Source organism: Streptomyces sp. AC627_RSS907 (assembly GCF_019049165.1).
The window spans coordinates 1-49209 of the sequence record NZ_JAGMUE010000062.1 but is presented as its reverse complement, the minus strand read 5'-3'; the positions used below and the strand labels follow the sequence as shown (position 1 = coordinate 49209).

The following is a 49209-nucleotide window of genomic DNA, read 5'->3' as shown; positions in this document are numbered from 1 at the left end:
GCGTCAGTCGTGGTCCGGGGCGGGCTCGGCATTGGGCGGGCCTGCGTCAGTCGTGGTCCGGGGCGGGCTCGGCATTGGGCGGGTCCGCGTCAGTCTTCGTCCGGGACGGCCACGGCACCGTCGCGCCCGCGCATCCCGGTGAAGAACGGGTTGGCCGCGGCGGTGGCGGTCTCCAGCGTTCCGGCCTCCTCGGTTCGCCCCTCGGCGCGCAGGGCGCGGACGACGTCGTGGACCACGGCGGCCTCGTTCCACTCGTAGTCCCCGGACCGGTAGACGTCCAGGGCCGCCTGGAGGTCGGCGTGTGCCTGCGGCCAGTGGCCGAGTTCGCGGTGGGCGACCCCGCGCAGGTGCAGGGCCATGGCCCCGGCATAGGCGTCTCCCGCGCGGGCGGTGACCTCGACGGCGTGGGTCAGCGGTTCGACGGCCTCCTCGGGCCTGCCCGCCCTCAGGTGCAGCCAGCCGACGTCCCGCTGGGTGTGGGCGAACCACATCTCGTCGCCGATCTGCTGGAAGGTGGCGAGCGCCGTCCTGGCCGCGTCTGCGGCCCCGTCCAGATCGCCCAGGCCGGCCAGGACACGGATCTTGGCGTTGGTGACCCGCCCGAGCCACTGCCGCTCACCCATCGGCCCGAAGATCTCCTCCGCCCGCCGGTAGCGGTCGAGCGCGTCCTCGCGGCGGCCCAGGAGGCGGTAGATCTTGCCGAGGGCGTAGAGGCCGGCCCCTTCCCATCTGCGGTCGTTCAGCACGCGGAAGTCGTGGACGGCGGACTCCAGCAGCGGCGCCGCCTCGTCCGGACGGCGCAGGTAACCGAGTGTCTCGGCCAGCGTCCGCCGCAGCCGGGCCTGCGCCCGGAGGTCACCGGTGTCCTCGGCGAGCCGCAGCGCCTCCCGCTGGCTCTGCTCCGCGAGCTCCGGTTTGCCCCGCCACCGCTGGAACTCGCCGAGCTTCTCCAGCGAGTTCAGTACGTGCCAGGAGTCCCCGGTCGTCCGCAGCCGGTCCACCGCCGCGGTCATGTGTCCGAGGGCTGCCCGGAAGTCGTCCTTCGCCGCGTGGGCGACGGCGACGACCATCTCGTCCCTGGCCAGGCCCACCGGGTCCGACGCCGTCTCCCCGGCGTCCGCGTCCCCGGCGGCCAGCAGTGTCAGTGCCGTGTCCGGCGTACCCTCCGCCAGCGCCGCCGTCGCGCGAGCGCGCCGCAGGCTGCGCCGCACCCGCGGCCTGGTCCCGGGCGGTGCGCTGAACAGCCAGTCCGCGGCGCCGGCCGGCAGGACGATGTCGTCGAGGAAGTACGACAGCGCCTCGCCGATCTCGGCGACCTCCGTGTCCATGCCGAGACTGCGGCCCCGGCCGATGGCCCACAGGAGCCGCTCCTGTTCACCCGAGACCCAGGCGGCGGCCGACAGCCGGTCCAGGCCGCCGACCTGCTCCGCGGCCACCTCCGCCGCGAGCTCCGGGGCACGCCGGGCGGCCAGGTGGACGACCGCGTCCCGGAAGGCCCGCACCAGCCTGGACTCCAGCCGCCGCCGCTCGTCGGACGGCAGCTGGTCGTACTGCTCGGCCGCGTAGACCCGGATCAGGTCGTGGACGCGATAGCCGTCGTCGGCTCCGGCTCCGGCCCCGTCGTCCGGGGCGGCCTCCATCAGGCTGACCTCGACCAGCTCGTCACAGGCCGCGACCGCCGCTCCCCGCGTCTCGGCGACGGAGGCGAAGTGCCACTCCGTGAGCCGTCCGACCGGCAGCGACGCGATCAGGCCGAACGCCGCACGGGTGGACTCCCCGAGCTCGCGGTAGGTGAACCCCAGACAGGCCTCCAGGCTCCCGTCGTCGTGCGCGAGTTCCCGCAGCCGGTCCCGCTCGTTCTCCAGGCGGGCCTGCATACGCGCCAGGCTCAGGTCCGGCCGGTTCCTGAGCTTCGAGCCGACGATGCGCAGGGCCAGGGGGAGCCGGCCGCAGAACCGGGTGATCTGCAGGGCGACGGCGGGATCGGCGGCGACACGGTCCTCGCCGGCCCAGTGGGCGAGCACGCTCAGCGCGTCGTCCTCGTCCGGGAGGACGACCTGCACCGGCGGACGGGCCATGTCTCCGGCGGAGAGTGCCCGACGGCTGGTGATCAGCACGGCGCACCCCGCTCCCACCGGAAGCAGCGGCCGCACCTGTTCGGTGCTGTGCGCGTTGTCGAGCACGATCAGCAGCCGCAGGTCGTTGGTCAGGCTGCGCAGACGCGCGGCCCGGTCGGCGACGCGGGCGGGGATGTCCTCACGCGCGACATCGAGCCTCACGAGGAGTTGTTCCAGGGCGTCGGCACTGCTCATGGGCTCGTCGCCGTCACCCCGCAGTTCGAGGTGCAACTGGCCGTCGGGGTACTCGTCGCGCACCCGGTGCGCGGCGTTGAGGGCGAGCGTCGTCTTCCCCGTGCCGGGCGCCCCGTGCACGACCACGATCTTCGACTGGCTGTGCCGGAGACCGACGGCCAGCGCTCCACCCGTCGGCGACGGGACGTCCCGCAGCGTGGCGAGCAACCCGTCGAGCAGCACCTGCCGCCCCACCCACGGCGCGGTGGACGCCAGCTCGTGCCGCGCCGGACGGGGCGCCGTGGCGGGCGCGGCCGCCTCGGGCCGGGTGCGCGCCGAGTGGTACCAGGCGAGACCGCCGATCAGTACGGCCGTCCCGCCGCCCACCGAGACGGCGGTCGTCCCCTCGAAGAGGTCGAAGATGATGTCACCGGTCGCGCTCAACGCGGCCACGGTGCCGCAGACGGCACCGGTGGCCCAGTACGGCGACCGACGCGAACTGGCCTGTTCCGCCATGGAGTTCCCCCGAGAAGTCAGCGTGGCGTGAGCCGATGATGCCACGCCACGAGCCGCTCGGGCAGCGGGTCCACCAGCCCGCGCACCGCCGGGGAGGCACCCGGGAGCGGGCCGGCCGCAGGCACGGGCGCACCGGCCGCGCCACCGGCGCCCCCGCCGTCGACGCCCCCGCCGTCAACGCCCCTACTGCGGCCCGTACTTGCGCCCCGTCCGCGACGAGATGCCGCCCAGCATCCCCCGCGGCACCAGCTTCGCCGCGCCCATCAGGGCCTTGTAGCGGGGGTCGGGGACCGACACGGTCTTGCCCCGGGACAGGTCGGCGAGGGCCGCCGCGACCAGTTTGTCCGCGTCCAGCCACATCCAGTTCGGAATGTTGTCCGTGCCCATCCCGGCCCGCTGGTGGAACTCCGTGCGCACGAAGCCGGGGCACAGGGCCATCAGGCGCACGCCGCTGCCGGCCAGGTCCTTCGCCACACCCTGCGTGAACTGCACGACCCACGCCTTGGAGGCGCCGTAGGTGCCCCGCGGGACGAACGCCGCGACCGAGGCGACGTTGACGATGCCGCCGCGCCCCCGCCCCCGCATCGCTTCGGCCGCCGCCGAGGTCAGCCGCAGCACCGCCTCGCAGTGCACCTTGAGCATCGTCAGCTCGTCGGCCATGGAGACCTCGAGGAAACGGCCCTTGTTGCCGAAGCCGGCGTTGTTGACCAGCAGGTCGACGGGGTTCCTGCCCGCGCCCAGCCGGGCGGCCACCGCGTCGATGCCGGCGTCCGTCGCCAGGTCGGCCGTCAGCACCTCCGCCTCGATGCCGTGCCGGTCGTGCAGCTCGGTCGCCTGGTCCCGCAGCCGCTTGGTGTCGCGGGCCACCAGCACCAGGTCGTGCCCGTCGGCCGCGAGCCGCCGAGCGAACGCGGCGCCGATGCCCGCCGTCGATCCCGTAATCAATGCCGTTGTCATGGCGCAAGGTTAGGGGGCCGGACTGGGTTGGTCCGCTTCGTTCACCAGGACGACGGCTCGTGAACGACCTGTGAGGAGCAGCGTCGTGGGGGCCGGTCAGCCGCCGTGCCGCGCCACGTACTTACGCGCCGCGGCCAAGGGCTCCGGGTGCAGCGCCTCGCCCGCCGCGAGCAGCCGGGGGAGCAGGTCCCGCCGGGTCGTCACCGCCCGGAACTGCAGGGCGACCGTCACCTCGTGGCCGGGGCGGTGCACGATCCGCACCGGGTCGCCCGCCCGTATCCCACCGGGCTCGACCACCCGCAGGTACGCCCCCGGCGCGCCCTTCTCGGTGAAGCGCCTCACCCACTGCTTCTCACCCAGATGGCCCTGGAAGGTACGGCAGGGAATCCGGCCGGACGTCACCTCCAGCACCAGCTCCGGTCCGACCCGCCAGCGCTCGCCGATCCGGGCGCCGGACACGTCCAGGCCCGTGGTGGTCAGGTTCTCGCCGAAGGAGCCGTTCGGCAGCGGCCGGCCCAGGACGCGCTCCCAGTCGTCGAGGTCCTCGCGCGCCACCGCGTACACCGCCTGGTCGTCGCCGCCGTGGTGGCGCGTGTCGCACACCGTGTCCCCGGCCAGCCCGCTCGCCCCGACACCCATCGGCCCCGGTGCCGTGACCCGCACGGGCCCGTCGGCCGGCTGTTTGTCGATGCCGGTGACGCCTTCGGGGTGGTCCGTGTACGGCACGGCCCGCGCGCGGCCCAGATTGACTGACAAGAGCTTCATGGCGGCACGGTAGGACAGCGCTGTCAAAGGGGCGACCCATTATTCGGCGTCCGGCCAAAGAGTCGCTTATCCTCGGGGGCGTGATCGAGGCTCGTCATCTCCGTGTGCTGCGCGCCGTGGCATCGACCGGTTCCTTCTCCGCCGCCGGGCGCGAGCTGGGCTGCACCCAGCCCGCCGTCAGCCAGCAGATGAAGGCGCTGGAGTCCTCCGTCGGCACGCCCCTGCTCGTGCGCGCCGGACGCGAGATGCGGCTGACCCAGGCCGGTGAGTCGCTGGTGCGGCACGCCGCCGGGATCCTCGCCGGGCTCACCGCGGCCGAGGAGGAGGTCGCCGCCATCGCCGGGCTGCGCGCCGGGCGCGTGCGCCTGGTCTCCTTCCCCAGCGGCAGTTCCACCCTCGTGCCGACGGCCCTGGCCGCGTTGCGCGCCGCCCACCCCGGCACCCGGGTCTTCCTGGAGGAGGCCGAGCCGCCGAAATCCGTGGAGTTGCTGCGTGAGGGCGACTGCGACGTGGCGCTCGCCTTCCGCTACGAGGGCGCGGCCGGCGCGGAGGAGTGGGACGACCTGGTCGTACGGCCGCTGCTGACCGACCGCCTCGTGGCCCTGGTGCCCGTACAGCACCGGCTCGCGCGCACGGCGCCCACCGGGTCGGTGGCCATCGGGGAGCTGGCCCAGGAGCCCTGGATCGCGGGTTGCCCGCGCTGTCGCGGTCAGCTGGTCGAGGTCTGCGAAGGAGCCGGGTTCACGCCCCGCATCGACTTCGCGACCGATGACTACCCGGCGGTCGTCGGCCTGGTCGGGGCCGGTCTGGGCGTGGCCGTCCTGCCTCAGCTCGCCGTCGAGTCCGTACGTCCCCGGGGGGTGCGCACGGTGACGCTGGAACCGGCGGTGCGGCGGGAGATCGTCGCCCTCACCCTGCCCGATCTGGCCCAGGTGCCGGCGGTGGCGGCGACGCTGGACGAGCTGGCCCGGGCGGGGGCACGCCAGTCGGCCGCGCGCTGATCGGCGGCCCGGGGCGCCGCGCGTGCGGCCCGTGTCGGAGTGTCGTAAGCCTGTGAGCCTGTAAGCCTCGTAACGAAGAAACGTTCCTTCAGTGGGGGGCGGCGGCCTCCCCGCCGGCCGACGCCGATGCCGCCACCAGGCGGTGGCGGGCCCGTCCCATGAGCTCTTCGCGCTCGTCCTCGGTCAGCCCGCCCCACACGCCGTACGGCTCACGCACCGCCAGGGCGTGCGCCGCGCACTCGGCGCGGACCGGGCACCTCATGCAGACCTCTTTGGCCGAGTTCTCGCGAGCACTCCGCGCCGCTCCGCGCTCGCCCTCCGGATGGAAGAAGAGCGAGCTGTCCACCCCGCGGCACGCAGCCAGGAGCTGCCAGTCCCACAGGTCCGCGTTCGGTCCGGGAAGGCGGGAGAAATCTGCCATTGCGTGACCCCTTGTAGCCGATCTGGGTGGATATAGTGTCCGACCGTACAACTACGATCTAAGGAGATGAAAATATGACCCATTGCGAATCTAGCCGCAGACACCAGCGAAGTGGAAGAAAAGCGGCTAAATGGGGCATGGGTTGTGATGAAACGGAGCGGGACTCACGCGCATGTCTGCTGCGTGGTGGACCCCTCACGTAGAGTGCCGAAGACGACACACAGCCCCGTAACTCTTTCGAGTGACCGTCGTTGAGAGTGCGGAGGCGGTTGAAGGAACAAGTGCTCGGGCGGGCGTCCGGGACGGTCGACCGCACAGGTGACGATTTCGTACCAGCCTGGAGGCTCAACGTGACGCGCATCAGCTGCGGAGGACGGCCATGACTTCCGTCCTCGTCTGCGACGACTCCCCGCTTGCCCGAGAGGCGCTCCGCCGCGCGGTCGCGACCGTGCCCGGCGTCGAGCGCGTGACGACGGCCGCCAACGGCGAGGAAGTCCTCCGCCGGTGGGGCGCCGACCGCTCGGACCTGATCCTGATGGACGTGCGCATGCCCGGCCTGGGCGGCGTCGAGACCGTCCGGCGGCTGCTCTCCGCGGACCCCGGCGCGCGCATCATCATGCTCACCGTCGCCGAGGACCTGGACGGCGTGGCCCTCGCGGTCGCCGCGGGTGCCCGCGGTTACCTGCACAAGGACGCCTCGCGCGCCGAGCTGCGCGCCACCGTCACGCAGGCCCTCGCCGACCCGACCTGGCGGCTCGCCCCGCGCCGGCTGCGCTCGGCCGAGATGGGCGCCGCGCCCACGCTCACCGCGCGCGAGATCCAGGTCCTGGAGGGCATGAGCCACGGCCGCTCCAACGCGGAGATCGGCCGTGAGCTGTTCCTCTCCGAGGACACCGTCAAGACCCACGCCCGGCGGCTCTTCAAGAAGCTCGGCGCTTCGGACCGGGCACACGCGGTGGCGCTCGGCTTCCGGTGGGGCCTGGTCCGCTAGGGGGTGTCGTCCGGGTCGGGCCGGCTCCGGGCGGCGGCGCCTCGCAGGCAGGCCGAGCGGGGTCCGGTGCGTGCCGCCGCGAGGTGGAGGAGGGCGCCGGGGTGGAGCCCTGGCAACCGCCGACCACGCGGCAGACGGGCGTGCCAGGCCCCGCGACCGCGGCACGATCCGGACGACACCCCCTGGGGCACCCCGTGCGGTGCGGGTCCGCGCGGCGCGTCGGGGGTGCGGCGAACCTCGCATATCGCGAGGTGAGCGGGGGTGACAAGGCGACCCGCCGGGTGCCCGCTGCTCGTTTCGCCGCGGATGACGCATCCTTGAGGTGTGGAGTTCCTCGGGGACGAGTCGGTCGAGCGGAAGGGGAGGGCGCAGGGGATGAGTGCCGGCGCACCTGCTCATAACGCTTCGGTGCACAACAACGGGCGCGGAGCCACGGATCGGACGGTCGCAGGGCACCATGGACCGATGCGTGACGACGAGGCGGCCCCTGACCAAGGGACGGTCGGTGGGCTCGTCCACCGCGCCGTCGACGGGGACGAGCAGGCCACGCACGACCTGCTCGCCCATGTCCATCCCTTGGCGCTGCGCTACTGCCGCACGCGTCTGTCCCGGCTGCCCGGCGACGCCCGGCACTTCGTCGAGGACCTCGCCCAGGAGGTCTGCGTAGCGGTGCTGCTCGCGCTGCCCCGGTACAAGGACACCGGGCGCCCCTTCGAGGCGTTCGTCTTCGCCATCGCCGCCCACAAGGTCGCCGACCTCCAGCGCGCGGCGATGCGGCACCCCGGCTCGACGGCCGTCCCGTCCGACGAGATGCCCGAGCGGCCGGACGACTCCCTGGGCCCCGAGGAGCGGGCGCTGCTCAACAGCGACGCCGCCTGGGCCAAGAAACTGCTGGCCAACCTGCCGGAGAACCAGCGCGAGCTGCTCCTGTTGCGGATCGCGGTCGGGCTCACCGCCGAGGAGACGGGGCAGATGTTGGGAATGTCACCCGGGGCCGTGCGGGTCGCACAGCACCGGGCGCTGAGCCGGCTGCGGGCCCTGGCGGAGCAGTAGCTCCCCGGGGTGAACGGGCGGTGACCGGGCTGCGTACGAAGCCCTGAGGGTGTTCGTACGAAGCGACGAAGACGGAAGGCCTCCTTGATCGTGGAATGAGCCACCCCCGCTTCCCGTTAGCATGGACATCCGCACCGATCAAGGCCATTTGGGGAAGGTGTCATGACTGCCAACGTCGACGGAGTGCCCGAGAAATTCGCGACGCTCGGGCTGACCTACGACGACGTGCTGCTGCTGCCGGGTGCATCAGAGGTGCTCCCCAACGCGGTCGACACCTCGTCCCGCATCTCCCGCAACGTCCGGGTGAACATCCCGCTGCTCTCGGCGGCGATGGACAAGGTGACCGAGTCCCGCATGGCGATCGCCATGGCCCGCCAGGGCGGCGTCGGTGTGCTGCACCGCAACCTGTCCATCGAGGACCAGGTCAACCAGGTCGACCTCGTCAAGAGGTCCGAGTCCGGCATGGTCACCGACCCGATCACGGTGCACCCGGAAGCCACGCTGGCCGAGGCGGACGCCCTGTGCGCCAAGTTCCGCATCAGCGGCGTCCCGGTCACCGACCCGGCCGGCAAGCTGCTCGGCATCGTCACCAACCGCGACATGGCCTTCGAGTCCGACCGCACGCGCCAGGTGCGCGAGGTCATGACGCCGATGCCGCTGGTGACCGGCAAGGTCGGCATCTCCGGCGTGGACGCCATGGAGCTGCTGCGCCGCCACAAGATCGAGAAGCTTCCGCTGGTCGACGACGAGGGCGTCCTCAAGGGCCTCATCACGGTCAAGGACTTCGTCAAGGCCGAGCAGTACCCCCACGCCGCCAAGGACTCCGAGGGCCGGCTGCTGGTCGGCGCCGCCGTCGGCGCCAGCCCCGAGGCGCTGGAGCGTGCCCAGGCCCTGGCCGCTGCGGGCGTGGACTTCCTGGTCGTCGACACCTCGCACGGCCACAACAGCAACGCCCTGAGCTGGATGGCGAAGATCAAGTCCAGCATCGGCGCCGGTGTCGACGTGATCGGCGGCAACATCGCCACCCGGGACGGCGCCCAGGCCCTGATCGACGCCGGCGTCGACGGCATCAAGGTCGGCATCGGCCCCGGCTCGATCTGTACGACCCGCGTCGTCGCCGGCATCGGCGTCCCGCAGGTCACGGCCATCTACGAGGCGTCCCTCGCGGCCCGCGCGGCCGGTGTCCCGCTGATCGGCGACGGCGGCCTGCAGTACTCGGGCGACATCGGCAAGGCGCTGGCCGCCGGTGCCGACACGGTGATGCTCGGCAGCCTGCTCGCGGGCTGCGAGGAGTCCCCGGGCGAGCTGCAGTTCATCAACGGCAAGCAGTTCAAGTCGTACCGCGGCATGGGCTCGCTCGGTGCCATGCAGTCCCGCGGCCAGGGCCGGTCGTACTCGAAGGACCGCTACTTCCAGGCCGAGGTGGCGTCCGACGACAAGCTGGTGCCCGAGGGCATCGAGGGCCAGGTGCCCTACCGCGGCCCGCTGGCCAACGTGCTGCACCAGCTCGTCGGCGGCCTGCGCCAGACCATGGGGTACGTGGGTGCCGCGACGATCGCGGAGATGGAGTCGAAGGGCCGCTTCGTGCGGATCACCTCCGCCGGCCTCAAGGAGAGCCACCCGCACGACATCCAGATGACGGTCGAGGCACCGAACTACAGCCGCAGCAAGTAGGCAGAAGGCCTTCCAGGGCGGCCCCGGGAGCATCCGGGGCCGCCCTCGCCGTGTCCGTCGGGGATACTGGAAGGCGCTGCAACGCATGAGGGAAAGGCCACAGACGTGACTGAGATCGAGATCGGGCGCGGCAAGCGCGGCCGCCGGGCGTACGCCTTCGACGACATCGCCGTCGTCCCCAGCCGCCGTACGCGGGACCCGAAGGAGGTCTCGATCGCCTGGCAGATCGACGCCTACCGCTTCGAGCTGCCGTTCCTGGCCGCTCCCATGGACTCGGTCGTCTCCCCGGCCACCGCCATCCGCATCGGCGAGCTGGGCGGCCTGGGCGTGCTGAACCTCGAGGGCCTGTGGACCCGGTACGAGGACCCGCAGCCGCTGCTCGACGAGATCGCCGAGCTCGACGCGGACACCGCGACCCGCCGCCTCCAGGAGGTCTACGCGGCTCCCATCAAGGAGGAGCTGATCGGGCAGCGCATCAAGGAGGTGCGCGACTCGGGCGTGGTCACCGCCGCCGCGCTCTCCCCGCAGCGCACCGCCCAGTTCTCCAAGGCGGTCGTGGACGCGGGCGTGGACATCTTCGTCATCCGCGGTACGACGGTCTCGGCGGAGCACGTCTCCGGCTCGCACGAGCCGCTGAACCTGAAGCAGTTCATCTACGAGCTCGACGTCCCGGTGATCGTCGGCGGCTGCGCCACCTACACCGCGGCCCTGCACCTGATGCGCACCGGCGCGGCGGGCGTCCTCGTCGGCTTCGGCGGCGGCGCGGCCCACACCACGCGCAACGTGCTGGGCATCCAGGTCCCGATGGCCACGGCCGTCGCCGACGTGGCCGCCGCCCGCCGTGACTACATGGACGAGTCCGGCGGCCGGTACGTGCACGTCATCGCCGACGGCGGCGTCGGCTGGTCCGGCGACCTGCCCAAGGCGATCGCCTGCGGCGCCGACTCCGTGATGATGGGCTCGCCCCTCGCGCGCGCGACCGACGCGCCGGGCAAGGGCAACCACTGGGGCATGGAGGCCGTCAACGAGGAGCTGCCCCGCGGCAAGAAGGTCGACCTCGGCACGGTCGGCACCATCGAGGAGATCCTCACCGGCCCGTCCCACACCCCCGACGGCTCGATGAACTTCTTCGGCGCGCTGCGCCGGGCGATGGCGACGACCGGGTACAGCGAGCTCAAGGAGTTCCAGCGGGTCGAGGTGACGGTGGCGGACTCGCAGCACCGGCGGTAGTCCCCGCACGACGCGGGAAGGGGCCGGTCACCCGGGCGGGGTGACCGGCCCCTTCGCGTGTCCGCGTGCGGGGCCCTTCCTCACAGCCGGTGTGCCGCCCCCGTGGGCGTGGCCCCCCGCGTGTCCAGCAGGAGCTGGGCCTTCACCGACAGGCCCTGGAGGTCGTACGTGCGGTGCTGCTGGAGGAGGACCGTCAGGTCGGCTTCGGCGGCGGCCTCGTAGAGCGAGTCGGCGCGGGGGACGGGGCGGTCGTGGACGTTCCAGGACGGGATGTGCGGGTCGTGGTAGCTGACGGCGGCGCCCATCGACATCAGGCGGGACGCGATCTCCTCGGCCGGGCTCGCCTGCTGGTCGGCGAGGTCCGCCTTGTAGGTGACGCCGAGGAGCAGGACGCGGGCGCCGCGCGCGGACTTGCCGTGCTCGTTGAGGAGGGCGGCGGCGCGCTGGACGACGTAGCGGGGCATCTGGGAGTTGACCTGCTGCGCCAGCTCCACCATGCGCAGGCTGTGGGGGGCCTGGCCGGTCAGGTCCTGGGGTACGGAGTGGCCGCCGACGCCGGGGCCCGGCCGGAAGGCCTGGAAACCGAACGGTTTGGTCTCCGCGCAGCGCAGGACGTCCCACAGGTCGACGCCCAGGTCGTTGCAGAGGACGGCCATCTCGTTGACGAGGGCGATGTTCACGTGCCGGAAGTTGGTCTCCAGGAGCTGGACCGTCTCCGCCTCGCGGGGGCCACGCGCGCGTACCACCTTGTCGGTGAGGCGGCCGTAGAAGGTGGCCGCCGACTCGGTGCAGGCGGGGGTGAGGCCGCCGATGACCTTCGGGGTGTTGGCCGGGGTGAAGTCGCGGTTGCCGGGGTCGGCGCGGCTGGGGGAGTAGGCGAGGTGGAAGTCGCGGCCGGCGCGCAGCCCGGAGCCCCGCTCCAGGAGCGGGCGCAGGAACTCCTCCGTCGTCCCGGGCCGCACGGGCGACTCCAGGATGACCGTGGTGTGCGGGCGCATGTGGGCGGCCAGGGTGCGGGCGGCGGCCTCCACCTGGGTGAGGTCCAGGCCGCCGTCCGGGCCCGGCGGGGTCGGCGCGCAGATGACCGCGGTGCGTACCCGGCCCAGCTCTGCCGGTCCCGCGGCCGTGCGGAAGCCGGTCGAGAGCATGCGGCGCAGCTCGGCGGGGGTGAGCGGGTCGGCCTCCGGGCCGGTGCGGTAGCCGAGGGTGGAGACGCCGGCGGCGACGGCGGCCTGGGCCAGGGGCAGGCCGTACGGGCCGAGTCCGATGACGGCGAGATCTGCGGGCATGGCGTGGGCCGTCCTTCCCAGTAACCGAAGCGGGACAGGCGCGCAAGCCCGGTGGACAGGACGGGCGAGCACAACGTCAGACTAGGAGTAAATATGACCGATTTGCGGGATTGGTCGGCCGAGTTTCGGGGAGTGTCGACGTTTCGGTGGGCCTCGGCGTGCCGTGCGCGGAAGTTGTCCACAGGCTGAGGGCGGGCGGCGGCCGATGTCGGGCGAGCCGGTCAGAATCTGGGCATGGTGGGTACCAGGAACCGGGCTTCGCCCAACGGGTGCGGCCGACGCGACCCGACAGCGGGAGGCAGCAGTGAGGACAGCGACACTGGGCCCGGCGCAGCGCGCCGAGTCGCTCGCGGCCATGGCCGAGCGCGAGCTGGACGTACTGGTGGTGGGCGCGGGCGTGGTCGGTGCGGGCACCGCCCTCGACGCCGTGACCCGGGGCCTGTCCACCGGCCTGGTCGAGGCACGGGACTGGGCGTCGGGCACCTCCAGCAGGTCCAGCAAGCTCATCCACGGCGGCCTGCGCTACCTGGAGATGCTCGACTTCGCCCTCGTACGGGAGGCGCTGAAGGAGCGGGGCCTGCTGCTGGAGCGGCTCGCACCGCACCTCGTGAAGCCCGTGCCCTTCCTGTACCCCTTGCAGCACAAGGGCTGGGAGCGCCTCTACGCCGGCTCGGGCGTCGCCCTCTACGACGCCATGTCGATGGCCCGCGGACACGGCCGGGGCCTGCCGGTGCACCGGCACCTGAGCCGTCGTCACGCCCTGCGGGTGGCGCCCGCCCTGAGGAAGGACGCACTGGTCGGCGCGCTCCAGTACTACGACGCCCAGATGGACGACGCCCGGTTCGTGACGACGCTGGTGCGCACGGCCGCGGCGTACGGCGCCCCGGTCGCCAACCGCGCGCGCGTGACCGCGTTCCTGCGCGAGGGCGAGCGCGTGGTCGGCGCACGGGTGCAGGACGTCGAGGCGGGCGGGGAGTACGACATCCGCGCCAAGCAGATCGTGAACGCGACCGGGGTGTGGACCGACGACACCCAGTCCCTGGTGGGCGAGCGCGGCCAGTTCCACGTCCGGGCGTCCAAGGGCATCCACCTGGTCGTGCCCAAGGACCGCATCCACTCCACCACCGGGCTGATCCTGCGCACCGAGAAGTCCGTGCTGTTCGTCATCCCCTGGGGCCGGCACTGGATCATCGGCACCACGGACACCGACTGGGACCTGGACAAGGCGCACCCGGCCGCGTCCAGCGCGGACATCGACTACCTGCTGGAACACGTCAACTCGGTGCTGTCCGTACCGCTCACGCGCGACGACGTCGAGGGCGTGTACGCCGGTCTGCGCCCGCTGCTGGCCGGTGAGTCGGACGCCACCAGCAAGCTCTCGCGCGAGCACACCGTCGCGCACCCGGTGCCCGGCCTGGTCGTCGTGGCGGGCGGCAAGTACACGACGTACCGGGTGATGGCCAAGGACGCCGTGGACGAGGCGGTGCACGGGCTCGACCTGCGGGTCGCCGACTGCGTCACCGAGGACACGCCGCTGCTCGGCGCCGAGGGCTACCGGGCGCTGTGGAACGCGCGGGCGCGGGTCGCCGCGCGCACCGGCCTGCACGTCGTACGCGTGGAACACCTGCTGAACCGGTACGGCGCCCTGACCGAGGAACTGCTGGAGCTCATCGCCGCCGACCCCTCCCTCGGCGCACCGCTGCACGCCGCCGACGACTACCTGCGGGCCGAGATCGTCTACGCCGCCTCGCACGAGGGCGCGCGGCACCTGGACGACGTACTGACCCGGCGCACCCGCATCTCCATCGAGACCTTCGACCGGGGCACGCGCAGCGCCCGCGAGGCCGCCGAGCTGATGGCACCGGTGCTGGGCTGGGACGCGGACCAGGTCGAACGCGAGATCCAGCACTACGAGAAGCGGGTGGAGGCCGAGCGGGAGTCGCAGCGCCAGCCGGACGACCTGACGGCGGACGCGGCCCGGCTGGGGGCACCGGACATCGTGCCGCGGTAGTGACCGCCGGGGCGGGGGTGACAGGAGGTCAGTCCCCGTCACCGCCCGCCCCCGCGGCCGAACCGCCCGAGAGGCACCCTGGGCGTCGAGCACTTGTCGGGTGAGGGACAATGAAGGCTCTGTCAGGGCGGGTTGCATGAGGGGACGCATGTCGGAGGCGGAGCGGGCGGGGACACCCCGTACGGACAAGAGCGCACGTCTCCTCGCCGGGCGCTACCGGCTGGGAGACGTGCTCGGCCGCGGCGGCATGGGGACGGTGTGGCGGGCCGAGGACGAGACCCTGGGACGCACGGTCGCCGTCAAGGAGCTGCGGTTTCCGGGGAACATCGACGAGGAGGAGAAGCGGCGCCTGATCACGCGCACGCTGCGTGAGGCCAAGGCGATCGCGCGGATCCGCAACAACAGCGCCGTCACGGTCTACGACGTCGTCGAGGAGGACGACCGCCCGTGGATCGTGATGGAACTCGTCGAGGGCAAGTCGCTCGCCGAGGCCATCCGGGAGGACGGCCTGCTGGAGCCGAAGCGCGCGGCCGAGGTCGGGCTCGCCGTCCTGGACGTCCTGCGCTCCGCGCACCGCGAGGGCATCCTGCACCGTGACGTGAAGCCGTCCAACGTGCTGATCGCCGAGGACGGCCGGGTCGTGCTCACCGACTTCGGCATCGCCCAGGTCGAGGGCGACCCGTCCATCACCTCCACCGGCATGCTCGTCGGCGCCCCCTCCTACATCTCCCCGGAACGCGCCCGCGGCCACAAGCCCGGCCCGGCCGCCGACCTGTGGTCGCTCGGCGGACTGCTGTACGCGGCCGTGGAGGGCACCCCGCCCTACGACAAGGGTTCCGCGATCGCGACGCTCACCGCCGTGATGACGGAGAACCTGGAGGAGCCGAAGAACGCCGGCCCGCTGCGGGACGTCATCTACGGGCTGCTCACCAAGGATCCCGCCCAGCGGCTCGACGACGCGGGCGCCCGCGCGATGCTCAACAAGGTCATCCACGCGCCCGAGGCCGAGGCCGAACCGGCCGACGCCACCAAGGTCGTACCCCTGCCCGAGCAGCCGGACGCGCGGGGGCGCCGGGGCGGCGGTTCGCCGGGCGCCGGGGGCAAGCGGGCCGCCGAGGAGGCCGGGGAGCGGCTGCGGGGAGCGCTGCGGTCGGTGCGCAAGGCCGCCGTCGGAGCCGGCGCGGCCGGTGCCGCGGCCACCTCCCGGACCAAGCCGGGCGCCGCCGACCGGACCGCGCCGGGGGCCGCGGGGACGGCCGCCGCCACGGGCTCCGCCGGGACGGCCGCCGCGTCGCGTGGGCCGGGCTCTGCGGGCACCGCGGGAGCGCATGGGCAGGGGACTGCCGGTTCGCGGGGGCCGGGGGGCGCCGGGGCGGCACCCGCGAGGGCCGCCGGTGCGGGAGCGGCCCCGGGGGCGCAGCACGCGCCCGCGGGCGCCCGGAGTTCCGGGTGGCCCGTCGTACCGCCGTCGGACCTGCCGCCCCGTCAGGTGCCGCGGGCGCCGCTCACCGACGTGGTGCCGCGCCGGACACTGGTGATCATCGCGGTGGTCGTGGCGCTCGCCGTACTCGGCACCGTGCTGGCCCTCGCACTCGGCGGCGACGACGAGAAGGGGGCCCAGGGCGGAAGCGGTGACAAGGCCGTCGCCTCCGCCACCGCGAGCGGTGACAGCGGGCGGGACGAGGAGAGCGGGACCGGGACGGACGGCTCCGCCTCGGCGCCGGCGACGGACGGCGGCTCGGCCGGTGCGACGGGCCCCGGCACGGGCGCGTCCGGTGACGCCGGGAAGTCCGACGACGAGGAGGTGGCCGGCACCCACAAGGGGGGCCAGGGCTACCGCATCGGGCTGCCCGAGGGGTGGAAGTACCAATCCACGGGCTCCGCGGGAGACCGGTTCACCGGCCCCCAGGGGCAGAAGCTGCTCGTCGCCTGGACGTCCACGCCCAAGGGCGACCCGGTCGCGGACTGGAAGAACCAGGAGCGGTACATGGTCCGCTCGCAGTACAAGAGGATCCGCATCGAGAAGGTGGGCTACCGGGGCTGGAACACGGCCGACTGGGAGTTCACCTACACGGACGGCGGTACCCGGTACCGCACCGTGGACCGGGGTTTCGTGGTCAACGACCACCAGGGCTACGCCCTCATGTACACCGCGAAGGCCGCCGACTGGGACAGTGACCTGCGCCGGGACACCTGGCGGACCCTGGCGAAGACCTTCGAGCCCAAGTCCTGAACCGGCGGGGCCCGGGTTTGAGCGGCCCGATATCTGGCATCCCCTCTTTGTGGGTTGCCTCCGGCACGTATCGTGAGTGCTCGCGGACCGTGCGCAGCGGGAACGGCCCGCCGGACGAACGGAATTGACCGACGGGCTGCCGGGGGTGGCGACGTGGACGACTATGCGGGACGGGTGCTCGCCGACCGCTACCGCCTGCCCCTGCCGCCGTCCGACGAGTACGAACTGACCGAGACGCGGGCCTTCGACACCTACAGCGGTCAGGAAGTCCTGGTCCGGCAGGTGCCGTTGCCGGAGGTCGTCGAGGCGGAGGTGCTCGACGCGGACGGTCTGCCCGACGGCTTCACGGCCCGGGACGGCGACGTCCGGCGCCCCGGCCGGCGGCCTCCGGCCGAGCGCGGCGGCACGCGGCGGCCCGCCGACCCCGTGGTGCGCCGCGCCGTCGAGGCCGCGCAGGCCGCGGCCGCCGTCCCCGACCACCCGCGCCTGGACCAGGTCTTCGACGTGTTCGCCGAGGGCGGTTCACTGTGGATCGTGAGCGAACTGGTGGCCGCGAGGCCGCTGGCCGCCCTGCTCGCCGAGCAGCCGCTGACGCCGTACCGGGCGGCCGAGGTGGCCTCCGACATCCTGCTGGCGCTACGGGTGCTGCACGCCTACGGCTGGGTGCACCGGAACATCACCGCGCGCACGGTGCTCGTCTGCGACGACGGGCGCGTGATGCTGACCGGCCTGGCGGTCGGTGCGGCGGAGGAGGCGCTGTGCGGGTACGACCCGGTCCCCGCCCCTGAGGACGAGGCGGACGGGGACGCCGCGGGCCGGGGCGCGCGGACCGCCCCGAGCGGCGCCGGCGGCTTCGGCCCCGGCGGGCCGGGGAGCGCCGGGGGTGTGGGCGTGGGCCCGGGCGGGCCGGGCGGCCCGGGTGGGACCGGTCCCGGCGGGCCGGGGAGCGCCGGGGGTGTGGGCGTGGGCCCGGGCGGGCCGGGCGGCCCGGGTGGGACCGGTCCCGGTGCGGGGGCGCCCTTCCCGGGAGGTCCGGGCCTCGACGCCGGTCCCAGGGGGGCCGCCGGTGCGGTGGGCCCGGGGGGTGCCGTGGGGGCCCGTGGTGCGGTGGGCCCTGGTGGTGCGGATTCCTCCGGTGGTGCGGTGGGCTCCCGTGGCGCGGTGGGGCCTGCTGGTGCGGTGGGTCCCAGGGGCGCGGGGACCAGTGGCGTCATGGGCCCCGACGGCGCCCTGGACAGCGGCACCGCGCCGGACCCTGCCGGGCCCCTGGGGTACGGCAGCGCGTCGGGTTCCGGTGGTGTCACGGGTTCCGGCAGCGCGTCGGGTTCCGGTGGTGTCACGGGTTCCGGCAGCGCGTCGGGTTTCGGTGGTGTCACGGGTCCCGGTAACGCGTCGGGTCCCAGCGGCACCCTGGGCCCCACGGGGCGTGGCCCCGAGGCCGAGAGGCGGGCCGCCATCGAGGCGCGGGGTGTCGGCGGGTTGCCGGTGCCCGGCGTCCCGGGACCGGGCGGTGCCCCCGCCGGGCGCGCCCACGCGTCCCTCGACGCCGACGGTGACGTACGTGCGGCGCGCGCGGGGGCGATCGCCGCGTACCGCGCGGGAGCCCGTGCGGCGGCCCGCGTCCAGGAGGCGCAGAACGGGCGCGCGGCCCTGCCCGGCGCACGCCCGGCGCCCGACGACGCCCCTGCACAGCCGCCCCGCCACGGCGGTCACACCACGGAGCCGGGCGCCCCGCAGACCCTCCACGCCGCCCCGTCCACGGACGTCACGGGTCGTGACGCGTCACCCGGTGCCGCCCCGCCCCCGGACGCAACCGGCCCGGGCGGTGCACCCGGTGCCGCCCCGCCCGGGCAGATCGTCGACCCCTACGGCGTACGCGCCGCCTCCTGGCACGGTGCCACCTCCCGCACCCCCGACCCGGCCCCCGCTCCGGCGGTCGGACGGGCCCTGTCCGCGGCCCCGCGGCAGGAAGCCGCCGTCGCACCCTCCGGGCACGGGGACGACGGGCTCGCCCGCACCCCGGCCCGGCACGGTCCGGCCACCGCACTCGCCGCCGAGCGGGCACGGCAGGCCCGGATGGCCGTGGTCGGTCCCGTGACCGAACGCTGGGCGCCGGAACAGGCCGGCCCGGTGCACGAGAACTGGCAGTTGGCCGCGCCCATCGGCCCCGCGACCGACCTGTGGGCGCTGGGCGCGCTGCTCTTCCGCGCCGTGCAGGGACACGCGCCCTACCCGGAGGAGTCGACCGCCGAGCTGGTGCAGATCGTGTGCGCGGAGCCGCCGGCGTTCGCCGAGGAGTGCGGGCCGCTGCGGCCCGTCGTGGAGTCGCTGCTGCGTCAGGACCCCACCGAACGCCTTGACTTCGAGGAACTGCGCGGCTGGCTGCGCTCGCTGGTGCGCTCGGCGCCCGAGCCGGACGCCGGCCTGCACGTCGTCCCGGCCCCGCCCGCCGACACCAGCCGGCTGCCGATCGTGCGCCGTCGGGGCGAACTGGTGCGCAGGCGGCGTGCCGGGCTGCCCACGCACCACGGGCGGCACAAGCGGGCCAGGCGGGAAACCGCCCGCTCCCCGCGCAGCCTCGGCCGGACGCTGCTCCTGCTGATACTGCTCGCCCTGGCCGGAGCGATCGCGTACGCCATGTACTTCATGCCCAAGAGCGACACGAGCGGGTCCGGCACCCCGGACCGCACGGGCGCCGTCGGCGAGGCGAGCCAGGCGCCGCCCGCGGGGTCCACGGACGCCGGCAACGAGCCCCGGCCGGAGCAGACCTCACCCGGGGGCGACCCCAGCGACTCCAGGCCGGAGGCCGGTTCCGCCGCGACGCAGACCACCGCCGACGGGTTCGCCCTGCGCAAGGACCCGGAGGGCTTCAGCGTCGCCGTGGCCGAGGGCTGGAACCGCACGCCCCGCAACGGCAGCGGCCAGGTCGTGTACGGCAAGGGCGACTTCGAGCTCATCGTCGTACCCGGCCGGGACCGCGCCGCTGAGTACGGCGACGACCCGATGGTCTACCAGCGCGACAAGGAGCCCGAGTTGGGCGCGTACCGCGCCTCCAGCTGGTCCACCTCCAGCGGACTGAAGAACATCGAGGTCGGCGGACGCGCCATGGCCGAGGGGCAGTTCATCTGGACCGGCGCCGACGGCGACGAGCTGTACGTGCGCAACATCGCGATGCTGATCGACGGTCGCTACCACGTGGTGCAGGTCCGCGGCCCGGAGGCGGAGCGGGACGAGGTGACCCGGGTGTACGAACAGGCGTCCACCACTTACCAGTACACGGGCTGACGGCTCTGGACGGCCGTCCGGCCCGATGGTTGACTCCCGCCGCGGAAAGCGACAACAGTCACAGAGCGGTTTTCATACCACCCCACCCGTTCCCCGGAAGGGGGCCGGTCCCTAGTCTGACCCTGACAAGACCATTGCGGGGCAACGTGAATCAGATGCAGGGCCGGCTCCTCGCGGGCCGTTACCGGCTCGGTGACGCCATCGGCAGCGGCGGCATGGGCCGCGTGTGGCGCGCTCACGACGAGGTGCTGAACCGGACCGTCGCCATCAAGGAGCTGACCGCCGCGCTCTACGTCTCCGAGAGCGACCGGGCCATCCTGCTGGCGCGCACCCGGGGCGAGGCGCGCGCGGCCGCGCGGATCAACCACTCGGCCGTCGTCACCGTGCACGACGTACTCGAACACGACGGCCGGCCGTGGATCGTGATGGAGCTGGTGGAGGGGCGCTCACTGGCCGACGCGGTCAAGGAGGAGGAGCGCGTCGACCCCCGGGAGGCGGCCCGCGTCGGCCTGTGGGTGCTGCGCGCCCTGCGCGCCGCGCACGCGGCCGGCGTCCTGCACCGGGACGTCAAGCCCGGCAACGTCCTGCTCGGCGACGACGGGCGCGTGCTGCTCACCGACTTCGGCATCGCGCAGATCGAGGGCGACAGCACCATCACCCGCACCGGAGAGGTCGTCGGCTCCGTCGACTACCTGGCACCCGAGCGCGTCCGCGGCCACGACCCCGGGCCCGCCTCCGACCTGTGGGCGCTCGGCGCGACGCTGTACACGGCGGTGGAGGGCACCTCGCCGTTCCGCCGCACCTCACCGCTCACCACCATGCAGGCGGTCGTCGAGGAGGAGGCCGACGAACCCCGCTACGCCGGCCCGCTCGCGCCCGTCATCACCGCCCTGCTGCGCAAGGATCCGGCCACGCGGCCCGACGCCACCGAGACCGAGCACATGCTCGCCCAGGCCGCGGAGGGACGGCGTCCGAACGCGGCCCAGGCATACGTGCCGACGCAGTACGCGGGGGCGCGGGGACACGGCGGCACGGCGTACCCGGCAGCTCCCGGGGCGGCGCAGCCCACGGGCGGGACCGCCGGGACGCCCGGTTCACCGGTGACCGGGCCGACGGCCGCCGGCCGGCCGGGAGTGGCACACCACCCGGCGCAAGGGCCGATGACGGCTGGTCAGGCGGCCACCGGGCACCCGTCGTCAGGACCGCTGGGGGCGACCGGCCCGACGGCCCAGGGGTACGCGGCCCAGGGGTACGCGGCGACGGGCCCCGTACCGACCGGCCCGACGGCGTCGGGGTACGCGCCGACCGGTGTGACGGGCACCGCTCCCGTACGGCCCCGGCGCCGCCGGCTGCGCACCCTCGCCCTGGTCGTCGCGGTCGCCGCCGTCGTCGGCGCGGGCACCGCCGTGATGATGCGCCAGGGCGACGACGGCGGCACGGCCGCCGGACCGGACGCCCCCCACGCGCCGTCGTCCTCTTCCTCGCCCTCGCCTTCACCCTCCGCCTCCGCCACGGCGGGCGAGGACCCCTCCGGGTCCGTACCGGCCGGCTGGGTCCGGCACGACGACCCGGTGGGATTCAGCCTCTACCTGCCCGAGGGCTGGCAGCGGAAGGTGTACGGCGACAACGGCCAGCTCCGGCAGGTCGACTACACCCCGGACGGCGGCGAGCACTTCGTCCGCATCGCCGTCGACTCCGCTCCCGACTACAACGACCCCTACACGCACCAGCTCGACCTCGAGCAACAGCTTCAGCGGCTGGTCGACTACCGGCGTGTCACCCTGGAGCGGACCACCTACCGCGACCGCGACAGCGCCCGCTGGGAGTACACCTGGACCGCCCTGGCGAAGGACGGCCCCTTCCCCGGCCCGCGCCGCGCCGTCGAGGAGATGTACATGTCCCGGGACGGCGTCGAGTACGTCATCTACATGTCGGGTCCCGCGGACGACTGGCCGACCACGGAGCGGCAGTTCGAGGCCGTGCTGCGGAGCTGGCAGGAGAAGTCCGCCTGAACCCGCACCGTGCGACGGCCGGGAACCGGCGCGGGGCCCTCCCGTCCCCGTCGGTTGTCGGCCACGCACGTCCCGATGGTCCGGAGCCGGTCCGTCCGGTGCGGCATGATGGGACGCATGGTGACCGAGCGGGCGGGCGGGCGTGTCATCGCAGGCCGTTACCGGCTCCATGAGCGGCTCGGCCGCGGCGGCATGGGCATCGTGTGGCGGGCGACCGACCAACTGCTCGGCCGGCAGGTGGCCGTGAAGGCACTCCCCGTCGACGAGACCCTCTCCGCGGCCGAGGCACGGCGGCGCCGGGAGCGGACCCTGCGCGAGGCCCGCGCGGTCGCGCAGTTGAGCCACCCGCACGTCATCGTCGTGCACGACGTCGTCGAGGACGACGAACGCGCGTACATGGTCATGGAACTGGTCGACGGCGGCTCGCTCGCCGACCGCGTCCTCAGCCACGGCCCGGTCGACGCCGCCGAGGCCGCCCGCATCGGCATCGCCCTGCTCGGCGCCCTGCGCACCGCCCACGCGGCCGGGATGCTGCACCGGGACGTCAAGCCGTCGAACGTACTGGTCGCCGAGGACGGCAGGGTCGTCCTCACCGACTTCGGCGTCGCCCAGGTCGCGGGCGCCACCACGCTCACCGAGACCGGGTCCTTCGTCGGCTCGCCCGAGTACACCGCCCCGGAGCGGATGTCCGGCGCCGGGACCGGACCGGAGTCCGACCTGTGGTCGCTGGGCGTGCTGCTGTGCGCGATCCTGAGCGGCGCCTCCCCCTTCCACCGCGACTCGCTGGGCGGCATCCTGCACGCCGTCGTCACCGAGGAGATCCGCCCGCCCGCCCAGGCCGGGCCGCTCCTGCCCGTCGTACGGGGACTGCTCGAACGCGATCCGCGGCGGCGGCTGGACGCCACCGAGGCGGAGCGGATGCTGCGCGCCTTCCTGGCCACCGGCCGGACACCCGCGGCGGACCGGACCGGAGAGCCCCGGCACGTGACGCGGAGCGTGCTCACGGCGGTGCTGCTGGTGGTCGCGGCGGCGGGCGCGGGCATCTCGGCGGCGGTGCTGCTCGCGGACGAGGGCGGTGACGGGGGTGGTACGCCGCCGAGTTCGGCACCCGTGACGTCGACGACGGAGTCGATGCCACCGTCCGCCTCCGCGTCCAGCGCCACGTCCGTCTCCGCGTCCGTCTCCGCGTCCAGCGCCGCCACGTCCGTCTCCGCCCCGGCCACCGTCTCCGCCTCCGCCTCCGTGGTGCCGCCCGTCTCCGCGTCCCCCGCAACGCACGTAAACCGGAGATAAGCGGCACCCCGCGTCACGGGTCTGTGACCGCCGGGCACCGGCGGTGGAACCGTGGGCGTCCGGCGCGGTATGGATGGACCCATGAGCAGCAACGGGGGGCCTCGCGAGGAGGCGGACGAGCCGACGAGTTTTGGCCTGCGACCACCGATTCCGCCGGTGGCCGTGCCGCATCCCGGGAATCCGTACGCGGCGCCCACCCAGGTCATGCCGCCGCCGTCGCAGGCGCGACCGCCGCGCGCGCCGGAAAGGCCGTCGGCGCCCGCGCCGGTGCCCGCCCGGGACCCGGGCGCCGGGCGGATCATCGCCGGACGCTACCGGTTGGTGGCCAGGCTCGGCCACGGCGGCATGGGCACGGTGTGGCGGGCGAAGGACGAGACGGTGGACCGCGAGGTCGCCGTCAAGGAGCCTCGCATACCCGACCATCTTCCCGAACGCGAACGGGACAACGCCTTCGAACGGATGCGCCGGGAGGCGCGCGCAGCGGCCCGGCTCGACCACCCCGCGGTGGTCAACGTGCACGACGTGGCGGTCGTGGACGACCAGCCGTGGATCGTGATGGAGCTGGTGCGGGGGCGCTCGCTGGGCGACGCTTTGCAGGAGGGCACGCTGAGCGCGCGCGAGGCGGCCCGTATCGGCCTGGAGGTGCTCGGCGCGCTGGAGGCCGCGCACGCGGCCGGCGTCCTGCACCGGGACGTGAAGCCCGACAACGTCCTGCTCGGCCGGCACGGCCGCGTCGTCCTCACCGACTTCGGCATCGCCCGGATCGAGGGAGACACCGATCTGACCGACACCGGCGGTTTCGTCGGCTCACCCGAGTACATCGCCCCGGAGCGGGTGCTGGGCCGGCGTCCCGGCCCGGCGAGTGACCTGTGGTCGCTCGGCGTGGTGCTGTACGTGGCGACGGAGGGCGTCTCGCCGTTCCGCCGCAGCAACACGCCCGCCACGCTCCAGGCGGTGCTCAACGCCGCGCCCGCGCCGCCCGTCGCCGCGCCGGGCCCGCTGGCCGAGGTCATCACGGGCCTGCTGGACAAGGACCCGGCACGCCGTCCGGACGCCGCCCGGGTCCGTGCCCTGCTGGACGCCGCCGCGAACCCGCCCGCGCCGCCGCCCACCCAGGTGGCCCGGCTGGAGGAGCCGGGCGGGCCGGCCGTGTCCAGGTGGAGTGTCCGGCTGGGCCGCAACGCGTGGATCACCCTCGGCGCGGCGGTCGTCGCGGCGGCGGTGGCGTCGTACCTGGTGGTCGCGGACCCCTTCGCGGGGCCGTTGCCGGACGGCTGGAAGCGGCACCGGCTCGGCGACCGGGCCGGCATGAGCGTCGCCGTGCCGGCCGCGTTCGTGAAGCAGAAGCACGCCGAGGACTGGGACGGCACCAACGAGACGTTCGCCGACCCCAGTGGTGCGGTCGTCGTCTCCGTGGACCGCGACATCAAGGCCGAGGACAAGGACGGCAAGATCCCGGACACCGCGGGGGCGGGGGCCTGGGCCGACTGGGACATGCTCAAGGACGGCGAGTACTCCTGGAACTTCGCCGACGAGCCCGCTCCGCGCGGCGAACCGGGCGAGACGGAGTACAAGGGCGGGAAGGCCGCCGAGAACACCATCACCTACACGACCACCGACCTGCAGAACCCCCGCACGCGTGAGTACCACATCCTGTACTACAAGGCCGGGAACGGTGACATGTACCGGGTGTCGATCGACTACCCGGGCAAGGGCCACTTCGCAGACGACGGACGGGAGATCGCCCGGACGGTGGTGGCCAACTGGGAGGTCGACGAGCTCTGATGGGACTCCAGGGCCGGCTGGTCGGGGAACGCTACCGGCTGCTCCAGCGCGCCGGGTCCGGTGCGACGGGAACCGTCTGGCGGGCGTTCGACGAGCTGGGGGCGCGCGAAGTCGCCGTCAGGCGACCACGGTTGCCGGGTGATCCCGCGGACGAGGCGTACCGCCGTGCCGCCCACCGTCTCTACCGCGAGGCGCGTGCCGCCGCCCGCGTCGACCACCCCGCCGCCGTCCGCATCCACGACGTGGTCGTGGAGGAGGCCGGGACCGACGGACTGCCCTGGATCGTCATGGAGTGGGTCCCCGGCGAGGCCCTGCGCGAGGTGCTCCGGCGCGGTCCGGTGGCGGCGCCCGAGGCCGCCCGCACAGGCCTCGCCGTCCTCGGTGCCCTGCGGGCCGCGCACGCCGTCGGCATCGTGCACCGTGCGGTCACGCCCGGCAACGTCCTGCTCGGCCCGCACGGCCGCGTCGTGCTTACCGGCTTCGGCACCGCCCACGTACCGGGTGCGCGGTCGCCCCGGGGCGCCGGACCCGCGGCCGACCTGCGGTCGCTGGGCGCCCTGCTGCACACCGCCGTCGGCGGCGGGACGCCGGGCGGGCCGCTCGGTCCGCTGATCGAGCGGCTGCGGGGGCAGGACACCGGTCTGCTTCCGGACGCGGAGGAGATCGCCGAGCACCTGGAGGCGGTGGCCGGCAACCCCTGTGCCCGCGCCGGACCGAAAAGACGCGATCAGCACCAGCCCTTTCGCATAACGTCCTGATCAGCGAGTTTGTTGCCAGCGATCACTGGCGTCGTGTGAGCGGTCGGTGAATCCCCATTACCGCCGGGTACACAAAGCCCTCGCGGCGTCATACCCTGCGGCTCATGACGGACGCGCAGGCCCCGGAAATCACCGGCACGAACCCTCTCGCCCCCGCCCCCCAGGGCGCTCGCACCGCTGCCGACGTGGTCACCCCCGAGCTGGTCGCCCAGCTCACCAAGGGCGTGGCCGGCTCCGGTCGTACCGCCAACCACACGCCGTTCACCGGCGAGAAGCTGGCCGACCTGCCCGAGTCGACGCCCGAGGACGTGGCCGGTGCCTTCCAGCGGGCCCGCGCCGCCCAGGACGTGTGGGCCCGGACGCCGGTACGGCAGCGCGCCGCCGTCCTGCTGCGCTTCCACGACCTGGTCCTGGAGCGTCAGGCCGAGGTCCTCGACCTCATCCAGCTGGAGACCGGCAAGGCCCGCCTGCACGCCCACGAGGAGGTCCAGGCCGTCGCCGTCGCCGCCCGGCACTACGGCCGCAAGGCCCCCGCCTACCTGCGGCCCAAGCGGCACACCGGCGCCGTCCCGGCCCTGACGAAGGTCACCGAACTGCGTCACCCGCGCGGCGTCGTCGGCCAGATCGCCCCCTGGAACTACCCGCTGGAGCTGTCCGTCGGCGACGCGCTCCCCGCGTTCGTCGCGGGCAACGCGGTCGTGATGAAGCCCGACACCGAGACCTGCCTGACCGCCCTGTGGGCGCGCGATCTCCTCATCGAGGCCGGCCTGCCCGCGGAGGTCTTCCAGGTCGTCCTCGGCGAGGGACCCGTGATCGGCCCCGAGGTGGTCAGGCACGCCGACTACGTCTCCTTCACCGGATCCACCCGCACCGGCCGCGAGGTCGCCCAGGGCGCCGCCGCCCGCCTGGTCGGCGTCTCCCTCGAACTCGGCGGCAAGAACGCCATGCTGGTGCTGGAGGACGCCGACATCGAGAAGGCCGCGGCGGGCGCCGTCCGCGCCTGCTTCTCCTCGGCCGGCCAGCTCTGCATCTCCATCGAGCGGCTCTACGTCCACGAGTCGGTCGCCGACGCCTTCCTGGAGCGCTTCGCCGCCCGCACCAGGGCCATGCGGCTCGGCGCCTCCCTCGCCTACGGCGCCGACATGGGCTCGCTGGTGGGTGAGCGGCAGCTGGAGACCGTCCAGCGGCACGTGGAGGACGCGCTCGCGCACGGCGCGAAGCTGGTGACCGGCGGCGTAGCCCGCCCCGACATCGGCCCGTACTTCTACGAGCCGACCATCCTCGACGGGGTCACCGCCCCCATGGCCGTGTGCGCCGAGGAGACCTTCGGCCCGGTCGTGTCCGTCCACCGCTTCACGACCGAGGACGAGGCGGTCGCGCACGCCAACTCCACGCCCTACGGCCTGAACTCCTCCGTCTGGACGAAGGACGCCCGGCGCGGCCGGGACGTCGCCGCCCGGCTGCGCACCGGCACGGTCAACATCAACGAGGGGTACGCGCCCGCCTACGGCAGCGTCCAGTCGCCGATGGGCGGCATGAAGGACTCCGGCCTCGGCCGCCGGCACGGCTCCGAGGGCATCCTCAAGTACACCGAGGCCCAGACCGTCGCCCACCAGCGGCTGCTGCCGATGGCGCCGTCGCTGGGGATGGACGACGAGACGTACGCGGCCTTCATGAGCCGGAGCCTGCGGCTCATGAAGGCGTTCCGGTTCAGGTAGCCGACCCGGGGCGGGGCCGTACCGGTGTGCGGCCCCCGCCCCGGGAGCGCGACCGGCCACGACCCGCCCGCACGCGACACTCAAAGAGGAGACACCCGTGCCCAAGGACGCTTACGACTACGACGTGGTCGTCGTGGGTTCCGGCTTCGGCGGCTCCGTGTCCGCCCTCCGCCTGACGGAGAAGGGCTACAGGGTCGGCGTCCTGGAGGCCGGCCGGCGCTTCGTCCGGGAGTCGCTGCCGAAGAACTCCTGGGACCTGAAGAACTACCTCTGGGCCCCGAAGCTCGGCATGTACGGCATCCAGCGCATCCACCTGCTCGGGAATGTCATGGTCCTGGCAGGTGCGGGGGTCGGCGGCGGCTCCCTCAACTACGCCAACACCCTGTACGTACCGCCGAAACCCTTCTTCGACGACCCCCAGTGGCGGGACATCACCGACTGGGAGGAGGAGCTGACGCCGTATTACGACCAGGCCCGGCGCATGCTCGGCGTCCGCCTCAACCCGACGACGACCCCCTCCGACGTGCACCTGAAGGCCGCCGCGGAGCGGATGGGCGTCGGCGACACCTTCCACATGGCACCGGTCGGCGTCTTCTTCGGCGACGGCGAGGACGCCGACGGCACGGCGCGGGCGGAACCCGGCGAGCAGGTGCCCGACCCCTACTTCGGCGGCGCGGGCCCGGCCCGCACGGCCTGCAACGAGTGCGGCGAGTGCATGACCGGCTGCCGGCACGGCGCGAAGAACACGCTCAACGAGAACTACCTGTACCTCGCCGAGAAGGCGGGCGCGGTCGTGCACCCGATGACGACGGTCGTCTCGGTCACGGACGACTCGCGCGGCGGCTTCGCGGTCGCCACGCTCCCCACCGACCGACGGAGGAAGGGCCCGGGCCGTACCTTCACGGCCCGCCGGGTCGTCATCGCCGCCGGCACCTACGGCACCCAGACCCTGCTGCACCGGATGAAGGCCGGCGGCCAGCTCCCGTACCTGTCCGACAGGCTCGGCGAGCTGACCCGCACCAACTCCGAGGCGCTGGTCGGCGCCCAGACCGACGACCGGCGCTACCGCAAGGCGACCGGCGCGTCACGGGCCGACTTCACGCGCGGCGTCGCCATCACGTCCTCGATCCATCCGGACGCCAACACCCACATCGAGCCGGTCCGTTACGGCAAGGGCTCCAACTCGATGGGCAGCCTGTCGATCCTCCAGGTCCCCTACGCGGGCGAGTCCGGCTCCGGCGCCCACCGCGTTCTGGGCTTCCTCGCGCACGTGGCCAGGCACCCCGTGCACGCCCTTCGCTCCCTCTCCAACCGGCGCTGGTCGGAGCGGACCATCATCGGCCTGGTGATGCAGTCGCTGGACAACTCCCTGACGACGCACCTGAAGCCGACGGGCGTCGGCAAGGGCGTGCTCACCGCACGCCAGGGCCACGGCTCGCCCAACCCCAAGCAGATCCGGGCCGCGACGGAGGGCGCCGCCGCGCTCGCCGCCGAGATCAACGGCTTCGCCGGATCCAACGTGGGGGAGCTGATGGGGACCCCGCTCACCGCCCACTTCCTCGGCGGCTGCCCGATCGGCGCCTCCCGCGAGAGCGGCGTCGTCGACCCCTACCACCGGCTCTACGGCCACCCCGGCATATCGGTCGTGGACGGCGCCGCGGTCTCGGCGAACCTGGGCGTCAACCCGTCCCTGACCATCACCGCGCAGGCGGAGCGGGCCATGTCGTACTGGCCGAACAAGGGCGAGCCCGACCCGCGCCCGGCGCAGGGGGCGGCCTACGAACGCCTGGCCCCCGTCGAGCCCAAGTCCCCGGCCGTCCCGGCGGAGGCCTTCGGCGCGCTCCGGCTGCCGTTCCTGGGGATGCCGACGGTGCCGTCGAAGAAGTAGAAGAAGCAAGAAGACGCAGAAGAAGCAGAGGTGCGTCCGAGAAGCAGGCGTGCCGTCGACGTAGCGGCACGGTGGGAAGGACCTGCGCCCCCCTCCGAGCGCAGCTCCTTCCCACCGGCTTGCCAGGGGAGAGGCCGGTCGGTCTCTGCGCCTGTTTGATCGGCGAAGGCGGTGGATGGTTGTCCCGGATCCACGGAATCCCGTGTGGGCTGCGTCACATGCGCGCGCGGTGTGGGGGCGTGTGACGTCACCTGCGCGAGCGGCGTGCGAAGGGCCCCGCGGGGCTTGGGCCGCGGGGCCCTTCCTCGGCCCGGCGCCGGCGTCAGGACGGCGCCGGTGCCCGGAGAGCGGCGCCGGGGGGTCGCGCCGCTTGCCTTGGACGGCCGTGCAGTGGTGAGTGGGGCGCGCGGGGGCCCGGCCCGCGCCCGCCCGTGCCGCACATGGCTGGACGGGGAGGACCTTCGCGACCGCTGGTCCGGGATCCGGACGTATTCCGTCGGCCGGCCCCGGGCGTCCCCGGAGCCGGCCGTTCTCTTGCGTGACCGGGCTGCTGTCCCCTGCCGTCCGGTCACCTGCCCGGAGCGAGGTCCCACGACGTACGGCACGATCCGTACGTCTCATCGCTCCGGTGAGCCACGCGTGGTTTCTTTCGGGCCCGCCTCTGGCTGACACGGACACCGGGACCAACGAAACCGCTCGGCCGCCGGTCACGCGCCGTACGGGTGAGAAGTGTCCGAACCCACATACGGTCTTCGGGCGTGGTCATGGGGCGCGGCGTTCGAGCGCGGCCCTTCGGGCATGGCCCCGGGCGCGGCCTGCCGACTCTCAGACGCGCCCCCGGCACAGCTCCAGCATCGTCATCGCCAGCGCCGTACCCGGCTTGCCCAGCGCCTGCCGGTAGTGGTCGAGGACCTCGTTCTCACGGGAGAGGTTCACGCGCCGGCCACCGGAGGTGATCCGCGCCTCCTGGATGACGGCGGAGACGGCCATCCGTTCCTGGATCAGGCCGATGATCCGGTCGTCGAGCGCGTCGATGCGCTCCCGGGCACCGGTGATCAGGCCGGCGGCCTCGGTGGTGCGGGCGCCGGTCCTGTCCGTAGCGGTGGCGTTCACGGGGGCTCCTCTGGGGATTCGGGAGGCGGCCCGGAGCGAGAGGGCCCGGAAACGACAGGCGCCCCGGACCTTGTCGGCCCGGGGCGCCTGGGAAGTCGCTTGTCAGTTGCTCAAGCAGCACGACCATGGCAGCCGGTGGGCCGGTTGCCATAGGTAAACAGGTACGTCGGGTGCGTGAGCATGGAACCAGTATGCCCCGGGGACGGACGGTGTCCAAGCCGGTTCGTATGGTGAGACATGGAGGGTGGGACGGCCGGGGCGCCGTGCGCGGAACGTCTCACCCGCCCACCTCGGTAGAATCGGGAGCACAAGACCCCCGCCCGACCGCCGGAAGGCACCCCGTGTCATCAGCGACTCCCGCTGCCGCCGCCCCCGACACCGTCCTGGTCGTCGACTTCGGCGCGCAGTACGCCCAGCTCATCGCCCGCCGTGTCCGCGAGGCGCGGGTCTACAGCGAGATCGTGCCGAGTTCCATGCCGGTCGCGGAGATGCTCGCCAAGAACCCGGCGGCCATCATCCTCTCCGGTGGCCCCTCGTCGGTGTACGAACCGGGCGCCCCGACCGTCGACCGCGCCCTGTTCGAGGCGGGCGTCCCCGTCTTCGGCATGTGCTACGGCTTCCAGCTCATGGCGCAGACCCTCGGCGGCACCGTCGACAACTCCGGCGCCCGTGAGTACGGACGCACGGACCTGACCGTCTCCAAGCCGTCCTCCACCCTCTTCGAGGGCACCCCCACCGAGCAGGCCGTCTGGATGTCGCACGGCGACGCCTGCTCCGCCGCCCCCGAGGGCTTCACCGTCACCGGCTCCACGGACGTCGTCCCGGTCGCCGCGTTCGAGAACGACGAGAAGAAGCTCTACGGCGTCCAGTACCACCCCGAGGTGATGCACTCCACGCACGGGCAGCAGGTGCTGGAGCACTTCCTGTACCGGGGCGCGGGCCTCAGCCCGGACTGGACCACCGGCAGTGTCATCGAGGAGCAGGTCGCGGCCATCCGCGAGCAGGTCGGCGACAAGCGCGCCATCTGCGGTCTGTCCGGCGGCGTGGACTCCGCCGTCGCCGCGGCCCTCGTCCAGAAGGCCATCGGCTCCCAGCTGACCTGCGTCTACGTCGACCACGGTCTGATGCGCAAGGGCGAGACGGAGCAGGTCGAGAAGGACTTCGTCGCCGCGACCGGCGTCCAGCTGAAGGTCGTCGACGCGCAGGAGCGCTTCCTGAACGCGCTCGCCGGGGTCACCGACCCCGAGGAGAAGCGGAAGATCATCGGCCGCGAGTTCATCCGCGTCTTCGAGCAGGCCCAGGCCGAGATCATCGCCGACGAGGGCCCGGCCGTGGAGTTCCTCGTCCAGGGCACCCTCTACCCCGACGTGGTCGAGTCCGGCGGCGGCACCGGCACCGCCAACATCAAGTCCCACCACAACGTCGGCGGGCTTCCCGAGGACCTCGAGTTCCAGCTCATCGAACCGCTGCGCAAGCTGTTCAAGGACGAGGTCCGCATGGTCGGCCAGGAGCTGGGCCTGCCGGACGAGATCGTCCAGCGCCAGCCGTTCCCCGGCCCGGGTCTCGGCATCCGCATCGTCGGTGAGGTCACCAGGGAGCGGCTCGACCTGCTCCGCGAGGCCGACGCCATCGCCCGCGAGGAGCTGACCGCGGCCGGCCTCGACCGCGACATCTGGCAGTGCCCCGTGGTGCTGCTCGCGGACGTCCGCTCGGTCGGCGTCCAGGGCGACGGCCGCACCTACGGCCACCCGATCGTGCTGCGGCCCGTCTCGTCCGAGGACGCGATGACCGCCGACTGGTCGCGGCTGCCGTACGACGTCCTCGGCAAGATCTCCACCCGCATCACCAACGAGGTGGCGGACGTCAACCGGGTCGTCCTCGACGTGACCTCGAAGCCGCCGGGCACGATCGAGTGGGAGTAGGCCCGGAAGGCCTGTCGTTCGGAACGGGTCGGCTGGGACGGATCGCGCTCAGCCGACCCGGGGCCCCGTGACGTCGGCATGATCCGGACGACGGCTCCGCGGGGTACTGGTCACGAACGAGCCGCGGAGTGCACCGCTGTTCCGGAGGCCTGCCCCGTGGGGCCGACCGTGCTCGCCGCCCGGACGTGGAGCACGGCGTCGCACCGGGGCACGGCCACCGGCCGCGACCACGCTCGGTCCTGTGGCGGACCTCGTCAGCGAGCCGGCCGCTCACCCTCCGGTCGGCGGGCCGGTGAACCGGGCGGACCGGACCGCTGACGCGGCGAGGGCGTGGGTCACCCGCCCAACCGCGCGAGGATGCCGGTGAGTTCGCGTACGCGGGGGTGGTTCGGGCCATGTGTGCTCCGGTAGCCGTCGATCGCGTCGCGCAGCAAGGGAACCGCCTCGTTCGTACGGCCCTGGTTGGCCTTCGTCGCCGCCAGATCGACCTGCACGCCGAGGGTCGTCGAGTGCCGTGGCCCGTAGACCCGCCGACAGCCCTCCAGCGCCTCGGCGAGCCGCTCCTCGGCCTCGGTGACGCGGCCGAGCGCGTTGAGTACGGAGGCGTAATTGCGCCGGGCCTTCCAGGTGTCCCGGTGATCGTCGCCCAGCAGCCGCGACCGTGCGTCGACCAGGTGGCCGTACATCTTCAACGCCTCGGCGTGTCTGCCCTGGTGGGTGAGTACGGCGGCGAGGTTGTGCTGCACGGTCATGCTCATGTCGGTCGTGCCGTCGATGTCGTCCAGCATCTCCCGGTACATGCGCTCCGCCTCGGCGAGCCGGGCGGGAGAGCCACGCAATGTTCCCGCCAGGGTGTTCCTGCTGCTCAAGGTGTCCGGATGGGCCGCGCCGAGCGTGCGGGTGCGACGGAAGACCGTGTCCCGCATCAGTCCTTCCGCCTCCTCCCGGCGACCGAGGTCGATCAGCACTCTCGCCAGGTTCGACGCGATCTGCAACGTCTGCGGGTCGTCCTGGCCGCGCAGCCGCTCCCAGCCCGACAGGGCCTCCCGCAGCCACTCCTCGGCGCGCGCGGGGTTGCCGCCGTCCTGCAGGAGCCTGGTCAGGTCGTTCAGTGTCAGCAGCCTGTTCTCCTGATCGCCCGCGCGGGCGGCGGCCAGCCACTCCAACAGCGCGACGGCCTCGTCCTGTCTGCCGGGATTCCCGCCCAGCGCGACCGCGTACACGTGCAGGGCGTGCAGCGTCTCCGGGTGGTTCAGGCCGAGCTCCTCGCGTTTGTGCTGGAAATCGAGCCCGTGGGCGTACTCCGCCGTCACCGACAGTTTGATGTCGATCGAGGGCAACTCGCCTCGCCGCTCGGTCACGTTGATCTCGGCGCTGCCGAAGTCTCCCAGGTAGTGGTGGGTGGTCTTCGACTTCTTCCTCCAGAACGGCATGTCTCTCCCTGTCTCGGTCACACCCCGCCGCGGGCACGTCGCCGGGTCACCGGCCGGAATGGATGTACGCGGCCCACAGCGTCGGGGTCTTGTCGAAACGCGAGCGGCAGCGGCGTACCGCGTGGTGCAGAGCCGTCGCGACGTCCTCGCCCGCCGAGACGCTTTCGTGCAGGTCCACGGCGACCATCCGGGCGACGAGGTCGTTGACCTGCCACAGCGTGCCGACGACCTGCGGGTAGCCGGCAAGCTGGAACGCCGACACCAGGTGCAGGCTCTCGTCCGGGATCCGGTGAGCGCCGAGGGACGTCTCGCATGCCGACAGCACCGCGAGCCGGACACCGGACAGGTCGAGCGCGGACACGTCCAGCACCGAGAGCGGCCCGTCGTGCAGCAGCAGATGACCGGCCGACGGATCATCGGGATCGCTCGCCGCGTGACACGCGAAGTGCGCCGACGCGTGGGACGTCAGTGCGGCGCGGACCGAGTCGACCGTCGCCTCCGCGCCGCCCAGCCGCGTGGCCCGGGTCAGTGCCGCGATCCTGCTCGCCTCCCGCTCCGCACCGCGCAGTGTCCGCGCTCCCGTCGCCTCTGACACCGCCACGACCACCAGATCGTCGCCCGCTCCCGCGTGCCGCGCCCTGGCATGCCGCAACGCCCGCAACGTCGGTGTGTACGACGACACCACCCGATCGAGGACGGACGCGCCGTCCGGGAAGCGACCGGCCGCGTGGATCGGGAGCAACGCCAGCTGTCCCACCGGCGACCACCAGACCCGCGGCCAGGCGTCCGACGGCGCAGAGGTGTGACCGAGCCGCTCCAGCACGGGGCCGGTGACGAAGTCCCACAGCCAGCCGAGCACCTCCGCGGCGGTGGTCTGTGCACCGGCTTCGCCCGCGCCCGGCCGTGCCGACACGGCCAGCGCGGCGCCGAAAGCGGCCGCCCGGCCCGCTACGGAGTCCGGCGTCACGTCCGGCAATCCGACCACGGTGACCCCCGACGGACGGACGATCAACGCGTCACTGCGGTATCCGCTCACGTTGATCAGCACCACCGGCCCGTCCGCGGCGGCCTCCAGCAGCTCGTCGAGCTCCGGTGGAGCGAGGAAGTCCGCGAACCCCGGCAACGCACGCGCTTCGTCGAGCAGGTGCCGCAACCGGACGTCCAGGTCATGCCGTTCGTCCGCCGCGGCGCCCATGAGATGTCCGGAAGGAAGCAACCGGTCGAACGCGGCGCCCAGACGCTCCGCGAGCTCGGGCGCCACCGCGTGCAGACGGGACAGATCGCTGCGGCTCTGCAACACCTGTCCGCCGAGCACGCCACGGCCGAGTTCGAGCAAGCGCACCGCCGTCTCCGGATCGTTCGCCTGCAAGGCGCTCGCGGCGGCGTCGGCGGCGAGGCCGTCGAATTCCGCCAGCATCCGCTGCTGGTCCACACGGGCAAGACGCCGCGGTGCCACGAGCGGCAGCAGGCCGACCGCGAACGCGTAGGCGTCCCGGGCCCGGTCCCACCGTCCCGCCTCGGCCTCGGTCTCCGCCCACGCGCGTGCGGCCTTCGCCCGTGCCCCGGGCGGCAGCGCCTCGATCTCCGCCGCCTCGCGGAAGGCGCGGCCCGCGGATGCCAGCACCCCGGGGTCCTGCGTGAGTTCGTACTGGGCGTACAGGACGTCGCCATGGTTGAGCTGGGTCTCGCCGCGCCTTGTCGTGTCGGAAGCACTCGCCCGGACGGCGCTGCCCAGCGCCGTGACGGACCGGAGCAACGCCTCCCGGTCACCCCTGAATCCGTACTCGGCGAACCAGACCCGGCCCAGGTTGCCCAGTGCCACCACGTGGGTCTCTTCGCCGTACGGCACCGTCTCGACGACCCGGGTGTACGCGGCGATCGCCTGATCCAGGTCACCTTCCAGCCCCGTGCGCCGGAACCGTTCATGGTGCAGCATCCCCAGCAGCAGGGTGATCAGGCCCCGCCCTCCGCCCCCGCCACGCGCGGAACTGCCGATCTCCACGGCCTGGTCCAGCACGTCGAGCTCGCCGGTCTGTTCGACGAGGACCTGCACGGCGATCAGATAGTTCTCGCAGCGGTTCTCCCACAGGTACTCGTCAGGCCGGGTCGCCTCGAGCACCTGGCGCAGCAGGGTCACGCCCTCCCGTAACGCGGCGACGTCACCGGTCGCCCTGCCGCGGTCCCGCAACGCGGCGGCGAGGTCGACCTTGTGGTGCAGCAGGGCCCGCGAGTCGCTCGCCGTGCGTGCCATCGCGTCCCGCAAGTGCCGCACGGCGGTCTCCCGCACGGACTCGTCGCCCGTGTGTTCCCCGGATCGCTGCAGTACGTTGCCCAAGTGGTTGAGCCGCACCAGGTGGTCGGGGTCGTCCACGGGCGTCGCGAGGACGCTTTCCTCCAGGACACGGGCCGCGTCGACGAGGTCGGAGTGGTCGCGGGTCAGTTCGTACCGGAGGTACAGGGCCTTGCCCAGCACGTACAGGGCGGCCGGTACACGTGGCAGCCGTGCCACCGACTCGACGGCCTCCGCCACATAGGCACCGTCGCGGGTGTACTCGGCCAGCAGGATCAGCGTCTCTCCCCGCACCATCGCCGCCGCCAACCGGTTCTCCCCGTCCAGCAGCGGGATGGACTCGTCACACCCGGCCAGGGACTCGTGCAGCACGGACACGTCGCCGAAGTGCTGGAAGTGGTCGTGCAGCAACATGCTCAGGGTCACCCGCAAGGGGTGCCTGATCGGGTGATCCGGCACGTACCCGATGGCGGTCCGCAACTGCGCGATCCCTTCCAGCAGGTCGGCCGGGTCACCCGTGTGCCGGTAGCGGTCGCGCAACCCCACGGCCAAATCGTGCATCGCGTTCACCGAACCCCGCGCTGCCCCGCGCCTGCTCCGTTCGATCTCGCTGTCGAAGGGTGTCGGGCTCGTCACTTCGCAACTATCCTCACTGCGATGACCGTTGACCAACTGGCCGTGTTGTGCCGACGTCTGGCCGACGATACCGACGCAGTACGGACCTCGCCAGAGGTCAGGACGCTCGCCGAGTCGATCGTCGGCCGGGTGCGTGACGGTGTGGCGTGCGAGGAACTCGCTGAAGAGTTCGATGAGTTGGAGTTACTGCTTCTGAGGGCGGGACACGCGGCGGGGCTGGGCCCGGTCCGTTCGTACGAGCGGTTCCCCGGTGCGAGCGACGGGCGTCGCGTGCTCGAGGTGCTGGCGTGCCCCGCCGGTGTGTGCCCGCGGGTCGAGGTGCCGGACGCGGAGCCGGTGTTCTGCGGGGTGTTCCGGCAGCCGATGGTGGTCACGAGGCTGCGGTCGTGACCAGGTTCCTCGAGGCACTGGGCGGAAAGCTGGCCGAGCGCTGGATCGCCCTGATGCTGGGGCCCAGTGTGCTGTTGTTGAGCGTGGCCGCCGTCGGTGTGACGCTCGGGCACCGGCGCTGGCACGACACCGGCCTGCTGCTCACGCGGCTCAACGAGCTGTCGGCCGAGCCCGCGTTGCGCAACACCGGCACGCTCATCCTCCTGCTGGCCGGACTGCTGGCCGCTTCGGCGGGTCTGGGTCTGACCGCCACCGGGCTGGGCGTGACGGTGGAACGGCTGTGGCTCGCGCCCCGGCCCCGCTGGCTCGCCGACCGGCGCCGACGGCGATGGGAAGACGCCCAGTCGGCGTTCAACCACGCCTTGCTGGAGGCCGCCAGGGCCGAGGGCACCCCTGAGGCGGCGGAGGCCGCGGCCCGGGCCAGGGAGCTCAACGCCCGGCGCAACCGGATCGGTCTCACGGCGCCGGACCACCCGTTCTGGCTCGGCGACCGTATCGCCGCCGTCGACACACGCGTGTGGAGGGCCTACAGGCTCGACATCACCTCCGCGTGGCCACGCATCTGGCTCACACTGGCCGAGGACGTCCGCGCCGAGATCGTCACGTCCCGCGCCAGACTCGCCGCCGCGGCCAGGCTGATGGCATGGGCCGTCGGCTATGTCGCCGTGGGTGCCCTGTGGTGGCCGTCGGCGGTCGCCGGTGCCGTCGCGGCCGCCACCGCGTGGCGCCGGGCGCGGATCGCGGGCGTGGCGTTCGCGGAGCTCGCCGAGTCGGCCGTCGACCTGCACGGCCGACAGCTCGCGGAGAGTCTCGGGATCCCCTGCGAGGGAACGCTCACCGAGGACGTGGGGGCTGAGATCACGTCGTTGCTGAGGAAACAGACGTGAGCTTGTTCCGCCACAGGTCCGAGCCCACGCCGGCCGACGAGGCGATCCTGGTGATCGACCAGTACGCGCTGCCCTACCGGTCACCGCACTGGTACGGGCACGCGAACTACCACGTCCGGGTCTTCCGTCCCGACAAGGCACGGAAGCCGGTCGTCATCATGGGTGACCTGGCCAACGACCCGGTGGCGTCGATCAGCAACAAGTGCCCGGAGGTCACGGCCATCGTGGCGGACCTGGTGCTCGGCCGGCCCGGGGTGCACCCCAGCCGGCTGGAGGAACACGCTCGCTGGGTCACCTACCTTCCCGCCACCACGTTCGGCGAGTCGTTCACCGAGGTGCACGGTTTCGACGTGGTGCCCGGCTACGAGCCACGGCTCGTGACGAACAGGCACAGACACCTTCGCCGCGAGGACGCCGAGGACCTGGTCGGTGGATCCCTCCGCGCGTGGCACCGACGCCACTACACCGTCGCGAAGCTTCAGCGACGTGGCGTCCGCGTGATGCGGGTGCACACGGCAGGTCTGGAAGGCTCATGAAGATCCCGCCGAGGGGTCGTCCGGCCGGCTGCCGGACGACCACCCTCGGTCTACGGTCTACGCGGTGGCCGGGTTGGCGGGGCGGACCGCGGGCCGCCCGGCCGCATCCCGCCCGTCAGCGGCGCTTGCGCGGTCGTGGCGCCTCGACCTCTTCGAAGCGGGGTCCGTCCCCGTCCACGACGCGCTGCCAGGCGCGCCGGTAGAGGTCGGCGGCGGGCTCGGTGGGGACGACGACGCCGAGGGGTGCGTTCTCACCGTCGAGGAGGGGGTGGAGCGGCAGCTTCCATCGTTCGAGGGGGATGTGCGGCTTGGGGAGGGAGACCCATTCCCCCGGCAGGAACAGGGTCCGGCCGGCGCGGGTGCGTCTGCCTTCCACCACGAGGCCGGTCGCCGCGAGCCGGTCGCGGGCGGCGCGGAGCCGGGCCGTACCGCCCCGCCGCCTCGGCCAGCCGGTCCAGAGGGCTGTGTTGCGGTCGGTCGGGTCCGGCATGGCGAGCACCATCAGGTAGAGGACGGCGGCGTCCTCATCGATGCCGTACCGCTCGGCCACCTCGGCGACGAGGGCGGGGACGGAATGACCGGGGTGCTGCGGCCACCACCGGCCGTCCTCGTCCCGCGCGTCCGGCCCGGGCTCTCCGGGGTCGGCGAGCAGCGCGGCGAACCGTTCGTCGCCGAGCAGGCGGAGCGCGGTCTCCTCCGCTCCCCGGGGGCCGCTGCCGAAGAGGGCCTCCAGGAGCGGTTCGCCCTCGTCCTCGCCGCGCACCACCGAACGGAAGGACGCGTGCGGATGGCGGGCCTCCTCGCCCACCACGACGGGGCCGTAGCGCAAGGCGTGCTCCCCGGCCTGCACGGGCTCCCCGAACAGCCGCCGCAGCATCTCCGTATCGGCGTCGTGGGCGTGCAGCGCGACCATCACCTCAGGATCGGCCAGACGGTCGCGTACCGCGGCCAACGCTCCGGCGAGAGCCGTACGCACCGGATCACCGACGGGGAGCCGGTGGGCCAGACAGGCTGTCAGGGCCGCGGTCCCTTTCAGCACCCCGACGTCCAAGGTGGGCGTCCCCTGCGAGGCGCCGATGCCGTCATGCCCACCGAGCACGTCGCTGTGGAACCGCGGGTCGGTGTCTGCGTGAAGGAAAGCGCGCACGGCGTCGTAGGGCCACCACCACTCATCGGCCATGGTCTCGGCCGCCAACCGGAGCGGCTCCTCGGGGACGGGAGTGCGCCGGCCGACCATGCTGTTCCAGACCTCCGCGGCCGCGACCGCGTCGGGGCCGTCCGTCCACAGCCGGGTCGGGTCGGTGGGCAGCAACGCGTCCAGGACGGCCCGCCGGACGGCGGGGGCCGCCAGGGTCTGCAGGAGGTCCTTGCCCAGGCGTACGTCGGCAGGCTGCACGCCGATGGTCTTGAGCGTCTCGGTGGGCATGGCCCGGTCGTCGCCGGTACGCGGCATCCCGGCGACCAGGAGCCGGGCCATGGTCGGGGTGGTTCCGGTGAGCCGCGCGAAGGTCTCGGCGGCCTCGGGGAACCAGGGGGCGGGGCCGCGCTCGGCGAGTTCGGCGAGGAACACGGCGCTCCAGCCGGGAGCGCGCTTCGGCTCCGGCACGAACGGACCGTCGGCCACCCGCAGATACGGGGCGGGTGTCTCGAACCGGCCCGCCGGATCGTGGTGGACCGCCCTCAGGGTCCGCGACCCGCCCGAGGGGAGGTTCCACTGCGGGGTGTGCTCCCACCCCTTGCAGAAGAGGAGGAAGGCGCCGTCACCTACGACGCGGACTGTCGGAGGGTACTCGGCATCGTGCAGCTCACGGGGGTCTTTGAGCAGTGCCGTGTCCGGTTCCAACAGGACGACGCGCCAGTGCGCGGGATTCAGTTCCGCGAGCCCTCGCGCGGTCGTTTCGGCGAAGTACGCGTGGAGCGCCGCGCGGTCGACGTCCGGAGTGGCCCGGGACGCAGCCCGCAGGGCGAGAGGGGCCGCCATCGAGGGCAGGTTCCGCCAGTTCAGGATGTCGATCGGGTCCAGGGACGGCGGCTCGCTGTCCGACTCGGTCCCGGTGGGTGTCCGGACCAGGTCGCCGATCAACCCCAGGGAGTCGAAGAGGCAGTGCCAGTAGTCGTTGACGTGACGGCCGGCGACCAGGTCGAGGCCGCCCAGCGCCCTGGCGAGTGTCTCGTCGCCGGGAGGCTCGGGCCGGTCGTCCCGAGGGGCCGTGCCCGCCGAGTTCGCCCGCGGCCCGCTCGGCTCCGGTGCGTCTGATCCGGAAGCGGCCGTCTGCCCTCCGCCCGTCTCCCGCGCGGCTTCGGCGGCGAGGACGGCGGCGTCCAGACGGGCACGCACCGTGTCCAGGACGCTCTGGTACTCGGCGGCGTACCGCACCACTCCGGCGATGCCCGTGCGCAGCGCATGATGTTCCACCTCCGGCAGCAGGGTGCGGATCAGGTCGAGCAGCCGGCTCGGGCCGTCCGCGCCGGACGGTTCGTCCCCGGCCCCCTCCTGCCGCTCCGCGACGGCGGCGGTCAGCAGTTCCGTCACGGTCTCCTCGCCGATCCGGCGGAGCGCCGCGGAACCCTGCGGGTCGCGGGGCCGGAGCAGGTGCCAGAAGTTCTGGGGCGGCAGAAGCCGGGTGCCCGCGGCGAAGCCGGGCGCGCCGCCCGCTCCTTGCGGGACCACGGCCATGACGGTGCCGTCGCCGTCGAGTACCTTGATGTCGCCGTTCTCGCAGATCACCGCCAGCGAGTGGCCGGTTCCGGGGAACTCCAGCGCGTGCCGGGGGAGTCCCGTCCCGGCGGGCAGACGGATCGTGCGTCCGGCGAGGTCCTCGGCTCGACGGGAGCCGTCGGGCAGTTCCAGCACGCGCCAGCCGATCAGGCCGTCCACCGGGGCGCACAACGGCCCCGGTTCGGCGGAGGAGAGCGGCAGCAGCCGGGCCGCCAGCAGTCGGCTTCCCGGCGGGGCGGCGCGCAGGCCATCGCTGAACCAGCCCGGCATACCGGTCCCGCCCAGGGTGTCGGTGACCGGATCGTACGTGTACCAGCGGGGCTCCCGGTGCGGGTGGTCGCTGTCCTGAGCCAGCACCCAGAAGGACGTCCCGTCACTGAGCAGCTCCCGCTCGGGCGGAAAGACGGAATCCCCCGGACGCACCACGCCGCCCCCGGTGGTCCGTCCGCCGCCGGGAAGCGGCAGGGTGCACTTCCCTGTGCCCTCGTTACTCCAACGGACCCCGCTCATGCGGGGGACCGGGCGTCCGGAGGGGACCGGCTCCGGCGCGCCGCGCGGCCAGGAGACCTGCGCGTCGGACCCGTCCACCGGCTGCCAGTACACGCCCAGTTCACCGTCGACGTAGTGGCACTCGATGTGGGCGAGGTGAGGCGTCCCGTCCGGAACCTCCACAGTGTGGGCGAGTACGGCGCCTTCTTCACCGATCACCCTGACCTGCATGTTCGCCTGAAGGACGAGGTGGGGCCAGGCGTCGGCGACGGCGATCTCCTCCGGCGGGTTCCGCGTCCCCAGAGCCTCGACCGCTTCGTCCCAGGCGGACCAGCCCAGTTCGTCGAGTATGCCGGAGCGCAGGGTACGGGTGAGGGCGGGGGCGAGGCCGGGGGCCAGGGCGGCCCGCACCTCCGCCTCGGCGACGGCCAGGATCTCTCCCGACAGCTCCTGCAGTCTGTACAGAGGGGAGCCGTACCGCGAGGAGAACGCGCTCAGCTCGGCGGAGAGATACGCGCGGGCCGTGTGAGCCACCCAGTCGGCGAGCATCGGCCGTCCGCCGGGGGAAGCGGCCAGCAAAGCGTGTTCCTCGCGGTTCACGTACCGGTCGCAGCCGTTGCGGAAGGCCGGGCGGAAACGGGCGTCGGCACGGAGGGCGAGGAGGTCGCTGCGGTCGTCCTCCCGCGCCCACACGTCCAGCCGGATCGCCTCCCACGGTTCCGGGGCGGACAGCGGTATGCCCAGGGCCAGGAGCCGGTCGAGGAGAACGGCATCCGCGGGCGCCGGGAGCGATGCGTCACCGGCGGCCAGTTCGGCGCGCAGGACGCCGGCCATCCGGTCGAAAAGCGGATACAGATCGCGTGGTGGCCCGGCCTCCAGCAGGCTGCGCGCCCAGCCGGCGGTGCCGTCGGGAGGGCGTACGTCGGAGGGAAGCGTGGTGTCGAACAACCCGGCGAGGGCGCCGGTCTCCTCCAGCAACTCCGCCCAGTACGTGAGTTCGTGCTGCTTCCAGCCCGAGGGCATGATGCCCAGCAGGACGCCGCGGAAGGCGGGTTCCCGCCGGATGAGTTCCCGCAGCGCCTTCTCGTTCGCCGTCCACCAGCTGGTGGGCGCCTTGGCCGTGCCCGGCTGCACCAGCATCTGGCGCAGATGGTCGACCTCCACGTCGAACGCGCCCTTGCCCACGGCTGCTTTCGCCAGCCTGCGCAGATCGCCCACGCCCGGGCCCGAGGGGGCCAGCCCGTGCGCCGCGAGCCGCACGAACAGCCCGCGCACGTGCCGCAGCGCCGTGCCGGACGTCATCCGGGAGCGGGACGGCAGCCCCTTCGCGTAGCTGGAGAGCATGTTCGACTGCACGGCGTCGGCCAGGGAGAACTCGAGGAAGACCGCGTCCATCCGCTCCTCGTCGAACGGCAGCCCGTGCGCGGTCTCCGCCTTACGCGCGTTGGAGAACATCATGGAGGCGTACGACTTCTCGTCGACGTCCAGGAACACCCGGCCCGCCTGCTCGTAGAAGGTGGGCAGGAAGTGCGGTACGGCGCCCGCGAGTTCCCGGCCGATCTTCTCGAAGGACGCGCGCGCCCTCTTGGGGCTGGACCTCGCCGTCCGCGAGATCTTCTCCATGCGCTCGACGACGGTCATGGCGAGGTGGCCGTCCTCGGGGTGGTGGACGAGAACCCATTCCGGAAAGCCCAGCGCCCGCGGCTGCGCCACCCCGACCTCGACCGGCTCGCCCTCGGTCTCCAGGCCGAGGAAGCCCGTGCCGGGGTCCTCTCCCGGTTCCATGGAGACCAGGCGTACGACGACCTGGTCGTCGGCGAGCGCGGGATGCCGGTAGGTCCGGGCGACTACCGGGACAGCCCGGACACCGCCCCCGGCGGTACCCGGGGGCAGGACCGCGCCGGCCCGCAGCAGCTTCTCCGTGTCCAACGTCGTACCGCCCCCTGCGGGGGTGTCCGTCTTCGTGCTGTCCATGCTGTCCGTGCCTTCTTCCGTCGCTGTGCAGGGGCGTGCGAGGACCTGTGTGCCCCCGGGGCACGCCCGTCGGTGCTGGTCTCGTCCTGTACGGCGGGCAGGGGAATCCTCGGGGCGCCCGCCCGGTCGCCCCGGCGCCGAGGCGCCGTTCAGCCGGTGTGGTGGTTCGCGGTCACCGTGCGCCGGCGTGCAGGGCGGCGGCCATGCGCATTCCCTCGGACCAGGCGACGGGGCCGACGTCGGTGAGGGGCAGCGGGGAGCCGTGCGGGTCGCTCCAGGCCACTTCGCCGACCGTCGCCCCGTCGGCGTTGTCGTAGGCGTTGCCCACGTGGACCGCCGCGATGACGGTCCGCCCCGCCTCCTGGAGCCGGACGGTGGCATGGTCGCCGCCGACCTTGTGCCCGAGGGCGGTGGCCCGGCCCACCAGGCGGTGCCAGGACTCGTAGTACGCGCCGGCGAACGTCGCGGCCTCGTCCGCGAGGGCATCGGCCGCCTCCGGCTTGCGCCATGTGGCGCGGTGGAGCTGTTCGACGCGCTGGGAGACACCGGTCTCGGCTGCGTGCGCCCGCAGTTCCTCCAACTGCGGAAGCAGGGCGGGGTGCGGCAGGGTCACAGTGGGGGACGAGATGCGGAGGGTGTCACCGCCGGTCGTCACCACGAGCGGCAGCCCACGGGCGCTCCCGGCGCCCCCGGTCTCTTCGACGCCCCGCAGAAATCCGGTCTCCTCGGGGCTCTCACCGACCACGACGAGATCGCGCAGGGCGCTGCGCCATGCCTCGTCGGGCCATACCTGCGCCAGCAGGGCAGTGGACACGGGCAGCGAGGACACCATCCAGGTCTCCACCTGCTTCACACACCCGGCCGCATGCCACTCCAGCCACTCGGCGAACCGCTGGAGTCCGGTCACCACCGGATGGTCCCGCAGCTCCGCGGGCAGGCTGCCCGGCCGCTCCCCCGCAGCGGACCTCGCCACCACCCGCCCTTCCACGAGCGCGATCTCGTATGTGTCACCCGCGGCCAGCCAGCCCATGTGCGTCCCCGTCATTCGTCGTCCCGGAAGTCGGCACAGCACCGCTGCGGCCCGGATCGCGCCGCTCGCCTGTGACGATGCCCGAAGACTAGTCACGGGCGCTGACAACACTGTTTCGCCGAAGGGCCCGGCCGCGCGTGAGTGCTCCTGTCGGGCCGCCACCGGAGCGGACTGCCAGGAGCACTCCCGTCCGGCATCCAGGTGGACCGGCCGGCCCTTGGGTTCCAGCGGCGGATCCCACCGGGCCCAGGTCCGGCCCGTGGTCCGCCAGGAGCTCCGGCGCCCGGCCTGGTGTGACGTCGGCAGTACGCACCTCCTGCCCGGTCGGGCGAACCCGGTAGGGCTCGGGCACCTCCAGGTTCCTCAGTTTCGAAAAAGTGCGTTCTTCCAGCTCAGCGCAGAGTTTCCTATCGTTACCGAGTATCCGCCAGAGACCGGGAACGGCCCGGTCCAGTGGGTGCGGGCCTCCGGGCCCCGGGCACGTACGGAGAATGAACGATCATGACCATCACGCTGGTGAACCCCGAGGGACTGCCGAAGATCGACGCCTATCACCAGGTCTCCATCGCCACCGGCTCCCGGCTCGTCTTCGTCGCCGGACAGGTTTCCTGGGACGCCGCGGGGCGCACCGTCGGCGAGGGTGATCTCGCCGCCCAGGTCGAGCAGAGCTACCTCAATGTCGCCGCCGCTCTGGCCGGCGCCGGCGCCTCCTTCGACGACGTGGTGAAGCTGACCGTCTACGTCGTCGACTGGACCCCCGACAAGATGGCCGCCTTCGGCGAGGGCGTGGCCAGGGCGGCCGCGAAGCTGGGCGGCGCCACTCCCGTTCCCCCGGGCACCCTGATCGGCGTCGCGGCCCTCTCCTCGCCCGACCACCTCGTCGAGGTCGAAGCCACCGCCGTCCTCGACTGAAAGGGCGCCCACCCGGTCACGACGTCCGGGGAGACAGCGGGGGAGTGAGGGCCGAGGAACCGTCGGTGTCACCCCCTGGCCCACCGTGCGGGTGGTGGCGCGCTGTCCTCGTATGCTGCGGCGGTCCGGTGATCGTGCGGGAGGGATTCGTCGTGGTGCGGCCTTTGGAGCAGGGAGACCCGAGTTCTCTGGGTGACTACCAGGTGGTGGGGCGCCTGGGAGAAGGGGGAATGGGGCGGGTCTTCCTGGGGCGTTCCCCGGGCGGCAGGCAGGTGGCGATCAAGGTGGTGCACGCGTCGTTGGTGCACGAGCCGGAGTTCCGGGACCGGTTCCGCCGCGAGGTGCGGGCGTCGCGTCTGGTCGGGGGCGCCTTCACCGCTCCGGTGATCGACGCCGACACGGAGGCCGAACAGCCCTGGATGGTCTCCAGCTACATCGCCGGGCCATCGCTCCACCAGGCAATCACCGATCAGGGGGCCCTGCCGCCGGTGACGCTGACTGCGCTGGCCGCGGGCCTGGCGGAAGCACTGGCCTCCATCCACCGGGCCGGGCTGGTGCACCGCGACCTCAAGCCCTCCAACGTGCTGCTCGCCGACGACGGTCCCCGCGTCATCGACTTCGGGATCGCCCGGGCATTCGATACCGCCGGTCTCACCAGGACCGGGGCCACGATCGGTTCGGCGGGCTTCATGTCTCCCGAGCAGGTCCACGGTGGCGAGATGACCGCCGCAAGCGACGTCTTCTCCCTGGGGGCGGTGCTGGCCTTCGCAGCCACCGGCGTCGGCCCGTTCGGTGTGGGCCCGGCACCCGCCATGCTCTACCGCGTGGTGTACGAGGAACCAGACCTGGCGGCCGTCCCGGACCCTGGCCTGCGTTCCCTGATAGCCGACTGCCTGGCCAAGGACCCAGCCCTCCGTCCCACCCCGCGACAGCTCCTTGGCACGGTGGCCCCGGCCGCGCCCTGGACCGGTCACACACCGGCGGCCGGACCGGCCACCGGTGGTCAGGCCGGTGTGCCCACCCGGCGCGCCACCCTCGCGGAGATGTTCACCCAGTACGCCGGAGCGCCGCTCACCCCACCGGCGGCGTCCGGCGGACAGCGGGCCGAGTCGGAGGATCCCCGCCGGTCCATGGGTCTCGCCACGGCGCCCCCGGCCGCCGGCAGGACCGCGGAAGCGGCAGACCCCACGGCCTCCCCGGGGCCGGGAGACCCCGCCGGAGTCCACGAGAAGGCCGCGGCCCTCGTGGCTCCGCCGCCCGCGCCCGGCTTCGGCCCGGTGGCGGAGCCACCGCGACTGCGCCCCGTCGGAGCCTGGCCGCTCGACGAACGCTCAGGAACGCGGGCGGCCGACACCACCGGACACCACCACGCCGTGGCCACGGCGGTCAGGTGGGGCGAAAGCCATGGCGAGGGCGCCGCGTTCAACGGGTTCACCAGCGAAGTGGTCACCGACGCCGCACTGATCGACACCGCCCGCGGCAGCTTCACCGTCAGCGCATGGGTCCGCCTCGGCGTGATACCCCCGCACTTCGTCACCGCGGTCAGCCAGGACGGCGAGGAGACAAGCGGCTTCTACCTCCAGTACTCCTCCCACGAAGGCCGCTGGGCCTTCGCCCGCCCCGACCTGCGGGTCGCGTCGAGGACCCGGCCGGTCGCCGGAGTGTGGACCCACCTGACCGGTGTCTGCGACAGCTTCGCCGGGGAACTGCGTCTCTTCGTGAACGGCGTCGAGGAGGGGGCGATCCGCGACCGGAGGCCGACACCGTCCGAAGGTCCCTTCGTCATCGGCCGCGCCTGGTACGGCGGAAGACCGGTCGATCACTTTCCGGGCAGCATCAGGGACGTGATGGTCTTCGACCGCGCCCTCACCGAGAGGGAAGCCGGCAGCCTGTCCCGGCCGTGATCCAGCCGCGGCCCGGCGCACAGGCGCTCACCCTCGCAAGCCCCGGCGCGCAGGCGCTCACCCCGCAAGCCCCGGCGCCGGGGCGGTTCGCCTCCCGCCCCTACCACCGCCCGGCCCGCCCCTTGCTCTCACCGCCGTCATCAGACGCGGACTGCTCGTGCCGCGCCTGCCCTTGAGCGCGTCCTCCAGCAACGGAGCGCTGGTGGTGCGCCGGAATTCACCCCGCGCAACGTTCTTGCAGGAGAGGAAGACACTGTGGAGCGACGACCGAGGGTCCGCTGGCATCACGCCGCAGCCGACCTCGCCGACTTCGCGATAGTGAGCTGGGCCGCGAACCCGGCCCGCGTTGCGGCCTTGCTTCCGGACGGCTTCGAGCCCGACGTGCGAGAGGGCGTCACGCCAGTGTCACTGGTGGCCTTCCGCGATCACCGGTTCCACTTCCGTTTCGCCCCGCCGGCCGCGCTGTCCACGGGGCAGGTGAACTACCGCACCTACGTACGGCACGCCGGACAGAGCGGGGTCTGGTTCTTCGGGACCTCCCTGGGCAGCCGGCTCGTTCACCTGCCGGCCACGCTGTGGAAAATGCCCTGGTACCACGAGCGTGTCGAGGTCCGGGCGACCTGGGAGGGCGACGAGGCCCGGACCTGGCGGCTGCGTACGCACGGCGACTGGGGGGCCGCGGGGGTCACGCTGCGGGGCATGGGCCGCCCACAGCCGCTGCCGCCCGGGTTCACCACTGCCGACGAGGTCAGCCGCATACTGACCGACCCCGCCCTGGGCTGGTACGCCCGCCGCGACGGCAGCGGTGTCGGACGCTATTCGGTGTGGCACGAACCCCTGGTGCTGGAGGAAGCCGAAGTGCAGTCCGCCCACAGCCAGGTCTTCACCGATCTGGGCCTCATCACTCCCGGCCAGGCACCGTGCCACGCGGGGCTGCAACGGCACTCCGTGTTCGATATCCACACCCCACCCAGACGGCAGTCCCCCTTGTGACCAGCCCCGTGAACTCCCCCGGCAGTACCCTGCCCTGACGAGGACAGCGGGACGAAGGCCGCCGACACTGCCCAGGAGCGCGCTGCTGAGTACCTGCTCGCGACGCGCCGGAAGCTGCTGCGCGAGCAGGCCGCCGCCCGGAACGGGCAGACCGGGTCCGCGCCGTGACGGACCGGCTGCCCGAGCTCGCCGCCCGCCCGCTGGACGGCGACGCCACGGGGCGGTGATGAGCCTTCTAGGCGCGCCTGAGGATGCGCAGGGGCTTGCCGGGCTGCCAGACCTGGACGACCAGGTACGCGTCGTCCTCGACGTGGGTCCGGACGACCTCCGTCAGCTCGGTACGGAAGAGGTGGAACGGCTCCGGCGGTTCCACCTCTTGCGCGTACCCGGCCCGTGTCGCGGGGTCCTCGACCTCGACCGCCCGGCCGCCGATCCGCACGTCCCCGCCGCCCATGCCGGTGCCGCCCCCCGGGTTCGCCTGCAACGCGAACCGCGGGTCCCGGCGCAGGTCGAGCGCCTTCAGTGAACCCGGCATCATCCCGAGCCACAGCTCGCCGTTCAGAAAACGCACTTCCAGGCCGGTGGTGCGCGGAGAGCCGTCCTTGCGCAGGGTGGCGAGGACGTGGTGGGTGTAGGCGCCGAAGCGCGCCTCGACGGTGGCGGACAGCCCGGGCTCGGCGGTGGTGAACGCGGCCCAGCTCGCGGCGGTGCTCGATGTCATACGCCGAGTCTGGCCCCGAAACACGACATCCTCTGTCCGGTATAGGGGTGGGGGCACGGCGGAGGTCAGGAGGGGGCGGGGGTCGGGAG

At 73.1% G+C, this 49209-nt stretch carries 32 protein-coding genes; 21 read left to right on the top strand and 11 right to left on the bottom strand.

Features of this window, described 5'->3' with window-relative positions; all coding sequences use genetic code 11:
• Window positions 1–89: 89 nt before the first annotated feature.
• From KUM32_RS15785 to KUM32_RS15775, 3 genes are all read right to left on the bottom strand, one after another.
• Complete coding sequence (locus KUM32_RS15785) at window positions 90–2807, bottom strand: tetratricopeptide repeat protein (protein WP_217142520.1); 2718 nt, start codon at window positions 2805–2807, stop codon at window positions 90–92.
• A gap of 183 nt (window positions 2808–2990) precedes the next feature.
• Window positions 2991–3764 carry an SDR family oxidoreductase gene (locus KUM32_RS15780; protein WP_217142519.1) on the bottom strand — a complete coding sequence of 258 codons (774 nt, stop codon included), beginning with the start codon at window positions 3762–3764 and terminating at the stop codon, window positions 2991–2993.
• Window positions 3765–3860: 96 nt separating this feature from the next.
• Window positions 3861–4529, bottom strand: a complete 669-nt coding sequence (locus KUM32_RS15775; RefSeq protein WP_217142518.1) for an MOSC domain-containing protein — start codon at window positions 4527–4529, stop codon at window positions 3861–3863.
• 80 nt (window positions 4530–4609) lie between these two features.
• On the opposite strand from KUM32_RS15775, the gene KUM32_RS15770 reads away from it, so the two are divergent.
• Window positions 4610–5530 carry a LysR family transcriptional regulator gene (locus tag KUM32_RS15770; protein ID WP_217142517.1) on the top strand — a complete coding sequence of 307 codons (921 nt, stop codon included), beginning with the start codon at window positions 4610–4612 and terminating at the stop codon, window positions 5528–5530.
• Between the two features lie 88 nt (window positions 5531–5618).
• Here KUM32_RS15770 and KUM32_RS15765 read toward each other — a convergent pair whose 3' ends face one another.
• A complete protein-coding gene (locus KUM32_RS15765; protein ID WP_217142516.1) occupies window positions 5619–5951 on the bottom strand; it encodes a WhiB family transcriptional regulator in 333 nt (110 codons plus the stop codon).
• A 379-nt stretch (window positions 5952–6330) separates the two neighbouring features.
• Here KUM32_RS15765 and KUM32_RS15760 point away from each other — a divergent pair, with 379 nt between their 5' ends.
• From KUM32_RS15760 to KUM32_RS15745, 4 genes are all read left to right on the top strand, one after another.
• Entirely contained in the window at window positions 6331–6942 is a 612-nt protein-coding gene (locus KUM32_RS15760; RefSeq protein ID WP_003948568.1) for a response regulator transcription factor, read from the top strand.
• A gap of 465 nt (window positions 6943–7407) precedes the next feature.
• Window positions 7408–7995 carry a sigma-70 family RNA polymerase sigma factor gene (locus tag KUM32_RS15755; RefSeq protein ID WP_019329587.1) on the top strand — a complete coding sequence of 196 codons (588 nt, stop codon included), beginning with the start codon at window positions 7408–7410 and terminating at the stop codon, window positions 7993–7995.
• A gap of 162 nt (window positions 7996–8157) precedes the next feature.
• Window positions 8158–9669 (top strand): IMP dehydrogenase, encoded by a 1512-nt coding sequence (gene guaB / locus KUM32_RS15750; protein WP_217142515.1) that lies wholly within the window; start codon window positions 8158–8160, stop codon window positions 9667–9669.
• Window positions 9670–9774: 105 nt separating this feature from the next.
• The gene (locus KUM32_RS15745; RefSeq protein WP_217142514.1) at window positions 9775–10899 is read left to right on the top strand and encodes a GuaB3 family IMP dehydrogenase-related protein; all 1125 of its coding nucleotides are present in this window, start codon (window positions 9775–9777) and stop codon (window positions 10897–10899) included.
• Between the two features lie 80 nt (window positions 10900–10979).
• On the opposite strand, the gene KUM32_RS15740 is transcribed toward KUM32_RS15745, so the two are convergent.
• Window positions 10980–12188, bottom strand: coding sequence for a nucleotide sugar dehydrogenase (locus tag KUM32_RS15740; protein ID WP_217142513.1), 1209 nt, complete (start codon window positions 12186–12188; stop codon window positions 10980–10982).
• 304 nt (window positions 12189–12492) lie between these two features.
• On the opposite strand from KUM32_RS15740, the gene KUM32_RS15735 reads away from it, so the two are divergent.
• The 9 genes from KUM32_RS15735 (at window position 12493) to KUM32_RS15695 (ending at window position 29171) form a co-directional block, all read left to right on the top strand.
• A complete protein-coding gene (locus tag KUM32_RS15735) occupies window positions 12493–14199 on the top strand; it encodes a glycerol-3-phosphate dehydrogenase/oxidase (RefSeq protein WP_217142512.1) in 1707 nt (568 codons plus the stop codon).
• A 148-nt stretch (window positions 14200–14347) separates the two neighbouring features.
• A complete protein-coding gene (locus KUM32_RS15730) occupies window positions 14348–16432 on the top strand; it encodes a serine/threonine-protein kinase (RefSeq protein WP_217142511.1) in 2085 nt (694 codons plus the stop codon).
• Between the two features lie 153 nt (window positions 16433–16585).
• Window positions 16586–19717, top strand: coding sequence for a protein kinase (locus KUM32_RS15725; protein ID WP_217142510.1), 3132 nt, complete (start codon window positions 16586–16588; stop codon window positions 19715–19717).
• Between the two features lie 155 nt (window positions 19718–19872).
• Window positions 19873–21729 carry a serine/threonine-protein kinase gene (locus KUM32_RS15720; protein ID WP_217142509.1) on the top strand — a complete coding sequence of 619 codons (1857 nt, stop codon included), beginning with the start codon at window positions 19873–19875 and terminating at the stop codon, window positions 21727–21729.
• 108 nt (window positions 21730–21837) lie between these two features.
• Window positions 21838–23022 carry a serine/threonine-protein kinase gene (locus tag KUM32_RS15715; protein ID WP_217142523.1) on the top strand — a complete coding sequence of 395 codons (1185 nt, stop codon included), beginning with the start codon at window positions 21838–21840 and terminating at the stop codon, window positions 23020–23022.
• Window positions 23023–23103: 81 nt separating this feature from the next.
• Window positions 23104–24807: a serine/threonine-protein kinase gene (locus tag KUM32_RS15710; RefSeq protein ID WP_217142508.1), complete on the top strand. Its 1704-nt coding sequence runs from the start codon at window positions 23104–23106 to the stop codon at window positions 24805–24807.
• On the top strand, window positions 24807–25565 hold the full coding sequence (locus KUM32_RS15705; protein WP_217142507.1) for a serine/threonine-protein kinase: 759 nt from the start codon (window positions 24807–24809) through the stop codon (window positions 25563–25565). The genes KUM32_RS15710 and KUM32_RS15705 overlap by 1 nt, the downstream gene beginning before the upstream one ends.
• Window positions 25566–25669: 104 nt before the next feature.
• The gene (locus KUM32_RS15700) at window positions 25670–27283 is read left to right on the top strand and encodes a succinic semialdehyde dehydrogenase (protein WP_217142506.1); all 1614 of its coding nucleotides are present in this window, start codon (window positions 25670–25672) and stop codon (window positions 27281–27283) included.
• Window positions 27284–27380: 97 nt separating this feature from the next.
• On the top strand, window positions 27381–29171 hold the full coding sequence (locus tag KUM32_RS15695) for a GMC family oxidoreductase (protein WP_217142505.1): 1791 nt from the start codon (window positions 27381–27383) through the stop codon (window positions 29169–29171).
• Between the two features lie 825 nt (window positions 29172–29996).
• Here the strand turns inward: KUM32_RS15695 and KUM32_RS15690 are convergent.
• Complete coding sequence (locus tag KUM32_RS15690) at window positions 29997–30284, bottom strand: chorismate mutase (RefSeq protein WP_217142504.1); 288 nt, start codon at window positions 30282–30284, stop codon at window positions 29997–29999.
• A 341-nt stretch (window positions 30285–30625) separates the two neighbouring features.
• Between KUM32_RS15690 and guaA the strand changes: the two genes are divergently transcribed.
• Window positions 30626–32206: a glutamine-hydrolyzing GMP synthase gene (gene guaA / locus KUM32_RS15685; protein ID WP_217142503.1), complete on the top strand. Its 1581-nt coding sequence runs from the start codon at window positions 30626–30628 to the stop codon at window positions 32204–32206.
• A 335-nt stretch (window positions 32207–32541) separates the two neighbouring features.
• Here the strand turns inward: guaA and KUM32_RS15680 are convergent, their stop codons facing one another.
• Both KUM32_RS15680 and KUM32_RS15675 read right to left on the bottom strand, forming a co-directional pair.
• Window positions 32542–33639, bottom strand: coding sequence for a tetratricopeptide repeat protein (locus tag KUM32_RS15680; RefSeq protein ID WP_217142502.1), 1098 nt, complete (start codon window positions 33637–33639; stop codon window positions 32542–32544).
• Window positions 33640–33685: 46 nt separating this feature from the next.
• Window positions 33686–36490 (bottom strand): CHAT domain-containing protein, encoded by a 2805-nt coding sequence (locus KUM32_RS15675; RefSeq protein ID WP_217142501.1) that lies wholly within the window; start codon window positions 36488–36490, stop codon window positions 33686–33688.
• A 96-nt stretch (window positions 36491–36586) separates the two neighbouring features.
• Here KUM32_RS15675 and KUM32_RS15670 point away from each other — a divergent pair, with 96 nt between their 5' ends.
• Genes KUM32_RS15670 through KUM32_RS15660 form a run of 3 tightly spaced genes read left to right on the top strand, consistent with a single transcriptional unit; the run spans window position 36587 to window position 38378 of the window.
• Window positions 36587–36955 (top strand): hypothetical protein, encoded by a 369-nt coding sequence (locus tag KUM32_RS15670; RefSeq protein ID WP_217142500.1) that lies wholly within the window; start codon window positions 36587–36589, stop codon window positions 36953–36955.
• Window positions 36952–37842 (top strand): hypothetical protein, encoded by an 891-nt coding sequence (locus KUM32_RS15665; protein WP_217142499.1) that lies wholly within the window; start codon window positions 36952–36954, stop codon window positions 37840–37842. Before KUM32_RS15670 ends, KUM32_RS15665 begins: the two co-directional genes overlap by 4 nt.
• On the top strand, window positions 37839–38378 hold the full coding sequence (locus tag KUM32_RS15660) for a hypothetical protein (protein WP_217142498.1): 540 nt from the start codon (window positions 37839–37841) through the stop codon (window positions 38376–38378). Before KUM32_RS15665 ends, KUM32_RS15660 begins: the two co-directional genes overlap by 4 nt.
• 115 nt (window positions 38379–38493) lie before the next feature.
• Here the strand turns inward: KUM32_RS15660 and KUM32_RS15655 are convergent, their stop codons facing one another.
• A complete protein-coding gene (locus KUM32_RS15655; RefSeq protein WP_217142497.1) occupies window positions 38494–43560 on the bottom strand; it encodes a DNA-binding protein in 5067 nt (1688 codons plus the stop codon).
• 172 nt (window positions 43561–43732) lie between these two features.
• The gene (locus KUM32_RS15650) at window positions 43733–44590 is read right to left on the bottom strand and encodes a DUF4132 domain-containing protein (RefSeq protein WP_217142522.1); all 858 of its coding nucleotides are present in this window, start codon (window positions 44588–44590) and stop codon (window positions 43733–43735) included.
• A gap of 501 nt (window positions 44591–45091) precedes the next feature.
• On the opposite strand from KUM32_RS15650, the gene KUM32_RS15645 reads away from it, so the two are divergent.
• The 3 genes from KUM32_RS15645 (at window position 45092) to KUM32_RS15635 (ending at window position 48399) form a co-directional block, all read left to right on the top strand.
• Window positions 45092–45502 carry a RidA family protein gene (locus KUM32_RS15645; RefSeq protein WP_217142496.1) on the top strand — a complete coding sequence of 137 codons (411 nt, stop codon included), beginning with the start codon at window positions 45092–45094 and terminating at the stop codon, window positions 45500–45502.
• A gap of 152 nt (window positions 45503–45654) precedes the next feature.
• A complete protein-coding gene (locus KUM32_RS15640) occupies window positions 45655–47406 on the top strand; it encodes a LamG-like jellyroll fold domain-containing protein (protein ID WP_374227519.1) in 1752 nt (583 codons plus the stop codon).
• A gap of 255 nt (window positions 47407–47661) precedes the next feature.
• Window positions 47662–48399, top strand: a complete 738-nt coding sequence (locus tag KUM32_RS15635) for a DUF2071 domain-containing protein (RefSeq protein WP_217142495.1) — start codon at window positions 47662–47664, stop codon at window positions 48397–48399.
• A 235-nt stretch (window positions 48400–48634) separates the two neighbouring features.
• Here KUM32_RS15635 and KUM32_RS15630 read toward each other — a convergent pair whose 3' ends face one another.
• Window positions 48635–49120, bottom strand: coding sequence for a pyridoxamine 5'-phosphate oxidase family protein (locus KUM32_RS15630; protein WP_217142494.1), 486 nt, complete (start codon window positions 49118–49120; stop codon window positions 48635–48637).
• Window positions 49121–49209: the final 89 nt, after the last annotated feature.

What these genes read in the sequence shown, in the direction of transcription:
- KUM32_RS15785 (WP_217142520.1), bottom strand. Translation starts at nt 2,807, where the DNA reads ATGGCGGAACAGGCCAGTTCGCGTCGGTCGCCGTACTGGGCCACCGGT.
- KUM32_RS15780 (WP_217142519.1), bottom strand. Translation starts at nt 3,764, where the DNA reads ATGACAACGGCATTGATTACGGGATCGACGGCGGGCATCGGCGCCGCG.
- KUM32_RS15775 (WP_217142518.1), bottom strand. Translation starts at nt 4,529, where the DNA reads ATGAAGCTCTTGTCAGTCAATCTGGGCCGCGCGCGGGCCGTGCCGTAC.
- KUM32_RS15765 (WP_217142516.1), bottom strand. Translation starts at nt 5,951, where the DNA reads ATGGCAGATTTCTCCCGCCTTCCCGGACCGAACGCGGACCTGTGGGAC.
- KUM32_RS15760 (WP_003948568.1), top strand. Translation starts at nt 6,331, where the DNA reads ATGACTTCCGTCCTCGTCTGCGACGACTCCCCGCTTGCCCGAGAGGCG.
- KUM32_RS15755 (WP_019329587.1), top strand. Translation starts at nt 7,408, where the DNA reads ATGCGTGACGACGAGGCGGCCCCTGACCAAGGGACGGTCGGTGGGCTC.
- guaB (WP_217142515.1), top strand. Translation starts at nt 8,158, where the DNA reads ATGACTGCCAACGTCGACGGAGTGCCCGAGAAATTCGCGACGCTCGGG.
- KUM32_RS15740 (WP_217142513.1), bottom strand. Translation starts at nt 12,188, where the DNA reads ATGCCCGCAGATCTCGCCGTCATCGGACTCGGCCCGTACGGCCTGCCC.
- KUM32_RS15730 (WP_217142511.1), top strand. Translation starts at nt 14,348, where the DNA reads ATGTCGGAGGCGGAGCGGGCGGGGACACCCCGTACGGACAAGAGCGCA.
- KUM32_RS15720 (WP_217142509.1), top strand. Translation starts at nt 19,873, where the DNA reads ATGCAGGGCCGGCTCCTCGCGGGCCGTTACCGGCTCGGTGACGCCATC.
- KUM32_RS15715 (WP_217142523.1), top strand. Translation starts at nt 21,838, where the DNA reads ATGGGACGCATGGTGACCGAGCGGGCGGGCGGGCGTGTCATCGCAGGC.
- KUM32_RS15710 (WP_217142508.1), top strand. Translation starts at nt 23,104, where the DNA reads ATGAGCAGCAACGGGGGGCCTCGCGAGGAGGCGGACGAGCCGACGAGT.
- KUM32_RS15705 (WP_217142507.1), top strand. Translation starts at nt 24,807, where the DNA reads ATGGGACTCCAGGGCCGGCTGGTCGGGGAACGCTACCGGCTGCTCCAG.
- KUM32_RS15700 (WP_217142506.1), top strand. Translation starts at nt 25,670, where the DNA reads ATGACGGACGCGCAGGCCCCGGAAATCACCGGCACGAACCCTCTCGCC.
- KUM32_RS15680 (WP_217142502.1), bottom strand. Translation starts at nt 33,639, where the DNA reads ATGCCGTTCTGGAGGAAGAAGTCGAAGACCACCCACCACTACCTGGGA.
- KUM32_RS15675 (WP_217142501.1), bottom strand. Translation starts at nt 36,490, where the DNA reads ATGCACGATTTGGCCGTGGGGTTGCGCGACCGCTACCGGCACACGGGT.
- KUM32_RS15670 (WP_217142500.1), top strand. Translation starts at nt 36,587, where the DNA reads ATGACCGTTGACCAACTGGCCGTGTTGTGCCGACGTCTGGCCGACGAT.
- KUM32_RS15655 (WP_217142497.1), bottom strand. Translation starts at nt 43,560, where the DNA reads ATGGACAGCACGAAGACGGACACCCCCGCAGGGGGCGGTACGACGTTG.
- KUM32_RS15650 (WP_217142522.1), bottom strand. Translation starts at nt 44,590, where the DNA reads ATGGGCTGGCTGGCCGCGGGTGACACATACGAGATCGCGCTCGTGGAA.
- KUM32_RS15645 (WP_217142496.1), top strand. Translation starts at nt 45,092, where the DNA reads ATGACCATCACGCTGGTGAACCCCGAGGGACTGCCGAAGATCGACGCC.
- KUM32_RS15630 (WP_217142494.1), bottom strand. Translation starts at nt 49,120, where the DNA reads ATGACATCGAGCACCGCCGCGAGCTGGGCCGCGTTCACCACCGCCGAG.